A 57,671-nucleotide genomic window follows, 5' to 3' on the forward strand; every position below is an offset into this window, starting at 1 on the left:
AATGCGAGCAAAAAAGGGCAATGATTGCAAGCATGACGGTTTTCAAATTCAAGCGGCTACAGGTAAGGTTTATTTTTTCCAACTAAATCTAGCCATACCCGGTTTTTCAGGATTAGGAACAAAACCCGGATTTCCAGTGCCTGGCCTCCAACTCACTTTCATTTTTGCACCAACCTTGTTGTAAAACTTTTCTAATTCATAAATATCATTTGCTATTATCCATTTTCCTTTACAGATAATAGCAACTGGAAACTCTCCAGGTTCGGCAACAACTTTGACAATCCCACCTCGTTTCTTTACTTTTTCTCTCTCTTTGTCCATAGCAAAAGCAGGATAACTTACCTGAGGACCATGCCTGATAACATTATATTCTATATCTTCAAATGGCCGGTTTAAATCAGATTGAGCAATAAATCGGTTAATGAGATCGATTATTTTCTTTTCTTCTAATGAAGCAGATGGAACTGAATGTGGTTGAGTCGTGAAACTAATCATGTCATGCATATCATAGTCACCAGTGAAAGGCAGCGCGGCCCAGTTCTCTTTTCCTTTTAAGGAAGAGAGACTTGCCTCCAAATTGTTTAAATCTATTGGGTAAATTCTTCTGTCACCACTGCTCATATATATACCTTTAAGATGACCACTTTTTTTATCCCAGTGACCGACATAACCCTCAATAGATGCCTTCCGCACCTTATTTATGACATCTGAAGCTTCATCTCCAGAATACGCTTTTCTAATTGAACCAGGTTTAATTGTTTTTTCAAGAATATCGTGTCCTTTCGCGGCGGCGCCTTTACTAAGCGCTTTCAGAGTTGGTTCACCTGCCGCCCGAAAACTGACAGCAAAATTACCCATTTTAGACGCTTTTTCAATCGCCTTCATGTGCCCTTCCCAAATAAATTCTCTCTTAACTTGCTGGCGAACACCAAAGTCATTCTCGAACATATTTATAAATCCTTTGAATAATCGAAGAACGGAATAATCAAAATAAGATGAATATTAACTTATTTAAATATCCTCCACTCTATATATTGTATTTTTATAAAAAATAACTCTAAACCAAATTAACGCCTACATCACGATTAAATATTAATTTTATGACAAATCAGAAACTGTAAACACAAAGCTAAAAGTCCACTTCGGTAATGAAATTGTTGGAATTTCATTGAGTAGTGCCCAAAATGCTATATGCAGAATAAAGGAAGAAATAACACCGCCAGTACATATATTGTACTGGCGGCTTGGGTTTAATTAATTAACCTGAACTCTGGATAAAAGATGGAACTAAATGCCTGTTCCAAGATCAGAATTTTCGACCAAGAAAAAAGAGATCTTATAAGGACCAGAGCCCGTGCGTGAATAGCAACGGGATTAACAGGAACACTTTACGGCGACAAGGGATATATCAGTCAGGCTCTGTTTGATGATTTAAACGCAACAGACGTGACATTCATCACCAATACGCGCAGTAACATGAAGGCAAAAGCGCTCTCGGTGTGAGATAAGATGATGTTATCAAAACGTTTCATTATAGAAACCATCAATGATCAATTAAAGAATATTTCTCAGATAGAACATTCACGACACCGTAGTGTGCAGGGATTAATGTTGAATGTATTGGGGGGACTCATCGCTTATTGTCTCAAAGAGAACAAACCGTCACTGAATATTTCCTGCTCAGAAATGAAAAGCTGAGAAAAACCCGCTTCTCTTAAACTGGAAATCGGGTATCTTTCTGTTTCGGTCAGTTGTGTATAGGCCATAGCGCATTTTCCTTTGGCGAGAAAAATGCCTACTATAGCAACTGACCGCCCTTCTGAAAAATTGCACTTATTAGTCGAATCTGCCATCCACTTTTCGACTTGCCATAGCAAATTGCGGCTAAATATGGCGTTCTGCTAAGAGCGAGAAGCGGACGTTAACGTTATAATTAATCGACTCTTTAGCCAGCCCGCTGAAACTATGCCTATGAATAATACAATTAAGGCCAATTAAAATAAAATTGATGTCTTATCATGCCAAAAAGAGCAATTTATTGTGATTTTTCATAGTTGCATCCTTTCGCATGAAACATGCTCCCCTTTAATAGTTTGATAAACGTTCTATACCGCATAGATTACATATTTCATCTATGCAGCCATCTAGGTTTTTATAAATTTCAGTCCCTGTAAACCTTAACACTTGCCATCCCTCGCCAAACAACCATCTATCACGTTGAGCATCATAAGTTCTTTGGTACTTCGTTTTGTGATAGTCATGTCCATCAAGTTCAATCGCAATCTTCTTATCAGGGATCGCGAAATCTATTCGATATTTTCCAACATTATATTGCGGGTAAATATGTAAATCTAAAAAAGCAAGTTTATAAAACATTTTTTCAAGTGGTGAGTCAAATATATTTGGTGAAAACTCATGCCGAATACTCGGGTCTTTGCTTAATAGCTTTGATATGATTTCTTCATGATCACTAAAAACGGGCAAAACCAGCTCATCGTCTGGTGTAGAACGTGATGCTTTTATATCTACAACATGAAAAGAAATTCCTTTATCATCAATAGATATCATATCTACGATGCGGCATCCTATACATGGGCAATTCCCTGATTTACATCCACGAGAAATAACCTTTTTATCAAATGTTGGTGATAAGTAAGAATATGTGAACGTTCCATCATCTTCTTGCTTGATGAATAATAAAGCATCAGGTGTGCGGAATATCTCGTCAAGCTGTGGCTTAGAAACTGAGCCTCTATATTTTTTGTATTTTTCGTGTTTAAGGCCATGTAACATAAGTCCACCTATCTCTGTAAATGGATACACAATCAGGTTTTCCTTTAAAACCTTTCTCTTGTCAGTATCCAGGATAGGGTGTTGGTTATTGATATCTCCACCCGTAACAGTGAAGAGCAAACAACCTAAACAGACACATCCATCTCCTTTGCAGTCCTTGGTAAGCACAAAATCGCCAAAATCAGTTGTAAACAGAACAAATATCCTGCTTCCATTTTTATTCCGATAGGTAACTAAATAGTTTTCAGGTGTCATTGCTTACCTTGGTAATATATTAGCACTGAATTAAGATAACGCTTTCAGACGCTGCTGCTGTTCTTTATTATCTAATTTGCCTTGATTATGAAGGGTAACATCATCTGAAACCGTTATGAGACCGCGATTGGTAAGCGAACCACTACTGCGGAGGCTGTGATAATACCGCTATTGGTAAGATGACCATTTGTGTTGAGCATCAAATTACCTGCCTGTGCGCCCAATGGCCCGGCATTGCGTACACCAACCCCCTGCTCGGTGCCGACCAGCTTAATTTTGTTGGCATACATCCCGCCAACCGCCGCCACATCGAGGCTGAATTCAGGATTCTTCTTACCATCACCAGAAACGGGTAGAATTTGTATCACATTCCCCCGCTCATCAACACGGTTTCGCCCTGTCGTTACCGTCAAATCTTTGGCGTGTAATTTGGCATTAATATTGACAGCGCGGGCAATCAGGCGGGTATAATCACTCTTGGCATCATTCAAGCCCTTGCCGTTAACGGTCAGGATACCATCACCCACTTCAAACCCTTTCAGACGGCCGTTTTCCAAAATTGTTTGACCTGTCGCTAACGTCGTCTGGCTGGAATTACGGCTATTGACTTCATTTAAAATAATTTTGGCTTCACCCTGAGCCAACCAAGGGTTAGCCGTAATCAAGCCCCCCAAATCAGTTTTGGTATTCACGCCACTGTTATTAAGAATAGCGCCCCGCTGATCTACATTAAACTGACTGTACTGGTTGCGGGAGACGCCATCACTGTTCGAGGTCTGAATATTGACTTGCGGTACGCCATTGGCCAGATCAGCCAGACGTTGCAAGAGCAACCAATGAGGCAACGCTTCCCGGCCAGACAAAGTGACATGATGGATAACAAAACAGGGCGATTCTTTAGGAAACACCCGCAGGGGATCCGGCTCCGTATCATCCGAAAGACACTCGAATGGACAGAGAAAGAACAGGATATTCCCTTTAAAGCGAGTGAATTATCTGATGGTACTTTACGCTTTATCCTATTGACTACCGTGTTGCTGCAATCCAAAGACTACATGCCAAGCTCAATTATTATTGATGAACCTGAACTTGGGCTTCACCCCTATAACCTTGGCCGTAACTCCAATCGATGGCAACAGCACAAACAGCAGGCACTTGTTGATGCAGTATATACGCGCGCATTAAGGGCATTATTCACGACCGCCGAAAATTCATTAATCTCTATTGACAAAGGCTCGTATCGCAACCATCCCAAAGTACAGTCAAACAGTGCTTCCAGGCGTACCACAAATTCAATCGCATCGCGTGGAGGGATCTCCAGCCGTCCGCGCTCAATTAATTCTTCTGCATTATCACCTGTCGTGTCGCAGGCGACTTTGATAATCAATTGCCGAATGTAATTTACTGATATTGAACTAATTTCCCCCAAAATTTTTCTACATGACAAGCTACCTAATTTGCATTGAAGCACACTGGCGCCAGTCTCCGTACCAATGGCGCGAATAATAACAATAGGGTCAACTTCGTCCAGTTTAAAACGACCTTTCACCTCTGCTGCTGTGTGAGCCAGAGCACGTTGAATAGAGGTTTCAATTTCCTCAGTTATGCCATAGGGCACCAGTCCGAGCTGTTTGACACATTGCCGACATTGGCTGTCAGAGAGTAAATTGGCATGATGAGCAAGCAGGTATTCCTTGCAGCGCTTAAACTTACTTTGCCAGCTTGTGACTTCATCTGCGATTGTAGAGGCAGAACTTGCACTCACAGCAATTTCAGGAATATGGTGTAACACCAAATCGCGCAAAGCCGCATTTTCCGGCACTGTAATCAGCTGTTGCAATGTGGCAGCCAAGTCACGACGATGTAACAGACTGACACCCATTCGTTCAGCGGCAACAGGTGATAGCGGCGCTTGTGCCATCCGCATCAATGTCTGTTCCGGCCACATCGCTGAAAGCAGCAACCCCAGTTGCCCTGCTGTAGTATAAAGGATCCCCCACTGGTTTTGGTCAGTTTCGGCTCTCTCCAGTTTTTCAACAATACAATGGAAGGCTTTCCAGGCACTTTCAAAACCGGCAATGCAGGCTGCTGTTACCTCATCACGTACAGACTGATTCAGGCAAAGTGCTGCCAGCGTTGTGGCAAAGGGCAATGAATAGACGGTAATACGTTGAGTAGAAAAATCAATCGCTGCCCGGTAAGTAGCATAAGCGCGAAACAGCTCACGCCAAGGAGAATGACCAACCATTTCATATACATGTGAAACGTCATCGTTAGGAACATACGAGAAGTCATAAGCTGTATCGAACAGCACTCGCAACCAGAGCACCAGTTGATGTAGATCCTTAGCTTGCCAATCTGCGCCATCAGTACGCTGCATGCGCAAAAAAAGCGTCCAGGTGCCTAACTGACAAACCCGATTCAATGATACCCGCCATATAGGTTCCCATTCGACGATACGTAATGCTAACGCTTCGAATACATGTAAACGACCAATGTCCTCTTCCGGAGCGTTCGGTAATTCGGCAAATTCAACAATCAACTCTTTCTCATTGAAAAGGAAGCTGGCCTTGTGTACCACAAAGGGAAGTGAGATCTCTAAAATGTTCCGTGTTAACCTCAGCAAACAAGAACGTGCATCGCCAAAACCATCTGCGATATTTATCAGTTTGCGTAGAAGAGCAGGCAGTTCAGAACCTGATCCAGTTCGGAAACGAGCCAACATCCACTGATGTAAGAGATTATGTAATTGATGTGCATTTTCTATAGGGAGTTGACTAGGATCCATATTACCGGCAATGGGTATTAGAACTTGCCAGCGTAAGAAGTCGTCGCCCAAACATTCCACAATGTCTTCTTTTAACTCAAGAAAAAAATTGTCTGGCATGGATTGATGACGAGCACGTTCTATCCATCTTAAGAAAGAGCGTAATGCAGCCTTCTCCGTGGCAGAAAGAATCGACAGTTGAGCAAAGGCAATCCAACCACTTAGCAGATCCAAGTAACGTTGATATGCAATGAGATCACGCCGATCTACCACATCGGCTAATACAGCTTTAAGCACCTGATCATAAGCATCCACCAGGTCAATACGACAGAGCCCCTTCAATGTTGGTAAGTTTGCGTTATGCAGGACCTTCATCAGGCTGGCGGTAGCTTGCAGTAAATCGGCTGCTTCGCTGGCACCAGCCAATGCAGCAGCCACCTTAAAGCGTTTCAGAGGAGCCAAAAAAGCCAGGTAGGCAGCAAATGCTTTGGGTGCACATACCAGGCTAGCGAGCGCAATCGGTGCTAGTTGGTTGTAGTGTATTATTTCTAATAGAGAGACAGGAGAAAGCCCGTATTTTGCTGCACCGACCAAAGCATGTACGATATTTAGCCGATCGGCATCCTCGTAAATGGGCAGCATTTCTGTATCTGCGAGTACATGAAGTATACATTCCAGCAACCGGTGTGCATCGCTATACGGTGCGGTTATCGCAGCATCGATCCATGAGGCCAGTCGGATGGATGGCAATTTCTCAATCCATGCTTCGGTTTTGATTAATTGCATAAGCAGTCGAAGATCATTGAGTTGGATGATCCTGTCTGCAAGTGTTGGAATAGCCTTACATAAACGCGGTAACGCAGATTGCGGATTGCTTTTAGCCGTGAAAGCACAGAAATAATCTGCTGTTGCATCAGCTGTCAACCAATGAGAGGGTAGAAACTCAATGGCTTTCTCACCTATCTGTGCGAGGAGCCAACCGGTTAAACTGGGGCTTCGAACAACATTACCCTTTTGTAGCCAGGTGTCTGTTGGAAAAGTCGTGCGTTGTTTAAGAGTGGTATAGGCTTTTTCCGTTAACATAGGCAAACCGGTCAATGCATTTTGCAGAAGATCGGTAATACGTTGAGATGTAAGCACCTCGATCGGCAGGGATTCACTGTCGTCAAACACACGTTGCACTAAAGCCGGCAAATTAACCGATTCGGCTGTTTCCGTTTTGAGTACGATAAGCGGCTTTTGTGCACTAAAGTAGGCCAGTTCACCAATACCATCAATGACTACCCAGGGAACCGCAGGTAGATTTGTTAATTGGGTAAGAAAAACCGGCAACTTTTGTTGACGGAACATGATGCCGGCATGTTCACAGGCCACCCCATATTCAACGAAGACAGCGGTAAGCGCTGTTTGCACCGATGGGGGGAGACGCAGGTAACGAGACCAAGCATCATCCAATGTCGATGCAGAAAGGAAGCTACCTAAAGAGGGCACAGTAGGATGCAATAGTGCTGTCACCGGTACTGTGCGCATACAACGCGCCAACTCGGTTCGTACCTCGGCGGTTAACCGTTGAACACAACGTTCAAGCGTGTAACCCGGTGCAGGGCGCACCTGTACTAACCAAAGTTTATTTACGTGCACTTGGCATAATTGCGAGCTATACCACAAGGGAGCAGCTAATGTCGGCCAATGATAGGCGACCGAGTTTACCCTTGAACCAGGTGATTGCGCCGACGCAAAGCCAAAACCAAACGCCAGTTCACCCCGGATGCCATCAGGGGCGGCCAAGGTCAGCCCAGTAGCCGATACCAGGCCATGATCTGTTTCCAATACCCATTCAGTATCTAACGTAACTTCAGAAAAATATTGATGCAACTGCAGGATAATTTTGTACAAACTATGACATACATCAGCTGTCAGATAGGGTGCCTGTAAGGGTTCCACTAGGGATGGAATACCTTCAATCAACCGCTGAACAAAACAGGCGATTGGCTGAGGTTGATAATCAGGATTTATTAGCCGCTGTTGTGCAATAGCCTGAGGTTCAAATCCACTAAAGGTAACCTCAGCAACAGTCTCGGCAAAATCTGCTGTGCGATGGCAAATTACACTGGCATAGCCACCCGCATTGACGAAAGCGTCACCATCCTCCAGACCAGCACTACGAACAATCCAGGGAGGCGGACCACAGACTTCCACTACCTGTTTAACCCAACCGTGTTGCTCGGTAATATGCTTGCTGTAGATGGCGCGTAGCAGATCAGCATCAGCTTGTGGAGAAACCGCTGTGATAGCAAGCGCTTCATCAGCAGGAAGTATTACCAAAGGGGGAATAAGCACCGAAAAATCGACGTGCTGGGCTAGCTGGTACAATCGTTCAAATTTTACAGTCATACGCTTATTTTCTTACCTTCAAAGCCAGAATCCCAGGTGAGTTTTCGCATTGACAAATATGAGTCGCGACTTTCCGCCCACCGCTTCATTTTCTATAACATGCAGTGCTGTATTAATTGATGCGTATACGCCAATACTGCAACGTCACTAATTCAAGCCCTAATGACACAAATATTGCCTGCTCGATAGTCAATACATTAGGAAATAACAATGGCTAATTTTAAACAGTTTGTTAACTACCGGTATCAACATTACGTGCTTTCATATAACCTGTCAGCAATTTTACTGGCTGATTTTCCGCTTTTGCTCAACGTTGTGTATACGCCCTGTTAATCACCTTAGCTTAGCTTCTCTTCTAACTGAATTTTTCCTTGAATTGAATTTCACCAACTACGAAATTACGCTGTAGTTAAATCTCTTATATGAATGGTGGTCCATGAGACATAAAACCATCGAATCCATGAACCACATAGCACATTTAAAAATCAATTATTATTTTGTCGGAAAGCCTATTTTAAACTGATGGTTTCCTTTTCCATCTACCTTATTATGATAGTTCATCTTTCCATTACAACGCCCATATTCATGATCTCCATATAACTTCCCTGAGTTACTATTATTAGGGCCTACGGTAAAAAAACAGCGAAAACACAGACTAACCCTTGCTAACACAGTTATTTTTGCCTGATTAATGATTAAATCTTCACAATTAAAGCTATAGATAATGATTTTGATCATAAAACACACGACCTAATCATTAGCAATAGAATATCCCAACAAATAACCAGAAAAAAAGAACTAAATCGTCTGATTCATATCATTATTAATGATAAAACATTAGATTAGATAATAAATATCACTACTATCTCCCCTGTTCAAAACATTTAATCAATTGTTTAAATTTGAAAATTACATACAAACACACCAAATCAAACGATTAATTTATAATTATAACATTATGAAATAACAAGATATTTTTATAAAACAGAAAAAAAACACTATTTTTTTATTTAAGTTGTTGAAAAAGATCATATTTTAGTTAATACTCCTCTTCATCGCATGAGAATAGCCCTAAAGGAAGATGAAAGTTCCAAATTGAAAACAAGTTAGTAATATTAAGAAAAAATTGTTGCTATCGTAATCATAATCAAGATGGCAGTTTTTCTAATTGTATTAATATAGCAGTACAATGATTCGCTCAATCAGAACATTGATGTGAGTCTCTGTATTAAGATACATATGCCGAGCTTAACAGTGGTAGTTCGTCTTTCATTAACGCAGTTATTTCACTAGTGGACATCCGCTCAAAAGACAATAAAGATAAATTTATCCATGTATATATCTTGCCCACAAGCGCTTTTCACTGCATTATAGCAATCACCTGGTAAAAATTTCATGATTGGTATGAAAATTTATCGTATCTTAGTACTTGCGATATTTTAACAAAAATAAGAATCATTATTAATAACGTTAAGAGATTTGCAGTAATAAATGATACTTGGGAGAAAAAATTGCTCCTTGGGCTAAAATTAATATCAAAGATTATTATTAACAAACATGATGATATATCCAGAAAAGATCACAGAAATTACTGACGATTTATTTATCAGTAAAAAATTAAAAACATCTACAAAATAGAGGTAAAAACTCAATTGGGTTATATACCACTATGGAAATTAATTCAATTATATAATCAACCATTAAATTATAACTCTGGTTGGGTATATAGTTTTATTGTACAAAAAAATCACATACATCTTTATTAAGGTAAGGTATTTTTAAATGAGAAAGAGTTTTATTTGGGCTTCTTTGGCTATGGTATTAGGGATTTTTACCAGTTTCAATGCGTTATCCGCTGATGGAGTAATTAAATTCAGAGGAGTGATTATTGATAGTACTTGTACCGTTGATACAGGAAAAAATGATTTTAATTTCGGTCACATACTTACATCTATATTAAATGGGAGTACAGGAAAATCATCTGACCTTAAAGAGTTTACAATTAGTTTTAAAGACTGCCCTCATGCGGTCTTAAAAAATTTTAATATTAAATTTGATGCAGGAACAACAAAAACTGATTCATCTGATAATACTACTTATTTCGCAACAACACATAAAAATATCGCAATTGCTATATATCAATCAAATGGCACAAGTATAATAAATCCAGGCACTAGTGTTAATAATATAGCAATATCTGGAGTGAATACAGAATATAAAATTAAGGCTAAATTAGTATCAACAGGGACCCCAGTCGCTGCCGGTAAGTTTGAAAGTCTTGTAAATATTACTACTTCTTATCCATAAGTTAATACATAAATATTTACCTCACATCCTGTGAGTCATTTTTAGTTTAAGGAACAAAAATGTTTCGTATTATTATTTCATTTATTCTTGCCATATTTGTATTTCAGGCACAAGCAGGAATAACTTTAGGTGGAACTCGCCTTATCTATAATGGCTCACAAAAAGAAGCCACTATTTCTATCACAAACTCGGACACAGAAAGGCCTTATCTTGTTCAGTCGTGGATAGATAATATCGATAACAGCCAGAAAAAAGTACCGTTTGTTATCACCCCACCACTGTTTAAAGTGTCAAAAGAGAGCGAACATCAGATCCGTGTTTCATATATCGGCAATCATCTGCCAGCGGATCGGGAATCGATATTTTTGCTAAATGTCAACGCTATTCCAGCAGTGGAAAAAAATGATAACAGTAAAATGATCATCACGATAAAAAACATTATCAAACTGATTTATCGTCCAACCGGGCTATCTGATAATGACGCTAATAATGCAATCAATCGTTTAGAAATATCACGTAATACCAATGGCATTCAGTTAACCAACCCTACGGCCTATTACGTTAATCTTAATGCGATGAGAATTGACGAGAAATTAATCGATAAACCCGGATTTATTCCACCTTTTAGCAACAAGGTATTTCCCGCCCAAAATGGCATAAAAAAGGTGACTCTGACTGCTATCAATGACTACGGTGGAACAACAGAAGAGCGCCAATTTAGTTTCTGATCAAATAATCTGATGAGTGTATTGTGAAAAAAATAATCAGCGTTGCTTTAATTGCTTATTGTTTATCATTGCCAGCCTATGCAGAGCTATACTTTGATATCAATGCATTACAATTATCAGATGAAGACCGAGAAAATATTAACCTGGATAGCCTGGCAAAAACAGATTCTCACATTCCAGGCACCTATAAAGTGAATGTTATTGTCAATAAAAAAGATATCGGCATTAAAAATCTCTCCTTTATTGAGTGTGGAAATAAACTTTGCCCTGAGCTATCTGTCAGCTTACTAAAGGAAATTGGGGTAAAAACAGAAAGTTTCCCTGAATTAGCGTCACTTGCTGAACAAGCAATCATTTCTCAACCAGAGAAATATATTAAACAGGCATCAACAGAGCTGGATTTAAGCCAGCTTACTTTGCACCTGAATTTTCCTCAGGCGGCAATGAAATCACAAATCAGGGGCGATATCTCTCCTGAGCAGTGGAATGATGGTTTGCCTATGTTTTTCACCAATTATCATCTGACAGGAATGCAATCCTGGAATAAAAATCAACGTGAACAGAATCAATATCTGAATTTACGCAGCGGTGTTAATTTAGGTCCGTGGCGTGTTCGCCATAGTAGTTATTACAGCCGTAATAACACAACATCTGAATGGAAATCACTTAAAGCCTATGCTGAACGGGATATTCGTCCATTAAAATCCCGTCTGGTATTGGGTGAAACATCAACCGACAGTATGGTATTCGATAGTTTTACTTTTAATGGCGTTAAATTGATGTCTGATAGCCAAATGCTGCCAGATAGCCAGCAAGGATTTGCCCCTGTTGTTCGCGGTATTGCCATGACTCACGCCAGAATAGAAGTCCATCAGAAAGATAATCTTATTTATCAAACTTTTGTTCCACCGGGTGCCTTTGAAATTACCGATATTTATCCCAGCAACCTTAATGGCGATCTGGAAGTATCCATTTATGAAGAAAATGGCAAAGTCAGGAAATTTACTCAGCCCTTTTCTGCCTCACCCTTGATGATCCGTGCAGGCCAAATGAAATACCTGGTCAATCTCGGTAAATTCAGTGGCAGCAAACAAACCAGTAAAAAAAGGTTTATTCAGACAGAGGCTATTTACGGGTTATGGGACAGCACCACAATTTATGGTGGCGTCATTGCTTCTCCTGACTATTTAGGTAGTGCATTAGGCTTAGGGCATAATCTCGGCTCACTTGGTGCGGTGTCAATTGATGTAACAAATGCAAAAACGCATTTCCCTAACGGAAAAAAGAAAACCGGCCAGTCTTATCAGATACGTTACAGCAAAGGTTTTACCGCGACCAATACAACCGTGACATTAGCGGGTTATCGCTACAATACCAATGGTTATTACAGCTTTAGCGATGCCAATAATAACCACCAATTTACTGATAACCACCGAAATAGCGCGCCAAAAAACCGGATGCAAATAACAATGGGCCAGAGTTTAGGCCAATATGGTAGTTTTTCATTATCTGCCTGGCAACAAGATTACTGGCAAGATAAAACCAGCAAGAATCAGTCATATTCTATGTCTTATAACACCAGTATTCATGATATCTCTTTATCGTTGGGCTACAATTATCACCGTAATCGCTCACGAATCAATAACGACCAGGTTTTTTCACTCAATATCAGTGTTCCTTTGGATAAGTGGCTGCCATCAGGTAATCACAGTGCAACCGTAGATTATAACACCTCTTATAATACAAACGGTGACAGCCAGCATTCGATGTCATTATCCGGCTCGTTACTGGAACAACAAAATCTAAGTTATACCATTTTTCAGGATTACAGTTACGAAAAATCAGAGAAAGAAAAAGAATCAGGTAATGCCGCCAGCTTATATTACAGAGGATCATATGGTTCAATTAATGCCGGTTACACCACGGATCATGGCAAAAATCAACGCATTAATTATGGATTAGAGGGTGCAATTATTGCACATCCCTACGGCGTTACACTGGCTCAAAATATCAGCGAAAGCGGCGCTAGTGCCTTAATCCGCGCCCCTGGAGCAGCCAATGCAAAAATACTTAACAATACTTCTATCAGTACCGACTGGCGGGGATATACCGTTGTTCCTTATATATCGCAATATCGGGAAAACTCGTTATCTCTTGATACAAATACATTCGGTGATGACGTCGATATTGACAACCCGACGGCTAAAGTTATTCCAACGAAAGGCGCATTGGTACTGGCGGATTATTCTATTCGCGTTGGTCATAGAGTATTTTTAACTTTACAGCATAAAGGTAAAAAACTCCCTTTCGGAACGGTAATCACCGGTAAGAATGGCGTCAATGGTATGGTGAATGAAAGAAGTGAAGTCTTCCTTAGCGGTGTAAGTGATACAGCAGAATTAAAAGCTGATTTAGGCGATAAACAAAGCTGTTATATTAATTTTGACAGTAAATTATATCAGAAAAATAATGGTATCATTCTGGCTTCATTGAATTGTCAGTAACTAAAATAATATTTATCCCGGAATAATATGAAAAATAAATTAATTACACTGGCAATATTAATACTGACACTATTCAATATCACAAAATCAATTGCTACATGTACATTAAACAAAAAATTTAAAACTATTGATTTAAATGTTAATATAAATGAAATTATCAATGCAGATTTTAACACTCGAAGACCTATTACTATCGCTGAATATGGCCCAATGGAGCTGGCTAACAAAGTAGGAATTAAAGCTGATGCAACTATTGCTATCTGTGATAGTAATGAAAATATAGTTTATAAAACAAAATCAGGTGAAATAAAACCATTCAAAGATAGTGGCCGGATAAATACAAGTGTAGATAATTTATATTTTGTCGTATCCTATGATGGAAATGGTAGCTCTCATGATGATATCAATAAAAAAATAACTTTAAGAGATATCGGGAAAATAAAAATTGAGCTTATTCAAGAAAGAGATATCCGATCAGGCTCTATACTAGAAAAAGGGTTGATATCTTCTTTATCAACAGATGATGGTAAAAAATTAATAAATATCACATATAACAAGGACAATATCATTGGCAGTAAAAGCTGTATGACATCAACACCCTATAAAGAAATAAAACTCGGAAAGATTCATTCTTCTGCATTTAAAGGAAAAGGTTCTATAGCCGGTCGTAATGATTTTTATATTTTGATTCAATGTAAAGATAAAAATATCCCTGATATTAGTTTCTCAGGGGAAGTAGTGAGTTCAAGCCTAAATAACATTATTAAATTACATCAATACGGCGATGGAAACACAGCCAAAGGTATTGGTGTTCAATTATTACATAAAAATAGACCTGTTGATATGAACACACGTATTCCTATATCTGAGTGGGGAAGTAGTGAAAAAAATCTCTATTATTTACCACTTACTGCTCACTATTATCAAACTGATGATAAAATAACAGGTGGAAAAGCTAATGCCACAGTACATTTTACAATTGAATATAAATAGCTTTACAACTCCCTCTATTGATATTAGCATATTAACATTATGCTAACATATAAAAAGCGAAACTCTCCGCAGTCGTGTTAACAAATAATTAAAAGCAGATTTATACGAGAAATAAATCTGCCCTATTAATTTCACCAGTAAATTATATCAGAAAGATAATAGCATTATTCTGGCTTCATTGAATTATCGACAATTAAGAATAAATCTCAACTGGAATATATATGAAACGCTACTTAATGATAATCACAATATTTACATTAATATTACTCAGTATTACAAACACATACGCACGCTGCTTATTAAATGCAAAACAGATTAGCTTAGATATTGAGCTTAATAGTATTAACATTAATCCCAATATAAATGAGAAAAAAAGCATTCTTGTTGGCGAGTTTAGACCATTGCAACTCGCCCAACTCATGAATATTAATGAAAATACGCCGCTTCTTAATCCCCATGATTGTGATCCAACAGGAGAACCGCTTATTTTTACGGGAGATGTATATCCATCTAAAGCTGGAAATACACCTCATGGCACAGGTATGATAACCACAGGAATAGATAATCTCTATTTCTATATTACTGCCTCTGGAGAAGAAGAAAATATGAAATTACCCACAACAAGTGGCAGTAATTACATTTATAAATATAAAGATGGAATGACATTAAAAGATATAGGAAAAATCAGTATTTATCTTTACCAAGAAGGAACGTTGGCATCAGGGAAAATGCTCAGGCCAAGAAAGATTGCTATGTTACAGACACTTGCAGGTACAGAATTAATAAGAATAAAAACTAAGAACAACTACACGATAAAAACTCAAACTTGCTCGACAACAACCCCAAGGCCAATGGTCGATTTTGGTCGTGTGAATAGTTATTTATTTAAAGGTATAGGCTCTACTGCGGGTAATGCGGGTTTCAATATCGAAATTAAATGTACAGAAAGTGTTAAGCCCAAAATTACTTTTTCAGGAGAAAAAATAAATTATGCCCCAGATAGTATAATTCAATTAAATAACCACAATAGTAAAAATACAGCTAAAGGAGTTGGTATACAAATCTTATATATGGGAACAACACCTGTTTCTCTGGAAAATCCGCTAGTTTTCGGGTATGCAGCAACAAACGTCACCTACACATTACCTTTCACTGCCCGCTATTACCAAACCGATGAGAAAATAACAGATGGAAAAGCTAATGCCACAGCATATTTTACAATTCAATATGAATGATATTAAGTATAGACTGTAGGATATTTCATCTTCTGGATAATAAACATGGAACAGACAGTTATACACACCAATCAAGCATCACTGCCAAAACATAACAGTGAATTTATGACTCAAATCGAGTATGGAACGGTTGTTAAACACCCCCAAGTGAATTTTTGGCATGCCCGTTTTGATCTTTCACATTATCACGATGAACTCTTCGAACAATTAAATCTCCCCTTCCCTGCGACGTTGGCTAAGGCAGTCAACAAGCGACGAGCTGAATATCTGGCAGCACGTTATTGTGCCAGACAACTTTTAGCACAATTAGGGCAACCGGAGTTTAATTTGCTCTCTGGTCATGATCGCGCACCAATTTGGCCAAAGGATATTTGTGGTTCTGTTTCTCATTCATCTCATTGTGCAATTGTGCTGGCTGCACCGCAAACTGATAACAGATTAATTGGTGTCGATATCGAAGCTATCGTCAATCGTCAAAATATGGATGAGATCACAAAAATGATCGTGAATGACCGAGAAATTCAACTCCTGAAACATTGTCATTTACCCTTTGAACAAGCATTTACCCTCGCCTTCTCTGTAAAAGAGAGCTTATATAAAGCGCTTTATCCACAAGTAAAACGGTTCTTTGGCTTTGAAGCGGCTGAAATTACCGCCCTATCCCTTGAAAATAATGCAATAACATTAGCATTGCGGGAAACTCTCACCCCCCATTATCCGGCGGGTACAGTATTCCATGGGCAATTTATTATCTACCCACAGGAAATATTAACGCTAATTATTCAATAGCCAAAAATAACAATTGCTGATACCGTCCCTGATCAGCAATTTTACTGTTATTCATCATCATTATTTTGAATAAAATTTTTATTTAACGTCTTTATCCATATTTCCCGGCGAATTCTTACCTACAGCAATTAACTCCTCCAACAACGCTGAAAGCTGAACCATCTTCTCCGGCGAAAAGGCTTTTTCTATGGCCCGATATCCCTGTTCAACCTGCTCTTTCGCCTTTTCATAAAGTTTCTGACCATCCTGCGTTAAAGAAACATAAAGTTTGCGCTGGTCATTCATCGGTTTAAGACGAAAGATCAATCCATCACGTTCCATACGAGTCAATATCCCCGTCAGACTTGGACGAAGAATACAGGTCTGGCAAGATAAATCATAAAAATCAATTGACCGGTTATTCGACAGTACACGAATAATACGCCACTGCTGTTCAGTCAAATTATGACTCTTAAGGATTGGGCGGAAAAAACCCATCGCGGTTTCCCGCGCCTGAAGTAACGCAATTGTCAGAGATTCATGCATGGGTAATGAAGGCTCTCATCTTAGTTAATCACTGATTTACTCTCTGTCGAGAGTGTCTATGTCACTCTATAACCACCATAAAAAAGACTAGCACGTCACTCCATCAACCACAAAGAAAAAATCATAAAAATATTAATAAGTAAACAAAAATAAACCCCGAAAACCAGGTTAATAAAAAGTTAATATAATAGTGATAATTTTATTTGAAAAAATATTAACATATTGATTAATAATAACAAAAAACAAATTTAGCAAAGATATTGTTACTGAGATCACAATTAAAATTAACAAATACATTAACATATTGCAACAAGTCGATTTGTGGTTTATTAATATATTAATAAATGCATCTTAAAGCTGTCTGTTTAAGCTCAGAGGAGTCGTTAATGAAAGGCACTGTCTTCGCCGTAGCCCTCAACCATCAGAGTCAGGTCGATTTCTGGCATGACTCATTTCAGCAAGCGCCTTATAACACCCTGCCTAAAACCCCGATATGGTTTATCAAACCGCGGAATACCGTTATCACCTCCGGTGACGTTATTCCCCATCCTGCGGGAGAAGAGGTTCAGAGCGGCGCAACACTGGCGCTGGTGATAGGTAAAACCGCCCGTAAAGTCACCGCTGAAAACGCAGCCGAATATATCGCAGGTTATGCATTAGCTAATGAAGTCAGCCTGCCTGAAACAGCGTTTTATCGCCCGGCCATTAAAGCGAAATGTCGTGATGGTTTTTGCCCTATAGGTCAAATGATCAACCCTGAATCAGTTGATGCACTGGACATCATTACTGAAATCAATGGGCAGGAAGTTGATCGCTGGTCAACCACTGATCTAGTGCGTTCAGCCGCAGAATTAGTCGCGGCATTAAGTGATTTCGCCACCTTGAAGGAAGGTGATGTGATCCTGCTTGGCACTCCGCATCAACGGGTTTCCATCAAACCAGACGACAACGTGGTTATCCGGGCAGCAGGTTTCCCACCGCTGGAGAATCAGGTTGTGCAAGCAGGAGAAGAAGCATGAAACACGCAAGAGTTCGTTATCAGGGTCAGGATCTGAATGTGACGGTTGATGATCAGGAAAATGTCTGCCTGCCAGATGGCAACAAAGTCAGCAGTGAATTCGTCCAATGGCTGCCACCCGCCGACGGAACCCTGTTTGCCCTCGGTCTGAACTACGCCGATCACGCCACTGAACTTGAATTTAAGCCACCGGAAGAACCACTGGTTTTTATCAAAGCATCCAATACGCTGATCGGCCATCGTCAGGTTTCCGTTCGCCCGGATAATGTGGAATACATGCATTATGAATCTGAGCTGGTGGTTGTCATCGGCAAAACCGCCCATAAAGTCGCCAAAGAACAGGCGATGGATTACGTTGCCGGATACACGGTTTGTAACGACTACGCGATCCGTGACTATCTGGAAAACTATTATCGCCCTAACCTCCGGGTAAAAAGCCGCGACACGCTGACCCCCATCGGCCCGTGGATCATTGATAAAAAAGATGTACCAGATCCGCATAATCTGACATTAAGCACCTGGGTCAATGGTGAATTGCGTCAGCGCGGCACCACCGCCGATCTGATCTTCGATATCCCATTCCTAATCGCCTATCTGAGCGACTTTATGACGCTGCAACCGGGAGACATGATCGCCACTGGGACACCAAAAGGGTTGTCTGATGTCGTACCGGGGGATGAAGTGATTGTTGAGGTTGAAGGCGTTGGGCGTCTGATCAACCGTATTGTCAGCCAGCAAGCGTATGAGGAGAGCCTGTCATGACGACGGTTAATCATTGGATCAACGGCAAAAACGTCAGCAGTAAAGAATATTTTGCAACCACCAACCCGGCTAGCGGTGAAGTGCTGGCTGAAGTGGCTTCTGGTGGTCAAGAAGAGATTGATCAAGCGGTTGCCGCGGCAAAAGCAGCCTTCCCCAAATGGGCTGATCTGCCGATGAAAGAACGTGCACGCCTGATGCGCCGTTTAGGCGAACTGATTGATGAGAATGTGCCTGAAATCGCGGCAATGGAAACTAAAGATACCGGTTTGCCTATTCATCAAACGCAAAATGTCCTGATCCCACGCGCTTCTCACAACTTCAACTTCTTTGCTGAGATTTGTCAGCAAATGAATGGCCGGACCTATCCGGTTGACGACAAGATGCTCAACTATACGCTGGTGCAGCCAGTCGGTGTTTGTGCGCTGATTTCGCCGTGGAATGTGCCATTTATGACCGCGACCTGGAAAGTCGCCCCCTGTTTGGCACTGGGTAACACTGCGGTGCTGAAAATGTCAGAACTCTCCCCATTAACTGCAAACCGTCTGGGAGAACTGGCGCTGGAAGCCGGGATCCCTGCCGGTGTTTTAAACGTAGTGCAAGGATACGGTGCTACTGCCGGTGATGCATTAGTGAAACATCACGATGTTCGGGCAGTCTCTTTTACCGGCGGTACCGCAACCGGCCGCCAGATCATGAAAAATGCCGGTCTGAAAAAATATTCAATGGAGCTGGGGGGTAAATCGCCGGTTCTGATCTTCGAAGACGCCGATATTGAACGCGCACTGGATGCCGCGCTGTTCACCATTTTCTCTATCAATGGTGAACGTTGTACCGCCGGTTCACGCATTTTTATTCAAGAAAGCATCTACCCTGAGTTTGTGCAACGTTTTGCTGAACGTGCGAATCGTCTGCGGGTTGGCGATCCACAAGATCCCGGCACGCAGGTTGGTGCGCTTATCAGCAAACAGCATTGGGAAAAAGTCTCCGGTTACATTCGTCTGGGTATTGAAGAAGGGGCAACGCTGCTGGCCGGCGGCCCAGATAAACCCACTGATTTGCCGGAACACCTGAAAGGTGGCAATTTCCTGCGCCCAACAGTGCTGGCGGATGTCGATAACCGTATGCGCGTTGCGCAGGAAGAGATCTTCGGCCCGGTCGCGTGTTTGTTGCCATTCAAAGATGAAGCAGAAGGTCTGCGTCTGGCGAATGACGTGGAATATGGTCTGGCTTCTTACATCTGGACTCAAGATGTCAACAAAGTATTGCGTCTGGCCCGTAATATTGAAGCAGGCATGGTATTCGTCAATACCCAGAATGTTCGCGACCTGCGCCAGCCATTCGGCGGCGTGAAAGCCTCCGGTACCGGTCGTGAAGGCGGTGAATACAGTTTTGAAGTGTTTGCAGAGATGAAAAACGTCTGTATCTCTATGGGGGATCATCCCATCCCGCGTTGGGGGGTATAACGGTTTCATCAGCGTTAACCACGGCGAATTCCGGTTCGCCGTCCTGATATAAAATGAGGATTTTATGGGTAAGTTAGCGTTAGCGGCCAAAATTACACATGTGCCATCAATGTATCTGTCTGAACTACCGGGAAAACATCATGGTTGCCGTCAGGGAGCCATTGACGGGCACAAAGAGATTAGCCGTCGTTGCCGTGAAATGGGTGTCGATACAATTATCGTGTTTGATACCCACTGGCTGGTGAACAGTGCCTATCACATTAATTGTGCCGACCATTTCTCCGGTATTTACACCAGTAATGAATTGCCACATTTCATCCGCGATATGAGTTATGAATATGACGGCAACCCTGAATTGGGACACATGATCGCGGAACAGGCGCGCAATATGGGCGTGCGCGCTCAGGCACATGAAATCCCAAGCCTGACACTGGAATACGGCACGCTGGTACCAATGCGTTACATGAATAGTGACCGACATTTTAAAGTTATCTCTATCTCCGCGTTCTGTACTGTTCATGCTTTTGAAGACAGTCGTCGTCTTGGGGAAGCCATTCTGAAAGCAATTGAGAAATATGACGGCACAGTTGCTGTGCTGGCCAGTGGCTCCCTTTCTCACCGATTTATTGATGATCAACGCGCAGAAGAGGGCATGAACAGCTACACCCGCGAATTTGATGAACAGATGGATCGCCGGGTGGTACAACTTTGGAAAGAGGGCAAATTCAAAGAGTTCTGCAAGATGCTGCCGGAATATGCGGATTACTGCTACGGCGAAGGCAATATGCACGATACCGTGATGCTGCTGGGCCTGCTCGGTTGGGATAAATATGACGGTAAAGTGGAATTCCTGACCGAACTGTTCCCCAGTTCCGGCACCGGGCAAGTTAACGCGGTATTCCCGTTGCCTGATGATATTACCGATGAGCAAGCCACAGCCTGATTTGGAGTCACCTATGCCACATTTTTATGCTGAATGTACGGAAAATATCCGTGAACAAGCCCATCTGCCAGCGCTGTTTGCCAAAGTGAATCAAGCACTGGCAGATACCGGCATTTTTCCATTAGCAGGAATACGCAGCCGTGCTATCTGGCTGGATACCTGGCACATGGCTGACGGTCAACATGATTACGCTTTCGTCCATATGACGCTGAAAATCGGCACCGGGCGCAGTCTTGAAAGCCGTCAACAGGTTGGCGAGATGCTATTCAGCCTGATCAAAGAACATTTTGCCTCACTGATGGCACAGCGTTACCTCGCCCTCTCTTTTTCGATGGAAGAATTGGACCCGGTACTGAACTACAAACAAAACAACGTTCACGCCTTGTTTCGTAAGGAACAGTGATGCCGAAGCCCTTTAATCAACATCCCCCGCGCTGGCTTATCCCGTTATTGGGTGCGCTGGTGGCATTCGGGCCTTTGTCGATTGATATGTACCTGCCAGCCTTGCCAGAAATGGCAAGGCAACTACAGGCGACACAAGGGCAAATGCAATATACTCTAGGCGCGTTTTTCGCCGGTTTTTGTATTGGCATGCTGTTATATGGCCCACTGAGTGACCGTTTAGGACGCAGAAAGCTGTTGCTCAGTGGCATGGTGTTATTCGTCGTCGCCAGTGTGGCATGTACATGGGTGACGCAAGTTGAACATTTGATTTTACTGCGTGCATTACAAGCATTTGGCAGCGGCGCAGCCGTTGTTATGGCCAGAGCCATCGCCCGTGATATCTATCGCCCTGCGGAATTACCCCGGGTGCTGTCACTGATGACGCTAGTGACGATGATAGCACCACTTATCGCCCCCTTACTCGGTGGCTTACTGTTAACCTATTTCAACTGGCAGGCCATATTTATTTTACTGACGCTGGTTGGCTGTATCAGTGGGTTATTATTATTATTTTTGTTGCCAGAAACGCTGCCTGCCAATAATGACGGTGGAAAACTTATCTCCGCGTTTAAAAACTACGGCAAATTACTGGTTGACCGTGAAGCCATGGCGACTATCGGCACATTGGCATTCACTTGTGCCGCCATGTTCGCTTTTATCAGTGGCTCGCCTTTCGTCTATATCGATTATTTTCAGGTTCCGGCCAACTACTACGGATTACTGTTCGGCTGTAATGCACTGGGCATGATAGCGATGGTGCTGTTCAATGTCTGGTTATTGAAAGTTTACAGCCTTTCCCGTCTGTTATTGATCCAAACCAGCGCTCAATTACTGTTTGGCATTTTGCTGGTTATTTTTTATCAGCAAAACCTGACTGTTATCGTTATTTTGGTTGTACTGGTTATATCGCTGGTTAATGCCATTGGTACTAATAGCCTCTCTTTATTACTTCAACATCGTGGTCAACTTGCCGGCAGCGCCAGCGCACTCGCTATCTCTTCGCAATTCGCGATGGCGGCGCTCGCCAGCGTTGCCGTCTCTTTATTACAAGATGAAACCCCTTTTGCTATGGCCCTTGTGATAGCCGTTTGCGCCGGGTTGAGTTGGTTATGTCAGCTACTGGCAACTTCTCACCAACAGACGCAATCCATCCAAGTGTTTTTAGGAGAAAAAAACAATGACAAATAATGTGAATACAGAACTATTACGTCAGCAGGCTTATATCAACGGGCAATGGCTCGATGCCGATAACAAAGTCACGTTTAAGGTGACTAACCCGGCAAATGGCGAGGTAATTGCACAAGTCAGTAATATGGGCGCAGCGGAAACCGAACGGGCAATTGCCGCCGCTCAACAAGCCCTGCCTGCCTGGAGAGCCATGACCGCCAAACAACGCAGCCAGCTTCTGCAACGCTGGTTTCGGTTAATGATGGAGAATCAACAGTCTCTGGCAGAATTGTTGAGTCTGGAGCAAGGGAAACCGCAGGCGGAAGCGATGGGAGAGATCGCTTATGGTGCCAGTTTCATCGAGTGGTTTGCGGAAGAAGGTAAACGTACCTACGGTGAAACGATCCCAAGCCCGCTGCCCGGTCGCCGGATCATCACGATCAAACAGCCTATCGGCGTTGTCGCCGCCATTACGCCGTGGAACTTTCCTAATGCCATGATCGCCCGCAAAGTTGGCCCGGCACTGGCCGCTGGCTGTACTCTGGTACTGAAACCCGCCGCAGAAACGCCACTTTCAGCTCTGGCTTTAGCCGCGCTGGCTGAACAAGCAGGCATTCCCGCAGGCGTACTGAATGTTGTCACGGGAAAAGAGGCTAAGGCCATCGGTGGTGTTATGACCCAAAGCCCGATTGTGCGCAAACTCTCGTTTACCGGCTCAACCAGTGTCGGCAAATTACTGATGGCCCAAAGCGCCGATACCGTGAAAAAGCTGTCACTGGAACTGGGTGGCAATGCGCCATTTATCGTTTTCGATGACGCAGATATTGATGCCGCTGTACAGGGCGCACTTACCGCTAAATTCCGCAACAGCGGTCAAACCTGCGTTTGTGCTAACCGTATCCTAGTGCAGGAAACTATTTATGACACCTTCGCAGAACGTCTGGCACAAGCAGTCAGTGCATTACAGGTTGGCCCAGCCAGCGACGTCAAATCACAGCAAGGCCCGCTAATCAATCAGGCAGCCGTCGATAAAGTGCAAGAACACATTAGTGATGCCGTTTCTCATGGCGCACGCATACTGGCTGGCGGCAAACCACACGCTCTGGGCGGCTTGTTCTTCGAACCTACCGTGCTGGTTGACGTCACTGAATCCATGCTTATCTCCCGTGAGGAAACATTCGGGCCTATCGCCCCTCTCTTCAAATTCCGTGATGAGGCAGAAGCCATTCATCTGGCAAATGATACTGAATTCGGCCTGGCAGCTTATTTTTACTCCCGTGATATCGGCCGGATCTACCGTGTGGCTGAAGCGCTGGAAAGCGGCATGGTCGGCATCAATGAGGGCTTGATTTCTAATGAAGTCGCTCCATTCGGCGGCATTAAACAATCGGGGCTGGGGCGCGAAGGTTCACGTTACGGCATCGAAGATTATCTGGAAGTGAAATATCTCTGCTTTGGTGGCATAGAGGACACAGGAGCTTAACCGCATGTTACAGAAAGAAGTCGTATCACAGGTTGCACACCGTCTGCATCAGGCAGAGAAAAGTTGTCAGCAAATACGCCAGATCTCGTTGGATCACCCTGAAATCACTATTGACGACGCTTATGCCATCCAGCGTGAATGGGTGAATTTGAAAATTGCGGAAGGTCGCGTACTCAAAGGCCACAAAATTGGCCTGACTTCCAAAGCCATGCAAGCCAGTTCACAAATCAGCGAGCCAGACTATGGCGCTCTGCTGGATGATATGTTTTTCCCTGATGGCAGCGATATTCCCTGCGACCGCTTTATTGTGCCCCGTATCGAAGTCGAACTGGCCTTCATACTGGCAAAACCACTGCGTGGCCCAAACTGCACTTTGTTTGATGTTTACAATGCGACAGATTATGTCATTCCGGCGCTGGAGTTGATCGACGCCCGTTGTCACAACACCGATCCGGAAACCCATCTCCCACGCAAAGTGTTCGATACGATTTCTGATAATGCCGCCAACGGCGGAGTGATTATGGGCGGCCGCCCGATTAAGCCAGACGAGCTTGATCTGCGCTGGATCAGCGCCCTGCTCTATCGCAATGGAGTGATTGAAGAATCCGGCGTTGCGGCAGCAGTGCTTAATCATCCAGCTAACGGTGTTGCGTGGTTAGCAAACAAACTGGCACCACACGGTGTTCAACTTGAAGCAGGGCAAATCATCCTTGGTGGCTCTTTTACCCGCCCGGTTCCGGCACGTAAAGGGGATACTTTCCATGTGGATTACGGCGCACTGGGTTCCATCAGTTGCCGTTTCGTTTAAGGAGAAAATATGGATCGATTAACCAACAAATTTAAACAGGCATTAAAAGCAGGCCGTCCACAAATCGGCTTATGGCTGGGGCTTTGCAGCCCCTACAGTGCAGAATTAGTGGCCGGATCCGGTTTCGACTGGCTATTGATCGATGGCGAACATGCGCCGAACAACGTTCAGACGATTCTGAGCCAATTGCAAGCAGTTGCACCTTATCCAAGCCATCCCGTTGTACGCCCGCCCTGGAATGATCTGGTGATCATCAAGCAGTTGCTGGATGTGGGTGCCCAAACCTTACTCATCCCCATGATACAAAACGCCGAACAGGCTTACGAAGCGGTTCGTGCCACCCGTTACCCACCGGAGGGTATTCGTGGCGTAGGCAGCGCTCTGGCAAGAGCTTCTCACTGGAATCGAATTCCTGATTACCTGCATCGTGCCAACGATGAGATATGCGTTCTGGTTCAGGTAGAAACCCGTGAAGCACTGCGTAACTTGCCGGAGATTCTTAAAGTAGACGGTGTGGATGGTGTTTTTATCGGCCCGGCGGATCTAAGTTCCGATATGGGTTTTACCAATAATCCACATCACCCCGAAGTGAAAGCGGCGATTGAGCAGGCTATCGCTCAAATCAAAGCAGCGGGTAAAGCGCCGGGTATTCTGATGTCAGCCCCCGCTGTTGCCGAGCATTACCTGAAACTCGGTGCGTTATTTGTTGCTGTCGGTATCGACACAACTTTACTGGCTCGTGCGGCAGAAGCGCTGGCGGCACGGTTTGGCGCGGGCAAAGACCTTCCCGCAACGCCTGCATCCAGTGTTTATTAATCCTGACAATGACCAACATTAACAACCGATTTACCCGACAACCTTTTGATTTGCCATAACAACGTAATACAGATAAAAAAATAATAAGGAAAATGACAATGAGCGATTCATCCACTGCCGCGCAACAGTCGGATCTCCCGGCGGCTCAACATAAGCAGCTAACGGCACAACAGCAATCCATCATTAACAAGCTATTCCGTCGCCTGATTATTTTCCTGTTCGTCTTATTTGTATTCTCGTTTCTGGACCGAATCAATATCGGGTTTGCCGGCCTGACCATGGGTAAAGATCTTGGGCTGAACGCGACAATGTTCGGTCTGGCAGCAACCCTGTTCTATGTCACTTATGTCATCTTCGGTATTCCCAGCAATATCATGCTCAGTATTGTCGGGGCGCGACGCTGGATAGCCACGATCATGGTGCTTTGGGGGATCTCCTCCACTGCCACCATGTTCGCCACCGGACCAACCAGTCTGTACATCTTACGTATGTTGGTCGGTATCGCCGAAGCAGGTTTCGTACCGGGTATCCTGGTCTATCTGACTTACTGGTTCCCAGCTTACTACCGCGCCCGCGCCAATGCGCTGTTTATGGTGGCAATGCCGGTGACCATGGCATTTGGTTCTCTGGCTTCCGGTTACATTCTGGCAATGGATGGCCTCTTGAACCTTCACGGTTGGCAATGGCTATTCCTGCTGGAAGGTTTTCCTTCGGTATTACTGGGAATAATCGTTTGGTTCTATCTTGATGATTCACCAAAACGAGCCAAGTGGTTGACAGATGAAGATAAAAAATGCTTACAAGAGATGATGGATAACGACCAACCTGCTCCGGTTCAACCGACAGGCTCGGCAACTCATCAGGCAATGCAAAAACGCAGTATATGGCGTGAGATTTTCACCCCAATAGTGCTGATGTACACCCTAGCCTATTTCTGCCTGACCAACACACTGAGCGCGATTAATATCTGGACGCCACAGATTGTACAAAGTTTCAATCAGGGCAGCAGTAACATCATGATCGGTATTCTGACCGCCATTCCTCAGTTTTGTACCATTATCGGGATGGTTTACTGGAGTCGCCGTTCAGACCGGTTACAGGAACGTAAAATGCATACCGCTCTGCCCTATCTGTTCGCTGCCGTGGGCTGGATATTGACGTCACTGACCAACCACAGTGTCATTCAGTTGATTGGGATTATTATGGCTTCGACCGGTTCATTTACCGCAATGGCCGTCTTTTGGACAACACCGGATCAATCCATCAGCTTACGCGCAAGAGCGATCGGCATTGCGGTTATTGCCGCCACGGGTAACATAGGTTCAGCACTCAGCCCGTTATTAATCGGCTGGCTGAAAGATCAGACCGGGAGCTTTAATACGGGTCTCTATTTTGTAGCCGGATTACTGATCATTGGCGCAGCCATTATCCAGACGATCCCAATGAAACATGCCAGACCGAGAGCAACAACGTAATTTTCAATAATAAAGGAAAAACCAGCATGACCGGGCCTATCATTGCCAATATTGATATCAGCAAAGATTATGATGAGACCCAAGGCACAGATGATGTGCATTACCAAACTTTTGGCCGAATGGCGGCATTTTTCGGTCGTGATATGCAAGCTCATCGTCATGACGGTTTCTTCCAACTTCATTTTTTGATCACCGGCCATATTGAATTGCAGTTGGATGATCAACACTATTCTGTACAGGCACCGCTGTTTATCCTGACGCCGCCCTCCGTTCCTCATGCTTTTTTTACTCAGGATGACAGTGACGGATATGTACTTACCGTGCGGCAAGATCTGATATTACCGCTATTAGAATCACTCTATCCTACCAACAAAGATATTCTGGATATTCCGGCTATTTGCTTATCTGTCGCAGATAAACCGGAAGAGCTGGAAGCTTTTAACCATTACTGGGCATTAATAGCCCGCGAATCATCCAATAACTTTATCGGGCGGACGCAATCACTGACATTTTTAGCGCAAGCGCTATTCACCCTGCTATTGCGCAATATTCCCCTTGATGACCATCCCGTCAATGGGGTACGGGGAGAAATTAGATTATTTCAGCGATTTAACCAATTAATAGACAACTATTATCGTCATCATCTTTCCGTACCGGAATATGCCCATAAGCTAGGCATTACCGAATCGCGGTTAAAGGATATGTGCCGTCGGTTTGCCAATCGCCCACCTAAACGATTAATTTTCGACCGTCAACTACGTGAAGCCAAACGGTTATTACTCTTCAGTGATTGCGCTGTATTTGAAGTTGCTTATCAGCTTGGATTCAAGGATCCCGCCTATTTTGCCCGTTTTTTTAATCGATTAGTTGGCTGTTCTCCCAGCCTTTGGCGAGAAAAAAATACTCGCGAAATATAAACACCAATACTATTTATAGCAAGATAGGCACTTTTTATTCTAACCGTAAGGAAAATATGAAACTTGAAAGTTTTAATATCGAACGAAAATCTTTACTTTAAACTACAAATGAGGTGATGATTACTTCGCTATCTTTTTTTCAAATCTTTATATTTTCTGCTATCAACTCACCCCAAATTTAATCATTTTTGTTACAAAATCTCTTCCCAGAATTAAAATTATGAATATACTGGAGTTATACGACTTACTGGAACTATTAAGGATAAGTTAATGGCGACCGGAGTGCCGATACTAAGGAAAAACCGCTATTTTACTATTTGTGGAAATAGAGAAAAGACAATGCATTTAATAATGAGAATTTCAGAATGAGCAGATTAGCTATCGCTTTAGCTTTAAATATCAGTTATGCCATTTTTTGTGCGTTATTTATATTTTTGATGTCTTATTTAGAAGAAGAACACTACGTAGTTGGTAAGGATTTAAATAACATCTGTGCTATTTATAGCGCGCTTATAGATGATAACCGTGATCTATTTGCACCAACATGCTTACTGATTATATCGCCATTAATTTATGCAACTGCAAAGAAAAGATTCAAATCACGTTCCCTTAATGTCATTACATTTACGTTACTGGGATATTGGATATGGCGGTTTTTTATCAGACTCATGGTATGTATTTAAAATAATTTCGAACAGTTAGGTAGCAACTATCAGATGCTACCTGAATATCCTGTCGGTCTTAAACTCCATTTTATACTTTGATTTTATGACAATCGTGGCATTTAAAAACCACGTATTTCCTGATATGCAAATCACAGAATTAAAAATATCTTTATAAACCTCTCTTCATGAAAAAATAACCATCTCATCATCACTAACCATATGATATAAAAAGATAAATAACCTGATGGCATTGATAATATTGACCCTATTTCTTCGCCATATTCCTTTTGTATCCGCCTTATTAATGTAAATTATTTCAAATTTACAAATTTTTGGTTGATTTTTCCACACACCCTACAGGAGAATCGAATAAACAGTATAAGGAGCAACCAATATGGCGAATATAATCTATTTAACACTGAAAGGTAAAAAACAGGGTTTAATCTCCGCTGGCTGCGGCTCCTTAAACTCTATCGGCAATCATTACCAGCATGGTCATGAAAATGAAATTTTCATTTACACTCTTCAACATTTAATGACCCGAGAGCAACATGCTTCTCATCATCCGGTCATGATAATAAAGCCTATCGATAAATCTTCTCCTTTACTGGCGCAATGTTTTTCTGAAAATGAAGAACTGGAATGTTTATTTGAATTGTACCGAACATCACCAACCGGAGGGTTAGAAAAATACTATTCTATCAGGCTAGGCTATGCTTTTATATCCAGCATAAAAACCAATTACCCGCACTCCAAAGACAATAATTCAGGCACACCACAAGAAGTTATCTGTTTTACTTACAAGAATATCACCTGGAACAATCTTGCTTGTTCAACGGGTTCTTACAGCTTCTGGGATGACAGGATCTATTAACCATGAATAACGCCAATTATTTGACTGATGATGCTGTTGATTCAGAATCTGAAAATGGGTTACGCATTGTTTTATCGCCGGTTCAGTTGGCAGCGATTCTGTCGGATAATACCGTTACTGAAGAAGAAACCTGGAGTAACCGAATATTAGGGGGTGCGGGTTTAGCCGCCGGGGTGGTTGAACTTATTGGTGCAGGTGGTCTCTGCCTTGCACCCGACCCGACAACGCTAACTAAAGCGGCCTGTGTTATTGTCGGGGCACATGGTCTTGATGTCATGAATGCTTCTGCCAGTCAAATGATAACCGGCAGAGAAACAATGACGGAAACTTATCGTGCGGCGGTAGATTTAGCGAAAGAATTTGGTGCTGATGACTATACCGCGTCTGAAATAGGTCTTACCGTTGATATTGCTGTACCGTTATCATTTGCTTCAATAGTGGGAGCTGTTAGGGTTGCCTCTGTACGAGTAGGCAGAATTAAATTAATTGAGCATGAGTCAGAGACAGGGTTAAAACCGGGTGGTCATACTTTGGCTAAACATGTTGGGTTATCGGAGCAGGAGTTGAGGGAAAGGCTAGTAAGCATATCTAGAGCAAGTACTTTTTACAATCAAGATGTAGCAGAACAAGTGATTTCGAAAGCTCTAAAAGCAAATAGGATACATATAGAGAATTGGGCTAAATATGCTCTTCCAGAAGGAACCACTGCGCCTATTGAATACGTTTCAAGTACTTCTATTGGTTTTGGTATTACCAGGGGATCACGATATGTAGACAAATTATATAAAGTCAAGGTTGTTTTACAGTACTCTGAATACAACGGTCAACCCTATTATATATTAACTGCATTTCCAGTATATTAGGATTTACAAAGAAAAACTTTAAAAGACTAAGATTATACATTCCAACATATAAAAGGTTTAATTAAAATGAACGGACAATATCCATTTCTAGACATCTTAGTAGGTGCTTATTTTTGTCAAGATTATGACTTATTGTATGGAGAAACTATGGATGAAGTCATAGATTGCTTTCTTAATGTTGCAACTCATGAAATGATTAAGAAATTAATAGAAGAGATTGACTCTTTTATTAACATTTCAGAAGATATAGAGAAAGATTTTGACGCTCTTTATTATAGTGACTTCGACCCAGACTTTTGGGATACTGCTACAGCGCTTGGTTTTTTAAACTATGTATCCAAAAGAGCTCGAGATTATCTAAACAAGCATACTGAAAAGGAAGTTTAGCTTATAAACGGACAATATCCATTTCTAGACATCTTAGTAGATGTTTATTTTTGTCAAGATTATGACTTATTGTATGGAAAAACTATGGATGAAGTCATAGACTGCCTTCTTAATATTACAACTCAGGAAATTATTAAAAATATTAATAAAAGAGATTGACTATTTTATTAACACCTCGAAGGATATAGAGAAAGACTTTGACGTTCTCTATTATAGTGAATTCGACTCGGATTTTTTTAATTAAAATTTATGGAGAAGAAAATGGAACTAAATCGTTTAATGTTTGCTTATTTCAATCAAGATTTTGATATAATATCTGGCCCTGAGCTTGATGACGTTATAAATGACTATCTTGATACTGCAAGTGAAGCAATGAAAAGAGAGTTAATGAAGGAGATAGAATCCTTTATCCAGAATTCAGAAGATATAGAGAAAGACTTTCAAGTACTCTATTATAGCTCTAGTTTTTGCCCTAAATTATGGAATACCACAGCATTTGAATTTTTTAAATACGTATTGAAAAAGACACAAGATTGTTTAGATAAATATTAAAGTATTCTTGAATGCAACAATAGAAAAGGAGGTTTAATTTGATGAACGAACAGTATCCTTTCCTAGATATTTTAATGTACGCTTATTTTAATCAAGACTATGCGATAATATCTGGACCAGAGCTCAATGATGTTATAGATGAATTTCTTAATGTTGCGACTCAGGGAATGATAAAAGGGCTAATAGAAGAAATCTATGATCTTATTGACACATATAAAGACGTAGAGAAAGGGTTTGATTCTCTCTATCACGACTCTGATTTTTTCCCTGAACTGTGGGACACCACTGCGCTTGATTTTCTAAATTACGTCTCTAAAAGAGCGCAAGAATTTTTAAATGAACACCCTGAAAAAGATGAATAATTAAAACATTCTTAACACAACAGTAAATAAAGAGGTTAAATATAATGGAAATGAGAGAAAAATTGCAGTACATAGATAAGCTGAAAAATGCTATTGATAAGAATGATTTTGAATCATTTCACGCAATATTCAATGAGTTGCAAGGAAACTTCCTTAATATTGCACCGCTAATATTATTAGACAATCTTAATCATCTTATCCGTGACGCTAAAAATATAAAAGGATGTTTTAGCAACCATCATTATGATGCAACTGATCCAAAGTTATGGGAAACTATTAGCGCCATATTAGAACATCTGAATCAGTCATCAAAAATAATGCAAAGTTATATAAACAAACACCTTGAAAAGGATAAATAAATAAACCTTGAATCCATAAAATGTTCAAATAAAAAACGCTTTTGAAGGTAATCAATTATATATTATATTTCAAAAGCGTCATTCAATAATAAAACACTATATATTAGCTGAATTTTCAGAATGAAAATCACATATAAAAAATAACTTAAATATAATAATAAACATAAACACAGCATTGCAATAATATTAGAAAATATTATTTTTATCCAAAGAAATTATTTATCTTGCGAAACAGCAATTAACTATAAAAATATCCTCAATTCTATTCATAATAGGAACAATAGAACATATCAATTATTTTGTCTTTAATTACAAACAGTTAGAGGAAAAATTAAAATAATGACATATAGTGACTTTAATTCTAATATATGGAAAAATATTACGATAGCTTTTTTAAATTACACACTCCCAAAAGTAAAAGATTATTTAGATAAAAATGAACAAATAACCGGTCTAACTAAATGAGAAAACTATGCAAAAAATCACATTAATTACAGGTGGATCACGCGGCATTGGTCGCGCAACGGCTTTTTATCTGGCAGAAAAAGGACATCATATTGGTATTGGTTACCATACCAATCAAGACAAGGCTCTGGAAGTCATTGAAATTATCCGTCGGATGGGGGGTAAAGCTATCGCAATCCAGGTCGATGTCGCTGATGAAAAACAAGTTATCGAACTTTTCCAGAGAACCGATACAGAACTTGGATGCATAACCGGTTTGGTCAATAACGCCGGAATACTTAAACCACAGGCGTCGATTGAGCAATTAACCGCTGATCGCTTAAATGATATTTTCGCCACCAATGTCGTGGGCAGTTTTCTCTGTGCACGGGAAGCCGTGAAAAGAATGTCTTTACGGCATGGTGGTCAGGGTGGATCAATCGTCAATGTTTCATCAGCAGCATCCCGGCTGGGAGCACCGCATGAATATATTGATTACGCGGCATCGAAAGGCGCAATTGATACTTTAACAATCGGTCTGTCTCTGGAAGTCGCAGATCAGGGAATTCGGGTAAATGCCGTTCGCCCCGGATTTATTTATACTGATATGCACACCGATGGCGGCGAGCCAAACCGGGTTGAACGGGTAAAAAATTCCCTGCCGATGAAACGTGGCGGACAACCGGAGGAAGTCGCCCAGGCTATAGCCTGGTTGTTGTCAGATGAAGCCTCATACGTCACCGGGAATTTTATTGACTTGGCCGGAGGGAAATAAAGCAACATGCAGGAAGAAAGCCAGAAAATAAAAGACGATCCCTATTTTCCATTACCCCCAAGTTAATATCTAGAGTCTACTATTAATTATCTGGACTAGCATATCAATACTAAGGCTGATTGCTGCTATCCGGATAAATAATATGCCGAAACGCTTATCCAGCTTAATGGAGATAAAGCTGAAATTACAGAAATTATTAAATATAACAAAGAGGTAAGTCATGAAAAACATTGATCCAACACTTTATCAACACACGCCCACCGTCAGCGTCTACGATAACCGTGGCCTGACTATCCGTGACATCGGCTTTCATCGTACCGTTGCAGGAGGTGATACGGATACCCGTATTAGCCGCCATCAATATGATGTTCACGGACGTTTGATCCAAAGCATTGACCCACGTCTCTATGATATTAATTCAACAAAGCCTAATTTTACCTGGGAATATGATTTGACCGGCAATACCCTGCGAACAGAGAGTGTCGATGCAGGGCCTACTGTCACCCTCAATGATATTGAAGGTCGTCAGGTCTTGCTTGTAACGGCAACCGGTGTTACCCAGATCCGGAAATATGAAGCTGCCACCCTGCCCGACCGCCTGTTATCTGTAAGCGAACAGGCCCCAGAAGAAGAAACACCTCGCATCACTGAGCTCCTTATTTGGGCCGGCAATACGCAGGCAGAAAAAGACTATAACCTTGCCGGTCAGTGTGTACGCCACTACGACACAGCCGGGCTGAATCAACTGGAAAGCCTGTCATTGACTGGAAACATTTTGTCTCAGTCCCGTCAGTTACTGACCGATGGGCAGGAGGCAAATTGGACGGGAGACAGGCAGACAAAACTAAACAAAGAAACTTACACAGCACGAAGCACTTTTGATGCTACCGGCGCGTTACTGACTCAGACCGATGCAAAAGGCAACATACAGCGTCTAACCTATGACGTAGCCGGGCAATTAAAAGGTAGCTGGCTGACGGTGAAAAACCAAAGTGAGCAAGTCATTATTAAATCCCTGACCTATTCCGCCGCAGGCCAGAAACTGCGTGAAGAACACGGTAATGGCGTTATCACTGAATACAGCTATGAACCTGAAACCCAAAGGCTTATCGGTATCAAAACCCATCGCCCGTCAGATACCAAAGTGTTACAGGATTTACGCTATCAATATGATCCGGTAGGCAATGTCATCGGTATTCGTAATGATGCAGAAGCCACACGCTTCTGGCGCAATCAGAAAGTGGTACCGGAGAATACCTATACCTACGATTCCCTGTATCAACTTATTAGTGCAACAGGGCGAGAAATGGCCAACATCGGCCAGCAAAGCAGCAACCAGCTTCCTTCGCCGATCCCCCTTCCAACTGATAACAGTACATATACTAACTATACCCGTACTTATCATTACGACCGTGGTAACAATCTGGCTCAAATCCGGCACAGTTCACCCACTACCCAAAATAACTACACCACAGATATCACCGTCTCGAATCGCAGTAACCACGCAGTGCTGAATTCACTGACTACTGATCCGACACAGGTAGATACATTGTTCGATGCTGGCGGACATCAGAAAAAACTACTACCGGGACAAGATCTGATCTGGAATGCTCGGGGTGAATTGCAACAGGTCACACCGGTGAGCCGTGAAAATACCAGTGACCGGGAATGGTATCGCTACGGCAACGACGGCATGCGACAATTAAAAGTCAATGAACAACAGACCAGTAACAGCACACAGCAACAAAGAGTGACTTATCTTCCCGGACTGGAACTGCATACAACGCAAAATGGCGCAACTACATCAGAAGATCTGCATGTTATTACCGTAGGTGCCGCAGGCCACGCGCAGGTACGGGTACTGCATTGGGAAACTGCGCCACCAGCCGGTATCAGTAATAATCAATTCCGTTACAGCTATGATAATTTGATTGGTTCCAGCCAGCTCGAACTAGATAGCGAAGGGCAAATTATCAGTCAGGAAGAGTATTACCCATTCGGCGGTACAGCGCTGTGGACGGCAAGAAACCAAACAGAAGCCAGCTATAAAACCCTTCGTTACTCAAGCAAAGAGCGGGATGCAACCGGACTCTACTACTACGGCTATCGCTATTACCAGCCATGGGTAGGCAGGTGGTTAAGCGCTGATCCGGCGGGAACCGTGGATGGTCTGAATCTGTACCGGATGGTGAGAAATAATCCAATTACTTTATATGATAATGATGGTTTGGCGCCTCCACGAGTGAGACCCCGTCATCCTGATTCAGAGGGGGAATCAGAAAGCGAAGATAGTAGCATTGGTTATCGTGCATTAAGATCTGATGAGCAACCCTCTATACATGGCCTTCGTTCTCCAACAGGAGCAAATCCAAAGATTTCTGCTTATGCTCATGTCAGAGCAGGGACAAAAGCAAAAGTCAAATCCAGTTGGATTTCCTATAGCCGCTCTTTGAAAGTTGCAGCAAGCTGGGCAGCCGTAAGTGGTAGCGGTAGAGTTGTTAAGTTCCGAATAAAGAAAAGTAACCGATCTTTTGATCTAACAAATAAAAGCGATCAGATAAGAATGCTTCAGGAACAAGCTACTTCATCTCACAGTGAAATAAATCTTGATCCTAATAAACACCCAGCAATTAACTTTGCTAAAGGATCTCAGGAGGGACTTGTTTACGAAAAAGTTAATAAATCACAAATTATCGCTGAATACCAGGCTGAAAAAATTACAGAATCTGAATATTCTGAATATAAGGGTTTGAAAGAAAAAAGTACTCCTGATGATGCGTGGAAGTTAATAAAATCGCGGACAACGGTTAAAAAAACGATTGAGGGAGTGAAAGTTAAAACCACACCAGAACCCGTATTGATAACAGAAACTTACAATGAGAATAGTTTTTTAAATCAAGCCAGAGGAGAATGGGATGAATTACAGAAAAAAGCATCACCGTTATTAATAGGACATTTAGAAAGTGAAGGATTATCACCATACGAAATGGATTATATTTCAAATAAATCTGAATATAAGAAATATCGTGAAGATGTTCGTAATAGTATTGCTAAATATAGAAGCAACCTACGTAACTAAATAATATAAAAGCTTTTGAGTCTGAACATAATCCCGTTCAATTACTCTCATCTCACTAATGGTGACCGTCCAAACGGTCACCAAACTCGATAATAAATAGATGCACCTTAGCCACAAAAACATCGCCTGGATCACACTTTAGTCACAAATCGCCATTTCCCAACGAAAAGTACCAGCGAACCTTCCAAAAATCTATTCAAGAAAAACCGTTCTGAGGCTTCAATTAAGAAACACAAAACAAACATTAAATTAACATTTCCGTGCCAATATTGATTATATTTATATCAAGACCGGCGCTTTTTATTCAGACTGTGAGGTAGACATGAAACCAGAAGATTTCCGCGCCGATAAAAAACGCCCGTTTACCGGTGAAGAGTACCTGAAAAGCCTTCAGGATGGCCGAGAAATTTATATTTATGGTGAGCGCGTAAAAGATGTCACCACACATCCCGCGTTCCGCAATTCTGCTGCCTCAGTCGGTCAGTTGTACGATGCCCTGCACGCGCCTGAAACCCATGATGCTTTATGCTGGAATACCGATACCGGCAACGGCGGGTATACTCACAAATTCTTCCGCTTTGCCACTTGTGTTGATGATCTGCGCCAACAACGTGACGCTATCGCTGAGTGGTCACGTCAGACCTATGGCTGGATGGGCCGTTCACCTGACTATAAAGCGGCATTCGGCAGTGTGTTAGGCGCATTCCCTGAATATTATGGTCAATTCGCTGATAACGCCCGTCATTGGTATAAAAAGATTCAGGAAACGGGGGTTTATTTTAACCATGCAATCGTTAATCCCCCCATCGATCGCCATAAACCCGCTGATCAAACCCGTGATGTTTTTATCCAACTGGAAAAAGAGACGGATGCAGGTATTATCGTCAGCGGCGCAAAAGTGGTCGCGACCAACTCGGCTCTGACTCACTATAACTTTATCGGTTTTGGTTCCGCGCAAGTCATGGGAGATAACCCTGATTTCGCCCTGATGTTTGTCGCCCCAATGGATGCCGATGGGGTAAAACTGATTTCCCGCGCGTCTTATGAACTGGTAGCCGGTGCGACGGGTTCCCCGTTCGATTATCCTTTATCCAGCCGCTTTGATGAAAACGATGCGATTCTGGTGATGGATAAGGTCCTTATCCCTTGGGAAAATGTGCTGATTTACCGTGATTTTGACCGCGCACGTAACTGGGCGGTTAAGGGCGGTTTCGCCAGCCTGTTCCCACTACAGGCTTGCGTGCGTCTGGCGGTGAAACTGGATTTTATTACCGCCCTGCTGCAAAAGAGCCTGGAGTGTACCGGCGTGATAGAATTCCGCGGTGTTCAGGCAGATCTGGGTGAAGTGGTTGCCTGGCGTAACCTGTTCTGGTCGCTGAGTGATGCTATGTGGGCAGAAGCCAAGCCGTGGCAAGGCGGTGCTTATATGCCGGATACTCAGGCAATACAAACTTACCGCGTGATGGCCCCAACCGCTTATACGAAAATTAAAAATATTATTGAAAAAAACGTCACCAGTGGCCTGATTTATCTGCCATCCAGTGTCCGTGATATGCATAACCCAGAAATTAATAAATATCTGGAGCGATATGTTCGTGGTTCCAACGGTATAGATCACGTTGAACGAATCAAAGTGTTAAAACTGATGTGGGATGCCATTGGCAGTGAATTCGGTGGTCGCCATGAGTTGTACGAAATCAACTACGCCGGCAGCCAGGATGAAATTCGTCTGCAATGTCTGCGCCATGCCAACGGTTCCGGCAATATGAAGAAAATGATGGATATGGTTGATCGCTGTCTTTCCGACTATGATCAGAACGGCTGGCTCAGACCACACTTATACAACAATAACGATATTAACCAGTTAGATACGCTGCTGAAATAATCGGTAGCAGGAGGCCAATTATGTCTGTAGAAAATGAACATCGCCTGCGTTTCAGAGATGCGATGGCGAGCCTGTCAGCCGCGGTGAATATCGTCACCACCGATGGTCCTGCCGGATGCTGTGGTATTACTGCCACTGCGGTATGTTCGATCACCGATACGCCGCCCACTCTGATGGTATGCATTAACCGAAGCAGTGCTATGAACTCAGTTTTTCAGGAAAATGGCCGCCTGTGTGTAAATGTCTTAAACCATGAGCAAGAATTGATGGCACGCCATTTTGCGGGTATGACCGGAGTCAGTATGGAAGAACGCTTTCGCTGGAATATCTGGCAAAAAGGTCCACTAGGTCAACCTGTGTTGACCGGCACCCTTGCCAGCCTTGAAGGTGAAATTGAGCAGGTTCAGGAAGTCGGCTCTCATAATGTGTATCTGGTTCAAATCAAGCATATTACAGTGAGCGCACAAGGCCACGGCCTGATCTATTTCAAGCGTAATTTCCGTCCGGTTATGCTGGAAACTGTCGCTGCCGCGGTTTAACCATCTGCTGATTAGGCTCTAAGCTGCTCCTCCAATATTCAGGCCAAAAACGGCCTGAATAGCCCTCTTTGCTTGCTCTATTCAGTTAACAATTCAACTAAATCCTCTTCCTAACCCTTTTTGATATTCACTTAATGAATATGCTGTTAAATTTTATACGCAATCTTTATGTTCGTGTGATCGACCATTGAGAACCTATTTTAACCCTATAATAACCTACCTCTCTCAATATTCACCCAAATAAAGTTCATAAAAACATAATCTTAGCGATACATCATTTCACAGGGATGTTAATTACCCTGCATTTCCAGGTGTATTCCAAGATAAATGATAACTAATCAGAGGTAATCAACTATGAATAAACCCGCTTCGCTCGGTTTATTACAACAACCCAAGCCGTTTTTCATGATCTTTTTCGTCGAGCTTTGGGAACGATTCGGCTACTACGGCGTACAAGGCATTCTTGCAGTTTATTTTGTCCAAAAATTAGGATTTTCTCAGGAACAGGCATTTACTACCTTCGGGGCATTCGCCGCGTTGGTTTATGGCCTTATCTCTATTGGTGGCTATGTCGGTGACCACTTACTTGGAACTAAACGAACCATTGTGTTAGGCGCTATCGTCCTGGCAGTGGGTTATTTTATGACTGGCCTCTCCATCCTGAAACCTGATTTAATTTTCTACGCATTAGGAACGATTGCCGTTGGTAACGGCCTGTTCAAAGCAAATCCAGCCAGCTTGCTGGCTAAATGCTATCCACCGAAAGATCCTCGTCTGGACGGGGCTTTTACTTTGTTCTACATGTCAATCAACATCGGCTCGCTGTTCTCACTCGCTATCGCGCCGGTTATTGCTGAAAAATTCGGCTATGCCGTTACCTACAATATTTGTGGTATTGGTCTGATTATTGCTTTATTGGTCTATATCTTCTGTCGCAATATGGTGCGTAATATTGGCTCTGAACCAGACCATCAACGAATCAACTATAAAAAACTGATACTGGTTTTAGCAGGAACTGTTGCAACGGTTTTCGCCTGTGCATGGCTGATGCACAATGTAAAAATTACTAATGTTGTTCTGATTGGATTGTCTGTGGTCGTGGTGTTTATCTTCTTCCGTGAAGCACTTAAGCAAGATAAAGTTAGCCGTAACAAAATGTTTGTCGCTTTCATTTTGATGCTTCAGGCTATTGTGTTCTTCATCCTGTATGCTCAGATGCCAACTTCTCTAAACTTCTTCGCAATCCATAACGTTCATCATCAGCTACTTGGTTTTAATATCAATCCGGTCAGTTTCCAGGCACTTAACCCATTCTGGATTGTTGTTGCCAGTCCAATACTGGCTATGCTGTATACGCATTGGGGTTCTAAAGGTAAAGACCTGACGATGCCGGCTAAGTTTACTGTGGGCATGCTCCTGTGCTCTTTAGGTTTCCTGACTGCCGCCGCTGCCGGTTTGTGGTTTGCTGATGAGCAAGGTTTGATTTCACCCTGGTTTATCGTTCTGGTTTATCTGTTCCAAAGCCTGGGTGAATTGATGATCAGTGCGCTGGGTCTGGCAATGGTTGCCGCTTTGGTTCCTCAGTATCTGATGGGCTTCATTCTGGGAATGTGGTACTTAACTCAAGCAACCTCATTCTTACTCGGTGGCTATGTGGCAGCCTTTACTGCGGCACCGAAAGGCATTACTGATCCACTGCAAACATTGCCAGTCTATACCAGCGTATTCGGCAAAATTGGTATTGCTACCTTTATTGTCGCGATCATCATGGCGATCACGGTGCCGTGGCTGAACCGTATGATGAATGAGAAACAAAAAGTATGATTTGTTCTAATTGACATCCTCCCCTTCCTGAAAGGAAGGGGCTTCCCACGAAAAGCATGGTGAATTGTCGTGTTTCTTGTCCAGCCGGTGTTGGTTCAGGAATACATTCGTTTGAACTGCGAGCATTGACAGTGTTTATACAGAGTATATACTTATTGTTTGTGTAAACAATGTTTATCAAGAGGTGAGTTATGGCTCAGATAGTTCACACGAAAATCCAACGTTGGGGAAATGGGTTGGGGCTGCGCGTTGCCGGTTTGATGAGGGATATTCCTCATTTCACACCAGACACTGAAATTGAAGTGGAGGTGTTTGAGGACGGTTTTACCGTTAAGAAAGCAAAGCTGGCACGACGTAAACTGCCTTACTCAGAGAGCGAATTACTGGAGGGGCTGACCTCAGACACTGTGCAGGTTGGGCTGCTGGCTACATTGTCTACATCCGAGGTTGATAATTAATGCCAAAAATATTTATCCCAGAGCGTAACGATATTATCTGGCTTGATTTTGAACCAACCAAAAGCAAAGAAATTGGCAAGTACCGGCCTGCATTAGTTCTGAGTAGTCAAGCTTATAACCAGCAAACCGGATTGCTGATTTGCAGCCCGATCAGCACCAGCATTCGTGGGGCCAAAACGGAAGTCCCTGTGAAAAATCTGGATGGGCCGTCCGTTGTTGCTTCAAGCTTGATCCAGACGTTGCCCTGGAAAGACAGAAAAGCACAATTTATTACCAAAGCAGAGGCTGGGATACTAAATGAAGTACTGCTGCGTTTACTTCCTTTAATTGGTGCAGATGCTTTAATCGAAAAATTAATGAATGATGACAAGCCATCCGAGTGATGGCTTTTGTTTGGTGTCACTTAATCTAATTGTTCTCTTCGCTCATCACAAAATATTAATCATTTTACTTTTTATAAAATACCATTCAAAACAATATTAAATTGCATTCGAAACTAATCATGTGGAATCCCTCACCGGCATTTTTGTAACAAGCAAGGAATTCCATCAGTCAGATATGAAGCATCTAGAGTTTAGTCGCTTTGAACATGACGAAAGGCGGGTAATATCGTAGACCTTCAGTATCCTTTGACGCATCAGCGTCACTGTGTTCAAAAAGCTCAATAGTTTGGAACCCGGCCTCGTTCAAGATTTTGTAATATGTATCTTTATGCCAATGCGTATCTGAAATCTTAAAAATATTTCCATTCGGCAGATCTAAATACACTGACTTGGTTTCTCCATCACTGTATTTCTTATTTGGATCACCGCTCATAAAAGAACTGAACTTAATCCCAGCGGAATCCGGATTGGTATCCAATACGTAAAAAATGCCACCAGGTTTTAATGTCCTGTGAATTTCCTTGGCGATTTTCAAAAGATCAGACTTTTCACTGTTAGTGACGAACACATAACAGCATATAGCTGCGTCGAAAGTATTATCATTGAAGTTCAGGACATCAGTTGTGATTTGATGATAAGAGCTATTGCCACGATTGATGTTGCTGGAAGCTTTATCCACCATGGTTTGTGAAATATCTACTCCCGTTACCGTCTTTATACCTCCAGCAATTAGCCGACGTGACACTTTCCCACCACCACAACCGTAATCAAGAACCGATACGTTTTGGCCCAAGCTCTCCTTAAGGTTCTCAATCAACGGCATGTACCCAAGTCTCTCCTCCAAATAATCATCATATTGATCGAATAAGTTTGCAGCCTCTTCATTCATCCAGTCAGTATTCATTTGTCATCTCATATTCATTTATGTGTAGTAATAACCAAAAAAGGACTAGATTTGCCTATTTCAGCCCGTTCAATAAAAAGATCTGTAAAATGGATGGACGCTTTCAATCAGCATATCAGGCACGCTCTCCCCGCTTAGGAAATAAATGTTCACTTTGAAGAGACGGAGAATTTCTATCCAGTACTCGTCTAGTGGAAGCTGATTTATATCGCTCAAAGACAATTCAGAGCGACGAATTTTCTTTTCGTACTCCAGAACCCTGGATACCACTGAAAAATCCGATTTAGGCATTACAGACAGTAAACATATTGGCTCAAATGTTTCAAATGGACGATCCAGTATGAATTGGACTTTCTCTTGAATTGAGCGTGTATTTTCTGGGTACATCATATTTAGCAATATTATTTTTTCTTTAAATTGATCACGCTCCTTCAGCCCCCATTGTGAAAAAAATTCAATATCAAAATGACACAAATACAACCATGTGTATATGGGCATTATCTATACATTGAGTTCAGTCACAATATTCATTCTTTTACAGGAGGTTTCTTGGATATATTACCATTATAAGAATAGTTTTAAAAAAATAATAACTACATTCATTGAAAATCATTACTTCATACAGAATGATATATAGTCGCGATAATTACTATAATGATACACCAAAAGAAAAAATGTTCACTAAATGTCATCTGACAATTGCCTAAAACTGGCCCCAAAAACGGGGACAGCAAACAATCGAAATAATCTCTTTTCTAATGGTTCTCTTCGCTCATCACAAAATATTAAGCATTCCACTTTTTATAAAACACCATTCAAAACAATAGTAACTATTTCTTTTACTTATCATTAATAAAAGCAATTATTATTAATATGATTATAAATTTTGTTATTGCATTACCACCGCCATTTAGAGAAACAATAGATAATAACGCTATGAAATAGTTAATAGCCTAATGATACCGTTTTACCTACCCGTTATTTTCAGCCTATTTCAGCCCGTTATCAGACGTCATATTTGCTGCCTTATTCTCATGAATATCAATAACTTTTCTATTGTATCCATGATACGCAGGGCAGCATAAATGTTTTATTTTTAACATCTAAAAGGAATAAACATGAGCACACTCACGCCAGAACGCCCTGAAATAACACAGCAGGAACAAAAAGCTAACCGACTGCATGAAGCGAGTATTCTCAAACGTGCCAATCCTCAATTACAAAATGCGGTACATCTTGCCATTACAGAGCCTCATGCTGATCAGCAAGGTTATAACAGTAAATTTGGTGGCCGCGCCAATCAGTATGTCGCTCCAGGTGCAGTTTCTTCCATGTTCTCTCCCGCCGCTTATCTGACTGAGCTTTATCGTCAGGCTCGCGGTTTACATGCAGATAATTCCGATTATCATCTGGATAAACGCCGACCTGATTTAAAATTACTGACACTCAGCCAGCAAAATATGGATGATGAAGTTTCTACACTTTCTCTATCTAATAAAGTGTTGCTGGAAGGGATTAAGACGCTGACCGGGTTGGAAGGTCATACTAATGTAATGAAAACGCTATCAACCTTCCGCACTTCTGGTTCAATGCCGTATCACGATGCTTATGAAAATGTGCGTAAAATTATTCAGTTGCAAGCTCCAGTATTTGAACAATTCAATGAGTCACCGAAAATCGCTGATCTGATGTATCAAACCTCCCTATTAGGAATTAATGCTTTTATCTCGCCTGAGTTGTTTAATATTTTGGTGGAGAAGATTACCGATGACGAAGAGGAAATTAAGAGGCTCTATGGGAAGAATTTTGGTGATATTGAACCTGCTCTGATGGCAACACCGGAAAAGCTGAAAAGTTATTATAATCTGACGGATGAAGAACTTAGCCAGTTTATTGATCAGCAAAAGATTAAACAAATATATGAGGAAATGCATTCCGAATATGGCGGCCCACAACCAGCGCAATACTATCTGCTTATACTCAATAAGATTATTCGTCTGTCCCAGGCAACAGGGCTGACACCAACAATCCTTAAAAGTATTATCTCTAGTAGCACCTATCAGGAGGTATCTATATCTCCAGAGGTAATCCTGGAAGCTGTAATCACCGTATACAATGAACTTAATGATGGACCGGATATTGACGCAGAGATATTAAAGAAAATCTCTCGTGTTAAATGCTATATGCAGCGTTACGGTATTGATGCTGAAACCGCACTGATACTGTGCAATGTACCCATTTCAGGAAACATCTATAGTGGTTCCCCCAGCCAATTGTTTAATCGCTTGTTTAATACCCCACCATTGGATGGTCAGAATTTTTCCACGTCGGATGAGGAAGAGATTGATTTAAATCTGGGTAGCACCAATGATTGGCGTAAAGCAGTGCTTAAACGTGCTTTTAATGTTGATGATGACTCATTAAAACGCCTGTTCAAGATTACCAATCGTAGCAACACTAATGGGAAAATAATCCATAGCGTAGAGAATCTTTCTTATCTCTATCTGGCCAAATTGTTGGCAGACATCCATCAATTGACAATTGATGAACTGGATTTACTGCTAGTTGCCATAGACGAAGGAACAACCCATTTATCTGGGATCAATGATGAAAATCTGGCTGCTCTGATTGACAAACTTTATGCCGTTACCCGCTGGCTACGCGCACGGAAGTGGGGTATGTACCAGTTGCTTGTGATGACCACCACTGACTATAACAAAACCCTGACTCCAGAAATCCAGAACCTGCTAGATACTGTCTACAATGGCTTACAGGGCTTTAACAGTGAAAATGAGGCGAATCTGCTGTTGAAAATGTCTCCTTATATCGCCGCCGCTCTGCAATTGCCGTCGGAAAATGTTGCTCACTATGTGCTCACCTGGGCAGATCAGCTAAAACCTAGCGCAGGAAAAGTAACAGCAGGAAAATTCTTGGGATGGTTGCAGGCTCTACGCGATCCAAAACAACCAAAATCCACTGTAACACAAGAGCAGGCTGTTCAATACTGCCAATGCCTGGCACAACTAGCGCTGATTTATCGTTCCACCGGCCTTAGCGAAAACACTTTACGTCTGTTTGTCACAAAACCACAACGCTTTGGCTTTACTGAAATAACAGCATCAACACACAATGCATTATCACTGATAAGGCTGACACGTTTTACTGACTGGGTTAACTCTCTGGGTGAAAGAGCCTCTTCTGTACTGACCGAATTTGAAAAGGAAACATTAGAGGCAAAACAGTTGGCTGATGCCATGAATCTTGATAAAAATCTACTGGGGCAAGCCAGTGCTCAAGCACAAGTGAATTTCTCCAACTGGATATCTCTCGACACCATCCTGCAATGGGTGCATACCGCGCATCAATTGAACATTTCTCCACAAGGCGTTTCCACACTGGCGCAAGTAATGACCGCAGAATCTCCCCCTGACTATACCCAATGGGAAAACGTCGCTGCAATATTAACCGCCGGACTGGACACCCAGCAGACCAACACCCTGCACGCTTTTCTGGATGAGTCTCGCAGTGCCGCATTGAGTAAGTACTATATCGGTAAAGTTGCTAATCAAAACCCAGCGATTAAAAACCGTGATGACCTGTACCAGTACTTATTGATCGATAACCAAGTTTCTGCTGCCATCAAAACCACGCCGATAGCTGAAGCTATCGCCAGCATCCAGCTATATGTCAACCGGGCATTGAAAAAGATGGAGGATGGTACAGTCACAAGTGTCATCTGCCACCCGTTCTTCACCAACTGGGATAAATACAACAAACGCTACAACACCTGGGCTGGCGTTTCTAAGCTCGTTTACTACCCCGAAAATTACATCGATCCGACCATGCGCATCGGGCAGACAAAAATGATGGATACGTTGCTGCAATCCATCAGCCAGAGTCAATTGAATACCGACACGGTAGAAAACGCCTTTATGTCTTATCTGACATCGTTCGAACAGGTAGCTAATCTGGAAGTCGTCAGCTCCTATCATGACAATACCAATAATACTCAAGGACTAACCTACTTCATCGGACACAGTAAAACCGAAGTTAATCAATATTACTGGCGTAAAGTGGATCACAATAAATTCAGCGACGGTAAATTCCCTGCCAACGCCTGGAGTGAGTGGTACAAAATTGACTGCCCGATAAATCCCTATAAAGGTACTATTCGCCCGGTAATCTTCCAATCCCGCCTGTATTTAATCTGGCTGGAGCAGAAAAAGGCTGTGAAGCAGACAGAAAATAATAATCAAACCGTCGAAGAAGATTATCATTATGAACTAAAATTGGCGCATATCCGTTATGACGGTACTTGGAATACACCAGTAACCTTTGATGTAAGTGACAAGATATTGACTGTTTTTAAAATATTGACGCCATTAGAACAATCGAACGCATTGGCGTTGTTGGAACAATTGAAAAAATACCAAAAACAATTAGAAGAGGAACTCAAAAAGGCAATCGAGCAAAAACAAAATGATCTAAAGCGAATGGAAAAAGATTGGATGGAGGGACGAAAGCCAATGCCGCCACTAAGGCCACTCCTGAATCCACCAGAGCCACAAGAACCATTGAATCTATTAGAAAAACTATTGAAAGAATGGAAAGATCACCTAGAGGATTGGGGTAATCAGAAACAATCGTTAACACAGGTAGAAGTATGGAAAGAATTGAAAAAACTGAATCAACAAGAGATACAACAACTAGATCCGTCACTAGGATTCTATTGTACAAATCATCAAGATACTAAGTTACTGGTGATATTTTATCAAAAGCAGGATGCTCAGAATAAATACACAACAGAAGAACCAATAAAAGGGCTACATATCTCCTCAAATATGTTATTTGAAGATACCAATCCTGGAGATTATATAACTCACATTCGTAAACAGTTTGATACCAATACTGAAGCCAATTGCATCATAAAGGTTACTAATCAGTATGAAATCTCTTCATCAGCAGAAATGGATAACAATAATATCCTGACTTTTCATCATGATGCAAACGGGGCGCAATATATGCAATGGGAAGCCCATCGTACTCGTCTTAATACTCTGTTTGCCCGTAAATTAATTAGCCGCGCCACTGTTGGAATCGATACTATTCTGAATATAGAGACCCAGAATATTCAGGAGCCTACTTTATGGAATGATAATTTTACTGCAACATTACCAATATATAGCCCACTTCTTCACGGTAACAGCAAAAATATCACAATAATGTTAGGCAATGATATCGAAAAACCTGACGAAAAAAATATCATTTATCAAGGGGAATTAAAGGATGAAATTCAATTAATTGATCTTTCTAAAACTTATATATCCGTAATAAATGGTAGTAATAGTACTAAGCCAGGAAATGAGCAGAAGAGTGGCGACTGTTGGATTTATTTATTTGTAAAATATTCTGAAAAGCCAATATACATTGGAGAGTTTTGGTTTATTAATAAAACTAATTTTCAAGGTTATTATCCAAAAGTTTATATGGAACGTATTGATCTTATTGATTATCTAAAAGGTTATATGGAAAATATTTTTCCTATTTTTACAGAAAATAAATTGGGAACCGAACCCATGGATTTCAGCGGTGCCAATAGTCTCTATTTCTGGGAACTGTTCTACTATACCCCGATGTTGATTGCTCAACGTTTGCTGCACGAACAAAACTTCGATGAAGCTAATCGCTGGCTGAAATATATCTGGAATCCGTCTGGTTATATTAAGCACGGTCAGATTCAGCATGACAACTGGAACGTTCGCCCGTTGCTGGAAGATACCAGTTGGAACGATGATCCATTAAATTCAGTCGATCCTGATGCTGTAGCACAATATGATCCAATGCATTACAAAGTCGCTACTTTTATGCGCACCCTTGATCTGTTGCTGGACCGTGGAGATTATGCCTATCGTCAGTTAGAACGAGACACGCTTAACGAAGCTAAGATGTGGTATATGCAAGCACTGCATCTGTTAGGTGATAAACCTCATCTATCGTTCAGTTCAGAGTGGAGCAAACCAAGTTTAGGTGACGCTGCCAGAACGGAAAAACAAGAGCAACACGCCCAAGCAATAACCTCCCTACGACAAGGTGATGTTAGTCGGCACAACAACCCGACAGATCTTTTCTTGCCACAGATCAATGAAGTGATGCAAAACTACTGGCAGAAACTGGAACAACGGCTGTACAACCTGCGCCATAACCTCTCCATTGACGGTCAACCGCTACATCTGCCTATTTACGCTACACCGGCAGATCCAAAAGCATTACTTAGCGCCGCTGTCGCCAACTCCCAAGGTAGCTCAGCTCTCTCACAACCATTTATGTCACTGTGGCGTTTCCCACACATGCTGGAAAACGCACGCGGTATGGTGAATCAGCTCACTCAATTCGGCTCCACGTTACAAAATATTATCGAACGTCAAGATGCTGAAGCCTTAAATGTCCTGCTACAAAATCAGGCAAAAGAGCTGATATTGACCAATATGAGCATACAGAACAAAACCATTGAAGAGCTGGATGCTGAAAAAACCGTACTGGAGAAATCCAAAACCGGGGCGCAATCACGCTTTGACAGCTACAGCAAGCTCTATGATGAAAATATCAATGCGGGTGAACATCAAGCGCTGGATATGAGAGTAGCTTCCCACAGTATGACAAGCGGCTTGAAAAGTCTGCATATGGCGGCAGCGGCACTGGATATGGTACCGAATATCTACGGCCTGGCTGTCGGGGGATCACACTATGGTGCTATCGCCAATGCGATTGCTATTGGTGGTGGCATTGCCGCAGACGGTTTATTGATTGAAGCCGATAAAGTCTCGCAATCTGAAATATGGCGCCGCCGCCGTCAGGAATGGGAAATTCAGCGTAATAATGCACAAACCGAGCTGAAACAAATCGACGCCCAACTTGGTTCGCTGGCAGTGCGCCGTGAAGCCGCAGTATTGCAGAAAACCAGCCTGAAAACCCAGCAGGAACAAACCCACGCACAATTGACCTTCCTACAACGTAAGTTCAGCAATCAGGCGCTGTACAACTGGCTGCGTGGTCGACTGGCCGCCATTTACTTCCAGTTCTACGATTTGGCAATATCGCGTTGTCTGATGGCCGAAATGGCCTATCGTTGGGAAACTAATGATAAATCTGTCCACTTTATTAAGCCCGGTGCCTGGCAAGGAACCCATGCCGGTCTGCTCGCAGGTGAAACCTTAATGTTGAATCTGGCACAGATGGAAGATGCACATCTGAAGTGGGATAAACGCGCTCTGGAAGTGGAACGTACTGTTTCATTAGCGGACGTTTATACGGAGCCTAATCAAGATAGAATTGATTTTCCAGTAAAAATCACCGACTTATTCGAAAAAATTAAAGATAAATTGGGAAATGACAATAATGGCATCCGTCTCAATGACAATAAATTGATAGCCACAGTCAATCTTGCCAGTTTGAACATTCGGGAAGATTACCCGGCATCTGTTGGTGAAACCCGACGCATCAAGCAGATCAGTGTCACCTTGCCAGTCCTATTAGGACCATACCAGGATGTACAAGCCATTCTGTCCTACGGAGGAAGTGAAACCGGGCTAGCCGAAAGCTGCAAATCACTGGCAGTTTCCCATGGAATGAATGACAGCGGCCAATTCCAACTGGATTTCAACAATGGTAAATTCCTGCCGTTTGAAGGGATTGCGATTAATGATACGGGTACATTGACATTGAGTTTCCCAAATGCTGACAAACAGAAAACCATGTTACAAACCCTAAGTGACATCATTCTGCATATTCGCTATACCATTCGTTAATAAACATTTCAATCAAATGTTAAAGACAGGCCCCTAAACGGGGCCTGAATCTTTCACGAATAGACACGACACCCACAGTCCACTTTCTTATCTGTCTAGTGCTCGTTATAACAGAGATATCTTCTTTTCTAATGAGTCCCATTGCCTACTATAAAATATCAACCCTCTTCTTTTTCATAGTATGCTATATGTAACAAAGGTAATTATTTCTTATCGTTATTGTTAATAACATATATTGCTTACCATGTGATTATAAATTTTGTTATTGCATCTCAATAGCCATTTAAATAAATAATAACATCATGAAATAGTTGATGGTTGAACGGTGATTTTTATTTGACTGTTCTTTTCAACCTAATTTCAGACCGCTATCAAACGTTACATGTGTTGCCTTTACTTTGATGGATATAAATAACCTTATTCATATCCACGATATATAGGTCAGCATAAATGTTTTGTAGACTCAACATTTAAAAGGAAATAAGCATGAACACACTCAAGACAGAATATCAACAAGCATTAGGAGAGGATTTTACTTCTCTGACCGATATTTGCCACCTCTCTTTTGATGAACTTCGCAAAAAAGTGAAGGACAAACTCTCGTGGTCACAGACCCAGAGCTTATATCTTGAAGCACAACAGGTGCAAAAGGATAATCGCCTACATGAAGCCCGCATTCTCAAACGCGCCAATCCTCAGTTACAAAATGCAGTACATCTTGCCCTGACCAAACCTCATACTGACCAGCAAGGTTATAATAGCAAATTTGGCAATCGCGCTAGTCAGTATGCAGCCCCTGGCGCAATTTCTTCTATGTTTTCTCCCGCGGCTTACCTAACTGAGCTTTATCGTCAGGCACGGGATTTACATGCCGAAAATTCTATTTATCATCTGGATACTCGCCGCCCAGATCTAAAATCATTGGTACTCAGCCAGAAAAATATGGATTCAGAGATTTCCACACTTTCTCTGTCTAATGACATGTTGCTAAAGGGTATTAAGACTCAGTCTGATTTAGACAACCACGCTAAAGTGATGGAAAAATTATCTACTTTCCGCACTTCTGGCTCTCTGCCGTATCACGAAGCTTATGAAAGCATACGTAAGATTATTCAATTACAAGCTCCGGTGTTTGAACAATCCAGTACATTAACAGATACGCCAATCACCAAACTGATGAATCAAACCTCCTTGCTGGGGATTAATGCCTCTGTCTCACCAGAGCTGTTTACTATTCTGACGGAAAAGATAAAACCAGCAACCAATGCTGATAACACTGAGAAACTAAAAGAACTTTATAAGAAAAACTTTGGTGAAATTAAATCTCTTCGGATGGTAAGGGCAGAATACCTGAAAAGTTATTATAATCTGACAGATAAAGAACTTAACCAGTTTAGTAAAAAGATTAAACAAATAGATAGCCTGTGGAATATGGGAGACGAGATTACCCAATACTATCTGTTGAAATTCAATAAAGCTATTAATCTGTCTCGAGCAACCGAACTATCGCCCACAATCCTTAACCACATTGCCATCGATATCCTTAAAAAAACACCTCCAGAAGATGACTCTGACAACCCTTTTAAGGACGACCCTGATTACCTTGAAAGCTTTAAAGACCTTGACCTTAGTGACGAACCAGATATAGATGAAGATGTATTAAAAGAAGCCTTTCGTGTTAAATACTATATGCAACGTTACGGTATTGATGCTGAAACTACACTAATACTGTGCAAAGCACCTATTTCAGAAAACTCTTCTCATCCCAATCTAACCAAATTACTGGCAGACATCCATCAGTTAACCATTGATGAATTGAATTTACTGTTGGAAACCATAGGTGAAGGAACAACCAATTTATCTGAGATTACTCATGACAATCTAGCTGCTCTAATTGACAAACTCTATGCCGTCACTGGCTGGCTACGTACACAGAAGTGGAGTATCTATCAGTTATTTGTGATGACCACCACTGACTATGATAAAACCCTGACACCGGAAATCCGGAACTTACTGGATACTGTATATAACGGTCTGCAAGATTTTGACAAGAAAATACTAAAAGCCAAAGAGGAGCTAAAAAAAGCGGAAGAAAGCCTGCCAAAATCGGAAGAAAATTTAAAGAAAGCCAAAGAGAATCTGAAAGAGGCCGAGGAGAATCTGAAGAAAGCATTATCTCCTTATATAGCCGCCGCTCTGCAATTGCCATCTGAGAATATTGCTCTCTCCGTGCTGGCTTGGGCAGATAAACTAAACTCTGGCAAAGAAAACAGGATGACGGCAGATTCATTCTGGAACTGGTTGCGGAAAAACCCCATTGAAACTCAATCGAAAACAACTGAAGCAACTGAAAAAAATACACTAATTCAACAGGCTGTCCAGTACTGCCAATGTCTGGCACAACTAGCGTTGATTTACCGTTCCACCGGCCTTAACGAAAATACCTTAAGTCTGTTTGTAGAAAACCCTCAATACTTTGTTATTAAAACCGAGGCGACACCAGCAACACCAAAACATGATGTATTAACACTGACAACACTAACGCGTTTTACTGACTGGGTTAACTCACTAGGTGAAAACGCCTCTTCTGTACTGACTGAATTTAAAAATGGAACATTAACGGCGAAACAACTGGCTAACGCCATGAATCTTGATGAAAATCTGCTGTCGCAAGACAAACCTACTGAACAAGGCAACGATATCGGGGCTGGGACCGGAGCAAAGATAAACAATACCTTCGTCGATTGGATCTCTATCGACACTCGCCTGCAATGGGTTAGCATAGCGCGTCAATTGAATATCTCTCTACAAAACGCTTTATATCTGAATGAATTACTCACTAAAGGCTCTCCTACCGTTTATAGCAAGTGGGAAAATACAGCAGCAGCATTAATCGCCGGATTGGATACTCAAAAATCCAATACTCTGCATGCGTTTCTGGATGAGTCTCGTAGTACCGCATTAAGTGCATACTATATTTATGCTCATAACCAAAAAGATCTACAAAATAGAAAAGAGGCTGTAATTAAAAACCGTGATGATCTATATCAGTACTTATTGATTGATAACCAAGTTTCCGCCGCTATCAAAACCACAGAGATTGCCGAAGCCATCGCCAGTATTCAACTGTATGTGAACCGAGCATTAAAAAATATGGAGGGAGATACTGTTACAAGCGTCACTAGCCGCTCATTCTTCACCAACTGGGATAAATACAACAAACGCTACAGCACCTGGGCTGGAATATCTAAGCTTGATTACTATCCTGAAAATTACATCGATCCGACACTACGTATCGGACAGACAAAAATGATGGATGCACTGCTGCAATCCATCAGCCAGAGCCAATTGAATACCGATACAGTAGAAGACGCCTTTAAATCTTATCTAACGTCATTCGAACAGGTCGCTAATCTGGAAGTTATCAGCGCCTATCATGACAACATTAATAATGACCAAGGATTAACCTATTTTATCGGACACAGTAAAACAGACGTTAATCAATATTATTGGCGCAGTGTGGATCACAGTAAATTCAGCAACGGTAAATTCCCCGCTAATGCCTGGAGTGAGTGGCACAAAATTGACTGCCCGATTAACCCATACCAAGACACTATCCGCCCGGTAATCTACCAATCCCGTTTGTATATAATCTGGCTGGAAGAAAAAAGGATTGCTACACATGAAAGTGGTAAAACGACCGAGAGTTTCCGTTATGAACTGAAACTGGCGCATATTCGCTATGACGGCACCTGGAACACGCCAATCACCTTTGATGTGAATGACAAAATATCTACTTTAGGATTGCAAAATAAAGCACCTGGACTTTACTGCTCAAGCTTTCAAGGCAAAGATAAATTGCTGGTTATGTTTTATCAAAAACAGTCCGAACAGGCAGATTATACACGGGCTACTATGCAAGGGTTATATATCTCCTCTAATATGTCACAAGAAAAGATGGAGCCTGATAATTATAAAACTAATATCTATAAACAGCTTGATACCGGTACTGCAACCAAAAGTGTTATAAGAGTAAATAACCGCTATGCAGAAAGCTACGAAATCCCTTCATCAGTAAACAGTAATAATGGTTATGATTGGGGAGAGGGCTACTTGAGTATGGTGTATGGTGGGAATATTTCAGTTACCCGTTCCAAAGAAAGTGATTTAAAAATCCAAATCTCCCCAAAGTTAAGGATCATTCACAATGGATATGAGGGTCGCCAACGTAATCAATGCAATCTAATGAAGAAATACGGTAAGCCAGGTGATGAATTTATTATTTATACCACGCTAGGTATTAATCCAAATAATTTATCAAATAAAAAATTCATCTATCCTGTTTATCAATATAAGGGAAATGTCAGCAATCTTAGTCAAGGAAGACTCCTGTTTTATCGAGATAGTACGACTAACTTTGCAAGAGCTTGGTTCCCTAACCTTCCCTCTGCCTCACAAGAAATGTCCACATCCACCGGTGGTAGTATTAGTGGTAATTATGGTTATATTGAGAATAAACATAGTGATAACAATCCATTCGAAAAATATTTCTATATGGATGACCACGGCGGTATTGATACCGATGTTTCAGGACCAATGTTTATTAATACAAACATTCAGCCTTTAAACGTTACAATAACAGTGAAAAAAGTGAATGAGAAGGATAAGTTAGAAAGTAAGACATATACAGCGCATGACAACGTTTCAGTTAAACCACCACTCAGCTTCGAAGAAATGTGTTATCAATTTAATGGCCTCGAAGAAATAGATGTCTCCACACTGGTATTTAAAAATAATGAAGCAAGTATTGATATCAGCTTTACAGCATCTGCTGATGCATTTAAAAATGGTCAGGAAAAACGTAATCTAGGTGAAGAACATTTCAACATTCGTGTTATCAAAAAAGCGAATGCTGATGATGTCCTGACCCTTCACCATGATGCAAACGGGGCACAATATATGCAGTGGGGAGTTTATCGTACTCGCCTTAATACCCTGTTTGCCCGTAAATTGATCAGCCGCGCCACTGCGGGTATCGATACTATTTTAAGTATGGAAACTCAGAATATCCAGGAGCCCAAACTAGGGGAAGGATTCTTCGCTAATTTCACGCTTCCTAAATACAATCCGACAACACATGGTGATGAGCGTTGGTTTAAGCTTCATGTCAAATATCTAGCTGATAGTAATTCATATACTATTTATTCAGGCCAACTCGGCGATACAAGTATAAGCATTACATTATTTATCCCTATTATTATACTCCCCAATAATCTTCCTGAAGTTATTATAGAGCCGGTGGTTCCGAATCCTAATAATAGAGGGATTCCCGTGATTCAGCCAGGTCCTGATTATCACGCCAAGGTTTATATGACCTTTAAAAACAAAGATTCAGATTCAGAAGACCATTCTTGGGACTCTTGCTTTATTAAAGATGCTAAAAGTCAGGTAATAAAAAATCCTAAATGCACCTCATCTCATTTCGAGAACGCCAATGTTCTGAATGATATTAGCAGCGAACCCATGGATTTCAGCGGTGCCAATAGTCTCTATTTCTGGGAGCTGTTCTACTATACCCCGATGTTGATTGCTCAACGTTTGCTGCACGAGCAAAACTTCGATGAGGCTAACCGTTGGCTGAAATATGTCTGGAACCCATCTGGTTATATTAAGCATGCTCAGATTCAAGATTACCACTGGAATGTTCGCCCATTGCAGGAAGATACCAGCTGGAACGATGACCCTCTGGATTCGGTCGATCCTGACGCTGTAGCGCAACATGACCCAATGCACTATAAAGTCGCCACATTTATGCGCACCCTTGATCTACTTATAGCACATGGAGACTATGCCTATCGTCAGCTAGAACGGGACACCCTCAACGAAGCAAAAATGTGGTATATGCAAGCACTGCATCTATTAGGTGATAAACCTCATTTATCACTCAGTACAACATGGAGTGAACCACGCTTAGATAATGCCGCCAGTACTGATAGACAAAAGGGACATTCCTGTGCAATAGCCGACCTGCGACAAGGTAAGTCTACAGACAGCAGCAAGACAGATCTTTTCCTGCCACAAATCAACGAAGACATGTTGAGCTATTGGCAGACACTGGAACAACGGCTATACAACCTGCGTCATAATCTCTCTATCGACGGTCAGCCCTTGCATCTGCCTATTTACGCCACACCGGCAGACCCAAAAGCGTTACTCAGCGCTGCGGTTGCCAGCTCACAGGGCGGAAGCAGTCTACCGACATCATTTATGTCACTGTGGCGTTTCCCACACATGCTGGAAAACGCACGCGGCATGGTAAACCAGCTCATTCAATTCGGCTCCACGTTACAAAATATTATCGAACGTCAGGATGCTGAGGCATTAAATACGCTGTTACAGAATCAGGCGGCAGAACTGATATTGACCAATCTCAGCGTACAAGACAAAACCATTGAAGAGTTGGATGCTGAAAAAACTGTGCTGGAAAAAACACGCCTGGGAGCACAATCACGCTTTAACATCTACAGCAAATTATATGATGAAAATATCAACGCTGGTGAACATCAAGCGCTGGATATGAGAGTGGCTTCCCAAAGTATTACAACTGGATTGAAAGGCCTACACATGGCTGCCGCTGCGCTGGATATGGTACCGAATATCTACGGCCTGGCTGTCGGGGGATCACACTATGGTGCTATCGCCAATGCGATTGCTATTGGTGGTGGCATTGCCGCAGACGGTTTATTGATTGAAGCCGATAAAGTCTCGCAATCTGAAATATGGCGACGCCGCCGTCAGGAATGGGAAATCCAGCGTAATAATGCCGAAGCCGAGCTGAAACAAATTGATGCTCAACTCAGTTCACTGACAATACGCCGAGAAGCCGCGGTATTGCAGAAAACCAGCCTGAAAACCCAACAAGAGCAG

The 57,671-nt window shown here is 42.0% G+C and carries 40 protein-coding genes and 2 pseudogenes (1 of these 42 only partly in view); 35 read left to right on the forward strand and 7 right to left on the reverse strand.

Annotated features, from left to right (window positions below; translation table 11 throughout):
• Positions 1-69: 69 nt before the first annotated feature.
• On the reverse strand, positions 70-948 hold the full coding sequence (locus ACGF63_RS08280) for an Insecticial toxin (protein ID WP_387630028.1): 879 nt from the start codon (positions 946-948) through the stop codon (positions 70-72).
• A 426-nt stretch (positions 949-1,374) separates the two neighbouring features.
• On the opposite strand from ACGF63_RS08280, the pseudogene ACGF63_RS08285 reads away from it, so the two are divergent.
• Positions 1,375-1,698: pseudogene (locus ACGF63_RS08285) on the forward strand (transposase); the annotation flags it as partial.
• Between the two features lie 387 nt (positions 1,699-2,085).
• On the opposite strand, the gene ACGF63_RS08290 reads toward ACGF63_RS08285, so the two are convergent.
• Both ACGF63_RS08290 and ACGF63_RS08295 read right to left on the reverse strand, forming a co-directional pair.
• Positions 2,086-3,048, reverse strand: coding sequence for an endonuclease domain-containing protein (locus ACGF63_RS08290; RefSeq protein ID WP_387630030.1), 963 nt, complete (start codon positions 3,046-3,048; stop codon positions 2,086-2,088).
• Between the two features lie 113 nt (positions 3,049-3,161).
• Positions 3,162-3,956, reverse strand: coding sequence for a hypothetical protein (locus ACGF63_RS08295; protein ID WP_331251359.1), 795 nt, complete (start codon positions 3,954-3,956; stop codon positions 3,162-3,164).
• Between the two features lie 36 nt (positions 3,957-3,992).
• Between ACGF63_RS08295 and ACGF63_RS08300 the strand changes: the two are divergent.
• Positions 3,993-4,158 (forward strand): annotated as a pseudogene (locus ACGF63_RS08300) (AAA family ATPase); the annotation flags it as partial.
• On the opposite strand, the gene ACGF63_RS08305 reads toward ACGF63_RS08300, so the two are convergent.
• Positions 4,151-8,209: a DUF6137 domain-containing protein gene (locus ACGF63_RS08305; protein WP_387630034.1), complete on the reverse strand. Its 4,059-nt coding sequence runs from the start codon at positions 8,207-8,209 to the stop codon at positions 4,151-4,153. The pseudogene ACGF63_RS08300 and the gene ACGF63_RS08305 sit on opposite strands and share 8 nt — an antisense overlap.
• 1,782 nt (positions 8,210-9,991) lie before the next feature.
• On the opposite strand from ACGF63_RS08305, the gene ACGF63_RS08310 reads away from it, so the two are divergent.
• From ACGF63_RS08310 to ACGF63_RS08335, 6 genes are all read left to right on the forward strand, one after another.
• Positions 9,992-10,516 (forward strand): fimbrial protein, encoded by a 525-nt coding sequence (locus tag ACGF63_RS08310; protein ID WP_152963038.1) that lies wholly within the window; start codon positions 9,992-9,994, stop codon positions 10,514-10,516.
• A gap of 59 nt (positions 10,517-10,575) precedes the next feature.
• Positions 10,576-11,244 carry a molecular chaperone gene (locus tag ACGF63_RS08315; protein WP_036849942.1) on the forward strand — a complete coding sequence of 223 codons (669 nt, stop codon included), beginning with the start codon at positions 10,576-10,578 and terminating at the stop codon, positions 11,242-11,244.
• 23 nt (positions 11,245-11,267) lie between these two features.
• Complete coding sequence (locus ACGF63_RS08320) at positions 11,268-13,748, forward strand: fimbria/pilus outer membrane usher protein (protein ID WP_387630038.1); 2,481 nt, start codon at positions 11,268-11,270, stop codon at positions 13,746-13,748.
• Between the two features lie 27 nt (positions 13,749-13,775).
• Complete coding sequence (locus tag ACGF63_RS08325) at positions 13,776-14,741, forward strand: fimbrial protein (protein ID WP_387630040.1); 966 nt, start codon at positions 13,776-13,778, stop codon at positions 14,739-14,741.
• Between the two features lie 221 nt (positions 14,742-14,962).
• Positions 14,963-15,976 carry a fimbrial protein gene (locus ACGF63_RS08330; RefSeq protein WP_387630043.1) on the forward strand — a complete coding sequence of 338 codons (1,014 nt, stop codon included), beginning with the start codon at positions 14,963-14,965 and terminating at the stop codon, positions 15,974-15,976.
• A 45-nt stretch (positions 15,977-16,021) separates the two neighbouring features.
• Positions 16,022-16,765 carry a 4'-phosphopantetheinyl transferase gene (locus tag ACGF63_RS08335; protein WP_081738284.1) on the forward strand — a complete coding sequence of 248 codons (744 nt, stop codon included), beginning with the start codon at positions 16,022-16,024 and terminating at the stop codon, positions 16,763-16,765.
• A 78-nt stretch (positions 16,766-16,843) separates the two neighbouring features.
• Here the strand turns inward: ACGF63_RS08335 and hpaR are convergent, their stop codons facing one another.
• On the reverse strand, positions 16,844-17,290 hold the full coding sequence (hpaR, locus tag ACGF63_RS08340) for a homoprotocatechuate degradation operon regulator HpaR (RefSeq protein WP_036849932.1): 447 nt from the start codon (positions 17,288-17,290) through the stop codon (positions 16,844-16,846).
• Between the two features lie 386 nt (positions 17,291-17,676).
• Between hpaR and ACGF63_RS08345 the strand changes: the two genes are divergently transcribed.
• The 25 genes from ACGF63_RS08345 (at position 17,677) to ACGF63_RS08465 (ending at position 42,035) form a co-directional block, all read left to right on the forward strand.
• Positions 17,677-18,309 (forward strand): fumarylacetoacetate hydrolase family protein, encoded by a 633-nt coding sequence (locus ACGF63_RS08345; protein WP_152963041.1) that lies wholly within the window; start codon positions 17,677-17,679, stop codon positions 18,307-18,309.
• Positions 18,306-19,070 (forward strand): fumarylacetoacetate hydrolase family protein, encoded by a 765-nt coding sequence (locus ACGF63_RS08350; RefSeq protein ID WP_166286480.1) that lies wholly within the window; start codon positions 18,306-18,308, stop codon positions 19,068-19,070. The genes ACGF63_RS08345 and ACGF63_RS08350 overlap by 4 nt, the downstream gene beginning before the upstream one ends.
• Positions 19,067-20,533 carry a 5-carboxymethyl-2-hydroxymuconate semialdehyde dehydrogenase gene (gene hpaE, locus ACGF63_RS08355; RefSeq protein ID WP_152963043.1) on the forward strand — a complete coding sequence of 489 codons (1,467 nt, stop codon included), beginning with the start codon at positions 19,067-19,069 and terminating at the stop codon, positions 20,531-20,533. The genes ACGF63_RS08350 and hpaE overlap by 4 nt, the downstream gene beginning before the upstream one ends.
• Before the next feature lie 64 nt (positions 20,534-20,597).
• Positions 20,598-21,476 (forward strand): 3,4-dihydroxyphenylacetate 2,3-dioxygenase, encoded by an 879-nt coding sequence (hpaD, locus tag ACGF63_RS08360; protein WP_152963044.1) that lies wholly within the window; start codon positions 20,598-20,600, stop codon positions 21,474-21,476.
• A gap of 13 nt (positions 21,477-21,489) precedes the next feature.
• The gene (locus tag ACGF63_RS08365; protein WP_036849917.1) at positions 21,490-21,879 is read left to right on the forward strand and encodes a 5-carboxymethyl-2-hydroxymuconate Delta-isomerase; all 390 of its coding nucleotides are present in this window, start codon (positions 21,490-21,492) and stop codon (positions 21,877-21,879) included.
• Positions 21,879-23,108, forward strand: coding sequence for a Bcr/CflA family multidrug efflux MFS transporter (locus ACGF63_RS08370; RefSeq protein ID WP_081738283.1), 1,230 nt, complete (start codon positions 21,879-21,881; stop codon positions 23,106-23,108). Before ACGF63_RS08365 ends, ACGF63_RS08370 begins: the two co-directional genes overlap by 1 nt.
• Positions 23,098-24,570, forward strand: coding sequence for an NAD-dependent succinate-semialdehyde dehydrogenase (locus tag ACGF63_RS08375; protein WP_036849914.1), 1,473 nt, complete (start codon positions 23,098-23,100; stop codon positions 24,568-24,570). Before ACGF63_RS08370 ends, ACGF63_RS08375 begins: the two co-directional genes overlap by 11 nt.
• 4 nt (positions 24,571-24,574) lie before the next feature.
• Entirely contained in the window at positions 24,575-25,378 is an 804-nt protein-coding gene (hpaH, locus tag ACGF63_RS08380) for a 2-oxo-hept-4-ene-1,7-dioate hydratase (protein ID WP_387630050.1), read from the forward strand.
• Between the two features lie 9 nt (positions 25,379-25,387).
• Complete coding sequence (gene hpaI, locus ACGF63_RS08385) at positions 25,388-26,194, forward strand: 4-hydroxy-2-oxoheptanedioate aldolase (protein ID WP_036849910.1); 807 nt, start codon at positions 25,388-25,390, stop codon at positions 26,192-26,194.
• Between the two features lie 98 nt (positions 26,195-26,292).
• Positions 26,293-27,669, forward strand: a complete 1,377-nt coding sequence (hpaX, locus tag ACGF63_RS08390; protein WP_387630053.1) for a 4-hydroxyphenylacetate permease — start codon at positions 26,293-26,295, stop codon at positions 27,667-27,669.
• A 26-nt stretch (positions 27,670-27,695) separates the two neighbouring features.
• Entirely contained in the window at positions 27,696-28,586 is an 891-nt protein-coding gene (hpaA, locus tag ACGF63_RS08395) for a 4-hydroxyphenylacetate catabolism regulatory protein HpaA (RefSeq protein ID WP_152963049.1), read from the forward strand.
• 365 nt (positions 28,587-28,951) lie between these two features.
• On the forward strand, positions 28,952-29,269 hold the full coding sequence (locus ACGF63_RS08400) for a YjeO family protein (RefSeq protein WP_132355038.1): 318 nt from the start codon (positions 28,952-28,954) through the stop codon (positions 29,267-29,269).
• A 376-nt stretch (positions 29,270-29,645) separates the two neighbouring features.
• The gene (locus ACGF63_RS08405; RefSeq protein WP_036849901.1) at positions 29,646-30,125 is read left to right on the forward strand and encodes an Hcp family type VI secretion system effector; all 480 of its coding nucleotides are present in this window, start codon (positions 29,646-29,648) and stop codon (positions 30,123-30,125) included.
• Between the two features lie 2 nt (positions 30,126-30,127).
• Complete coding sequence (locus ACGF63_RS08410) at positions 30,128-30,988, forward strand: RNase A-like domain-containing protein (RefSeq protein ID WP_387630058.1); 861 nt, start codon at positions 30,128-30,130, stop codon at positions 30,986-30,988.
• 66 nt (positions 30,989-31,054) lie between these two features.
• A complete protein-coding gene (locus tag ACGF63_RS08415) occupies positions 31,055-31,375 on the forward strand; it encodes a contact-dependent growth inhibition system immunity protein (protein WP_132355035.1) in 321 nt (106 codons plus the stop codon).
• A gap of 261 nt (positions 31,376-31,636) precedes the next feature.
• Positions 31,637-31,927 (forward strand): contact-dependent growth inhibition system immunity protein, encoded by a 291-nt coding sequence (locus tag ACGF63_RS08420; RefSeq protein WP_132355034.1) that lies wholly within the window; start codon positions 31,637-31,639, stop codon positions 31,925-31,927.
• A gap of 41 nt (positions 31,928-31,968) precedes the next feature.
• Positions 31,969-32,289: a contact-dependent growth inhibition system immunity protein gene (locus ACGF63_RS08425; RefSeq protein WP_387630062.1), complete on the forward strand. Its 321-nt coding sequence runs from the start codon at positions 31,969-31,971 to the stop codon at positions 32,287-32,289.
• Positions 32,290-32,333: 44 nt separating this feature from the next.
• Positions 32,334-32,648: a hypothetical protein gene (locus tag ACGF63_RS08430; protein WP_387630065.1), complete on the forward strand. Its 315-nt coding sequence runs from the start codon at positions 32,334-32,336 to the stop codon at positions 32,646-32,648.
• Positions 32,649-33,120: 472 nt separating this feature from the next.
• A complete protein-coding gene (locus tag ACGF63_RS08435; protein WP_387630067.1) occupies positions 33,121-33,867 on the forward strand; it encodes an SDR family oxidoreductase in 747 nt (248 codons plus the stop codon).
• A gap of 220 nt (positions 33,868-34,087) precedes the next feature.
• Positions 34,088-36,946, forward strand: coding sequence for an RHS repeat protein (locus ACGF63_RS08440; RefSeq protein WP_387630069.1), 2,859 nt, complete (start codon positions 34,088-34,090; stop codon positions 36,944-36,946).
• A 322-nt stretch (positions 36,947-37,268) separates the two neighbouring features.
• Positions 37,269-38,831: a 4-hydroxyphenylacetate 3-monooxygenase, oxygenase component gene (hpaB, locus tag ACGF63_RS08445; RefSeq protein WP_387630072.1), complete on the forward strand. Its 1,563-nt coding sequence runs from the start codon at positions 37,269-37,271 to the stop codon at positions 38,829-38,831.
• Positions 38,832-38,851: 20 nt separating this feature from the next.
• Positions 38,852-39,370 (forward strand): 4-hydroxyphenylacetate 3-monooxygenase, reductase component, encoded by a 519-nt coding sequence (hpaC, locus tag ACGF63_RS08450; RefSeq protein ID WP_152963061.1) that lies wholly within the window; start codon positions 38,852-38,854, stop codon positions 39,368-39,370.
• Positions 39,371-39,724: 354 nt separating this feature from the next.
• Positions 39,725-41,194, forward strand: a complete 1,470-nt coding sequence (dtpB, locus tag ACGF63_RS08455; RefSeq protein ID WP_387630075.1) for a dipeptide/tripeptide permease DtpB — start codon at positions 39,725-39,727, stop codon at positions 41,192-41,194.
• 191 nt (positions 41,195-41,385) lie between these two features.
• Positions 41,386-41,652, forward strand: coding sequence for a hypothetical protein (locus tag ACGF63_RS08460; protein WP_152963063.1), 267 nt, complete (start codon positions 41,386-41,388; stop codon positions 41,650-41,652).
• Positions 41,652-42,035, forward strand: a complete 384-nt coding sequence (locus tag ACGF63_RS08465) for a type II toxin-antitoxin system PemK/MazF family toxin (RefSeq protein ID WP_387630078.1) — start codon at positions 41,652-41,654, stop codon at positions 42,033-42,035. The genes ACGF63_RS08460 and ACGF63_RS08465 overlap by 1 nt, the downstream gene beginning before the upstream one ends.
• Positions 42,036-42,219: 184 nt before the next feature.
• Here ACGF63_RS08465 and ACGF63_RS08470 read toward each other — a convergent pair whose 3' ends face one another.
• Both ACGF63_RS08470 and ACGF63_RS08475 read right to left on the reverse strand, forming a co-directional pair.
• Positions 42,220-42,939, reverse strand: a complete 720-nt coding sequence (locus tag ACGF63_RS08470; RefSeq protein WP_152963064.1) for a class I SAM-dependent methyltransferase — start codon at positions 42,937-42,939, stop codon at positions 42,220-42,222.
• A gap of 69 nt (positions 42,940-43,008) precedes the next feature.
• The gene (locus ACGF63_RS08475; RefSeq protein WP_152963065.1) at positions 43,009-43,437 is read right to left on the reverse strand and encodes a hypothetical protein; all 429 of its coding nucleotides are present in this window, start codon (positions 43,435-43,437) and stop codon (positions 43,009-43,011) included.
• Positions 43,438-44,057: 620 nt separating this feature from the next.
• On the opposite strand from ACGF63_RS08475, the gene ACGF63_RS08480 reads away from it, so the two are divergent.
• The gene (locus ACGF63_RS08480) at positions 44,058-50,744 is read left to right on the forward strand and encodes a neuraminidase-like domain-containing protein (RefSeq protein WP_387630082.1); all 6,687 of its coding nucleotides are present in this window, start codon (positions 44,058-44,060) and stop codon (positions 50,742-50,744) included.
• Positions 50,745-51,230: 486 nt separating this feature from the next.
• Positions 51,231-57,671: the 5' portion of a neuraminidase-like domain-containing protein gene (locus ACGF63_RS08485; RefSeq protein WP_387630085.1), read on the forward strand. Its footprint extends 864 nt past the window's final position; the window shows 6,441 of its 7,305 coding nt (coding positions 1-6,441); its start codon is at positions 51,231-51,233; its stop codon lies off the right edge, out of view.

Source organism: Photorhabdus sp. RM322S (assembly GCF_042879395.1).
In the GTDB taxonomy this organism is placed as follows: domain Bacteria; phylum Pseudomonadota; class Gammaproteobacteria; order Enterobacterales; family Enterobacteriaceae; genus Photorhabdus; species Photorhabdus khanii.

Coding starts and splice junctions, on each gene's coding strand:
- ACGF63_RS08280 (WP_387630028.1), bottom strand. CDS start 948: ATGTTCGAGAATGACTTTGGTGTTCGCCAGCAAGTTAAGAGAGAATTT.
- ACGF63_RS08290 (WP_387630030.1), bottom strand. CDS start 3,048: ATGACACCTGAAAACTATTTAGTTACCTATCGGAATAAAAATGGAAGC.
- ACGF63_RS08305 (WP_387630034.1), bottom strand. CDS start 8,209: ATGACTGTAAAATTTGAACGATTGTACCAGCTAGCCCAGCACGTCGAT.
- ACGF63_RS08310 (WP_152963038.1), top strand. CDS start 9,992: ATGAGAAAGAGTTTTATTTGGGCTTCTTTGGCTATGGTATTAGGGATT.
- ACGF63_RS08315 (WP_036849942.1), top strand. CDS start 10,576: ATGTTTCGTATTATTATTTCATTTATTCTTGCCATATTTGTATTTCAG.
- ACGF63_RS08325 (WP_387630040.1), top strand. CDS start 13,776: ATGAAAAATAAATTAATTACACTGGCAATATTAATACTGACACTATTC.
- ACGF63_RS08330 (WP_387630043.1), top strand. CDS start 14,963: ATGAAACGCTACTTAATGATAATCACAATATTTACATTAATATTACTC.
- ACGF63_RS08335 (WP_081738284.1), top strand. CDS start 16,022: ATGGAACAGACAGTTATACACACCAATCAAGCATCACTGCCAAAACAT.
- hpaR (WP_036849932.1), bottom strand. CDS start 17,290: ATGCATGAATCTCTGACAATTGCGTTACTTCAGGCGCGGGAAACCGCG.
- ACGF63_RS08345 (WP_152963041.1), top strand. CDS start 17,677: ATGAAAGGCACTGTCTTCGCCGTAGCCCTCAACCATCAGAGTCAGGTC.
- ACGF63_RS08350 (WP_166286480.1), top strand. CDS start 18,306: ATGAAACACGCAAGAGTTCGTTATCAGGGTCAGGATCTGAATGTGACG.
- hpaE (WP_152963043.1), top strand. CDS start 19,067: ATGACGACGGTTAATCATTGGATCAACGGCAAAAACGTCAGCAGTAAA.
- hpaD (WP_152963044.1), top strand. CDS start 20,598: ATGGGTAAGTTAGCGTTAGCGGCCAAAATTACACATGTGCCATCAATG.
- ACGF63_RS08365 (WP_036849917.1), top strand. CDS start 21,490: ATGCCACATTTTTATGCTGAATGTACGGAAAATATCCGTGAACAAGCC.
- ACGF63_RS08370 (WP_081738283.1), top strand. CDS start 21,879: ATGCCGAAGCCCTTTAATCAACATCCCCCGCGCTGGCTTATCCCGTTA.
- ACGF63_RS08375 (WP_036849914.1), top strand. CDS start 23,098: ATGACAAATAATGTGAATACAGAACTATTACGTCAGCAGGCTTATATC.
- hpaH (WP_387630050.1), top strand. CDS start 24,575: ATGTTACAGAAAGAAGTCGTATCACAGGTTGCACACCGTCTGCATCAG.
- hpaI (WP_036849910.1), top strand. CDS start 25,388: ATGGATCGATTAACCAACAAATTTAAACAGGCATTAAAAGCAGGCCGT.
- hpaX (WP_387630053.1), top strand. CDS start 26,293: ATGAGCGATTCATCCACTGCCGCGCAACAGTCGGATCTCCCGGCGGCT.
- hpaA (WP_152963049.1), top strand. CDS start 27,696: ATGACCGGGCCTATCATTGCCAATATTGATATCAGCAAAGATTATGAT.
- ACGF63_RS08400 (WP_132355038.1), top strand. CDS start 28,952: ATGAGCAGATTAGCTATCGCTTTAGCTTTAAATATCAGTTATGCCATT.
- ACGF63_RS08405 (WP_036849901.1), top strand. CDS start 29,646: ATGGCGAATATAATCTATTTAACACTGAAAGGTAAAAAACAGGGTTTA.
- ACGF63_RS08410 (WP_387630058.1), top strand. CDS start 30,128: ATGAATAACGCCAATTATTTGACTGATGATGCTGTTGATTCAGAATCT.
- ACGF63_RS08415 (WP_132355035.1), top strand. CDS start 31,055: ATGAACGGACAATATCCATTTCTAGACATCTTAGTAGGTGCTTATTTT.
- ACGF63_RS08420 (WP_132355034.1), top strand. CDS start 31,637: ATGGAACTAAATCGTTTAATGTTTGCTTATTTCAATCAAGATTTTGAT.
- ACGF63_RS08425 (WP_387630062.1), top strand. CDS start 31,969: ATGAACGAACAGTATCCTTTCCTAGATATTTTAATGTACGCTTATTTT.
- ACGF63_RS08430 (WP_387630065.1), top strand. CDS start 32,334: ATGGAAATGAGAGAAAAATTGCAGTACATAGATAAGCTGAAAAATGCT.
- ACGF63_RS08435 (WP_387630067.1), top strand. CDS start 33,121: ATGCAAAAAATCACATTAATTACAGGTGGATCACGCGGCATTGGTCGC.
- ACGF63_RS08440 (WP_387630069.1), top strand. CDS start 34,088: ATGAAAAACATTGATCCAACACTTTATCAACACACGCCCACCGTCAGC.
- hpaB (WP_387630072.1), top strand. CDS start 37,269: ATGAAACCAGAAGATTTCCGCGCCGATAAAAAACGCCCGTTTACCGGT.
- hpaC (WP_152963061.1), top strand. CDS start 38,852: ATGTCTGTAGAAAATGAACATCGCCTGCGTTTCAGAGATGCGATGGCG.
- dtpB (WP_387630075.1), top strand. CDS start 39,725: ATGAATAAACCCGCTTCGCTCGGTTTATTACAACAACCCAAGCCGTTT.
- ACGF63_RS08460 (WP_152963063.1), top strand. CDS start 41,386: ATGGCTCAGATAGTTCACACGAAAATCCAACGTTGGGGAAATGGGTTG.
- ACGF63_RS08465 (WP_387630078.1), top strand. CDS start 41,652: ATGCCAAAAATATTTATCCCAGAGCGTAACGATATTATCTGGCTTGAT.
- ACGF63_RS08470 (WP_152963064.1), bottom strand. CDS start 42,939: ATGAATACTGACTGGATGAATGAAGAGGCTGCAAACTTATTCGATCAA.
- ACGF63_RS08475 (WP_152963065.1), bottom strand. CDS start 43,437: ATGCCCATATACACATGGTTGTATTTGTGTCATTTTGATATTGAATTT.
- ACGF63_RS08480 (WP_387630082.1), top strand. CDS start 44,058: ATGAGCACACTCACGCCAGAACGCCCTGAAATAACACAGCAGGAACAA.